The sequence below is a fragment of the Albidovulum aestuarii genome (assembly GCF_029961185.1).
Taxonomy (GTDB): Bacteria; Pseudomonadota; Alphaproteobacteria; order Rhodobacterales; family Rhodobacteraceae; genus Albidovulum; species Albidovulum aestuarii.
Genome location: NZ_JASBQQ010000004.1, coordinates 56308 through 109940, shown reverse-complemented (window position 1 = coordinate 109940; position 53633 = coordinate 56308). Strand labels below are relative to the sequence as shown.

General features: G+C 63.1%; 61 protein-coding genes and 1 other RNA gene (1 of these 62 running past the window's edge). 36 read left to right on the top strand and 26 right to left on the bottom strand.

Features of this window, described 5'->3' with window-relative positions; translation table 11 throughout:
- Positions 1 to 33: 33 nt before the first annotated feature.
- The 3 genes from QKW60_RS11300 (at position 34) to QKW60_RS11290 (ending at position 1950) form a co-directional block, all read left to right on the top strand.
- Complete coding sequence (locus tag QKW60_RS11300; RefSeq protein WP_263741651.1) at positions 34 to 252, top strand: YdcH family protein; 219 nt, start codon at positions 34 to 36, stop codon at positions 250 to 252.
- 146 nt (positions 253 to 398) lie between these two features.
- A complete protein-coding gene (purE, locus tag QKW60_RS11295; protein ID WP_282368833.1) occupies positions 399 to 884 on the top strand; it encodes a 5-(carboxyamino)imidazole ribonucleotide mutase in 486 nt (161 codons plus the stop codon).
- Positions 877 to 1950: a 5-(carboxyamino)imidazole ribonucleotide synthase gene (locus QKW60_RS11290; RefSeq protein ID WP_282368832.1), complete on the top strand. Its 1074-nt coding sequence runs from the start codon at positions 877 to 879 to the stop codon at positions 1948 to 1950. Before purE ends, QKW60_RS11290 begins: the two co-directional genes overlap by 8 nt.
- Before the next feature lie 163 nt (positions 1951 to 2113).
- On the opposite strand, the gene QKW60_RS11285 is transcribed toward QKW60_RS11290, so the two are convergent.
- Both QKW60_RS11285 and QKW60_RS11280 read right to left on the bottom strand, forming a co-directional pair.
- On the bottom strand, positions 2114 to 2314 hold the full coding sequence (locus tag QKW60_RS11285; RefSeq protein ID WP_282368831.1) for a hypothetical protein: 201 nt from the start codon (positions 2312 to 2314) through the stop codon (positions 2114 to 2116).
- A 134-nt stretch (positions 2315 to 2448) separates the two neighbouring features.
- A complete protein-coding gene (locus tag QKW60_RS11280; RefSeq protein WP_282368830.1) occupies positions 2449 to 3084 on the bottom strand; it encodes a CAP domain-containing protein in 636 nt (211 codons plus the stop codon).
- A gap of 159 nt (positions 3085 to 3243) precedes the next feature.
- On the opposite strand from QKW60_RS11280, the gene QKW60_RS11275 reads away from it, so the two are divergent.
- Positions 3244 to 4548, top strand: a complete 1305-nt coding sequence (locus QKW60_RS11275; protein WP_282368829.1) for a UDP-glucose dehydrogenase family protein — start codon at positions 3244 to 3246, stop codon at positions 4546 to 4548.
- A gap of 54 nt (positions 4549 to 4602) precedes the next feature.
- Here QKW60_RS11275 and QKW60_RS11270 read toward each other — a convergent pair whose 3' ends face one another.
- Genes QKW60_RS11270 through QKW60_RS11255 form a run of 4 tightly spaced genes read right to left on the bottom strand, consistent with a single transcriptional unit; the run spans position 4603 to position 8190 of the window.
- On the bottom strand, positions 4603 to 6111 hold the full coding sequence (locus tag QKW60_RS11270; RefSeq protein WP_282368827.1) for a malonate--CoA ligase: 1509 nt from the start codon (positions 6109 to 6111) through the stop codon (positions 4603 to 4605).
- Positions 6112 to 6162: 51 nt separating this feature from the next.
- Positions 6163 to 6951: a metal ABC transporter permease gene (locus QKW60_RS11265; protein ID WP_282368826.1), complete on the bottom strand. Its 789-nt coding sequence runs from the start codon at positions 6949 to 6951 to the stop codon at positions 6163 to 6165.
- Positions 6944 to 7717: a metal ABC transporter ATP-binding protein gene (locus QKW60_RS11260; RefSeq protein ID WP_282368825.1), complete on the bottom strand. Its 774-nt coding sequence runs from the start codon at positions 7715 to 7717 to the stop codon at positions 6944 to 6946. Before QKW60_RS11260 ends, QKW60_RS11265 begins: the two co-directional genes overlap by 8 nt.
- Positions 7714 to 8190, bottom strand: a complete 477-nt coding sequence (locus QKW60_RS11255; protein WP_282368824.1) for a transcriptional repressor — start codon at positions 8188 to 8190, stop codon at positions 7714 to 7716. Before QKW60_RS11255 ends, QKW60_RS11260 begins: the two co-directional genes overlap by 4 nt.
- Before the next feature lie 109 nt (positions 8191 to 8299).
- Here QKW60_RS11255 and QKW60_RS11250 point away from each other — a divergent pair, with 109 nt between their 5' ends.
- Entirely contained in the window at positions 8300 to 9271 is a 972-nt protein-coding gene (locus QKW60_RS11250; protein WP_282368823.1) for a zinc ABC transporter substrate-binding protein, read from the top strand.
- Positions 9272 to 9445: 174 nt separating this feature from the next.
- On the opposite strand, the gene QKW60_RS11245 is transcribed toward QKW60_RS11250, so the two are convergent.
- Positions 9446 to 10204, bottom strand: coding sequence for a DUF1013 domain-containing protein (locus QKW60_RS11245; protein WP_282368822.1), 759 nt, complete (start codon positions 10202 to 10204; stop codon positions 9446 to 9448).
- Between the two features lie 126 nt (positions 10205 to 10330).
- Here QKW60_RS11245 and QKW60_RS11240 point away from each other — a divergent pair, with 126 nt between their 5' ends.
- The gene (locus tag QKW60_RS11240; RefSeq protein WP_282368821.1) at positions 10331 to 10960 is read left to right on the top strand and encodes a ribonuclease T2 family protein; all 630 of its coding nucleotides are present in this window, start codon (positions 10331 to 10333) and stop codon (positions 10958 to 10960) included.
- A 99-nt stretch (positions 10961 to 11059) separates the two neighbouring features.
- Here the strand turns inward: QKW60_RS11240 and polA are convergent, their stop codons facing one another.
- On the bottom strand, positions 11060 to 13891 hold the full coding sequence (gene polA / locus QKW60_RS11235; protein ID WP_282368820.1) for a DNA polymerase I: 2832 nt from the start codon (positions 13889 to 13891) through the stop codon (positions 11060 to 11062).
- Positions 13892 to 13928: 37 nt separating this feature from the next.
- Between polA and QKW60_RS11230 the strand changes: the two genes are divergently transcribed.
- On the top strand, positions 13929 to 14198 hold the full coding sequence (locus QKW60_RS11230; RefSeq protein ID WP_282369091.1) for a hypothetical protein: 270 nt from the start codon (positions 13929 to 13931) through the stop codon (positions 14196 to 14198).
- 20 nt (positions 14199 to 14218) lie between these two features.
- Here the strand turns inward: QKW60_RS11230 and QKW60_RS11225 are convergent, their stop codons facing one another.
- The 3 genes from QKW60_RS11225 to QKW60_RS11215 form a co-directional block, all read right to left on the bottom strand.
- Positions 14219 to 14404, bottom strand: coding sequence for a zinc-finger domain-containing protein (locus QKW60_RS11225; RefSeq protein WP_282368819.1), 186 nt, complete (start codon positions 14402 to 14404; stop codon positions 14219 to 14221).
- Positions 14405 to 14475: 71 nt separating this feature from the next.
- Positions 14476 to 14859 (bottom strand): HIT domain-containing protein, encoded by a 384-nt coding sequence (locus QKW60_RS11220; RefSeq protein WP_282368818.1) that lies wholly within the window; start codon positions 14857 to 14859, stop codon positions 14476 to 14478.
- Between the two features lie 8 nt (positions 14860 to 14867).
- Entirely contained in the window at positions 14868 to 16445 is a 1578-nt protein-coding gene (locus QKW60_RS11215; protein ID WP_282368817.1) for a DUF5928 domain-containing protein, read from the bottom strand.
- Between the two features lie 150 nt (positions 16446 to 16595).
- Between QKW60_RS11215 and QKW60_RS11210 the strand changes: the two genes are divergently transcribed.
- Both QKW60_RS11210 and QKW60_RS11205 read left to right on the top strand, forming a co-directional pair.
- Complete coding sequence (locus QKW60_RS11210; RefSeq protein ID WP_282368816.1) at positions 16596 to 17414, top strand: sulfotransferase family protein; 819 nt, start codon at positions 16596 to 16598, stop codon at positions 17412 to 17414.
- Positions 17395 to 17826, top strand: coding sequence for a DUF3052 family protein (locus tag QKW60_RS11205; protein ID WP_282368815.1), 432 nt, complete (start codon positions 17395 to 17397; stop codon positions 17824 to 17826). The genes QKW60_RS11210 and QKW60_RS11205 overlap by 20 nt, the downstream gene beginning before the upstream one ends.
- Here QKW60_RS11205 and QKW60_RS11200 read toward each other — a convergent pair.
- Positions 17823 to 18455, bottom strand: a complete 633-nt coding sequence (locus tag QKW60_RS11200; protein WP_282368814.1) for a TetR/AcrR family transcriptional regulator — start codon at positions 18453 to 18455, stop codon at positions 17823 to 17825. The two genes, QKW60_RS11205 and QKW60_RS11200, sit on opposite strands and share 4 nt — an antisense overlap.
- Before the next feature lie 69 nt (positions 18456 to 18524).
- Here QKW60_RS11200 and QKW60_RS11195 point away from each other — a divergent pair, with 69 nt between their 5' ends.
- On the top strand, positions 18525 to 19220 hold the full coding sequence (locus tag QKW60_RS11195) for an SDR family NAD(P)-dependent oxidoreductase (RefSeq protein ID WP_282368813.1): 696 nt from the start codon (positions 18525 to 18527) through the stop codon (positions 19218 to 19220).
- On the opposite strand, the gene QKW60_RS11190 is transcribed toward QKW60_RS11195, so the two are convergent.
- Both QKW60_RS11190 and nth read right to left on the bottom strand, forming a co-directional pair.
- On the bottom strand, positions 19217 to 20206 hold the full coding sequence (locus QKW60_RS11190; protein WP_282368811.1) for an adenosine kinase: 990 nt from the start codon (positions 20204 to 20206) through the stop codon (positions 19217 to 19219). The two genes, QKW60_RS11195 and QKW60_RS11190, sit on opposite strands and share 4 nt — an antisense overlap.
- A complete protein-coding gene (nth, locus tag QKW60_RS11185; protein ID WP_282368810.1) occupies positions 20203 to 20847 on the bottom strand; it encodes an endonuclease III in 645 nt (214 codons plus the stop codon). The genes QKW60_RS11190 and nth overlap by 4 nt, the downstream gene beginning before the upstream one ends.
- A 125-nt stretch (positions 20848 to 20972) precedes the next feature.
- Here nth and QKW60_RS11180 point away from each other — a divergent pair, with 125 nt between their 5' ends.
- The 5 genes from QKW60_RS11180 to QKW60_RS11160 all read left to right on the top strand — a co-directional run bounded on the left by QKW60_RS11180 (position 20973) and on the right by QKW60_RS11160 (position 24668).
- Positions 20973 to 21581: a Hint domain-containing protein gene (locus QKW60_RS11180; protein ID WP_282368809.1), complete on the top strand. Its 609-nt coding sequence runs from the start codon at positions 20973 to 20975 to the stop codon at positions 21579 to 21581.
- A gap of 75 nt (positions 21582 to 21656) precedes the next feature.
- On the top strand, positions 21657 to 22511 hold the full coding sequence (locus tag QKW60_RS11175; RefSeq protein WP_282368808.1) for a methylated-DNA--[protein]-cysteine S-methyltransferase: 855 nt from the start codon (positions 21657 to 21659) through the stop codon (positions 22509 to 22511).
- 101 nt (positions 22512 to 22612) lie between these two features.
- Positions 22613 to 23275 (top strand): YiaD family glycine zipper/OmpA-like lipoprotein, encoded by a 663-nt coding sequence (locus tag QKW60_RS11170; RefSeq protein WP_282368807.1) that lies wholly within the window; start codon positions 22613 to 22615, stop codon positions 23273 to 23275.
- A gap of 103 nt (positions 23276 to 23378) precedes the next feature.
- On the top strand, positions 23379 to 24149 hold the full coding sequence (locus QKW60_RS11165; RefSeq protein ID WP_282368806.1) for a FadR/GntR family transcriptional regulator: 771 nt from the start codon (positions 23379 to 23381) through the stop codon (positions 24147 to 24149).
- A 3-nt stretch (positions 24150 to 24152) separates the two neighbouring features.
- The gene (locus QKW60_RS11160; RefSeq protein WP_282368805.1) at positions 24153 to 24668 is read left to right on the top strand and encodes a protein-tyrosine phosphatase family protein; all 516 of its coding nucleotides are present in this window, start codon (positions 24153 to 24155) and stop codon (positions 24666 to 24668) included.
- Here QKW60_RS11160 and QKW60_RS11155 read toward each other — a convergent pair.
- Positions 24665 to 25414: a GNAT family N-acetyltransferase gene (locus tag QKW60_RS11155; RefSeq protein WP_282368803.1), complete on the bottom strand. Its 750-nt coding sequence runs from the start codon at positions 25412 to 25414 to the stop codon at positions 24665 to 24667. The genes QKW60_RS11160 and QKW60_RS11155 overlap by 4 nt on opposite strands.
- A 105-nt stretch (positions 25415 to 25519) precedes the next feature.
- Between QKW60_RS11155 and msrB the strand changes: the two genes are divergently transcribed.
- Both msrB and QKW60_RS11145 read left to right on the top strand, forming a co-directional pair.
- A complete protein-coding gene (gene msrB / locus QKW60_RS11150) occupies positions 25520 to 25915 on the top strand; it encodes a peptide-methionine (R)-S-oxide reductase MsrB (protein WP_282368801.1) in 396 nt (131 codons plus the stop codon).
- A gap of 193 nt (positions 25916 to 26108) precedes the next feature.
- Positions 26109 to 26936: an alpha/beta fold hydrolase gene (locus QKW60_RS11145; protein WP_282368800.1), complete on the top strand. Its 828-nt coding sequence runs from the start codon at positions 26109 to 26111 to the stop codon at positions 26934 to 26936.
- A gap of 68 nt (positions 26937 to 27004) precedes the next feature.
- Here the strand turns inward: QKW60_RS11145 and QKW60_RS11140 are convergent, their stop codons facing one another.
- Complete coding sequence (locus QKW60_RS11140; RefSeq protein ID WP_282368798.1) at positions 27005 to 27487, bottom strand: BrnA antitoxin family protein; 483 nt, start codon at positions 27485 to 27487, stop codon at positions 27005 to 27007.
- A 161-nt stretch (positions 27488 to 27648) separates the two neighbouring features.
- On the opposite strand from QKW60_RS11140, the gene ffs reads away from it, so the two are divergent.
- Positions 27649 to 27745: signal recognition particle sRNA small type (gene ffs, locus QKW60_RS11135), an RNA gene on the top strand.
- 159 nt (positions 27746 to 27904) lie between these two features.
- Complete coding sequence (gene rsgA, locus QKW60_RS11130; RefSeq protein ID WP_282368796.1) at positions 27905 to 28945, top strand: ribosome small subunit-dependent GTPase A; 1041 nt, start codon at positions 27905 to 27907, stop codon at positions 28943 to 28945.
- Between the two features lie 88 nt (positions 28946 to 29033).
- On the opposite strand, the gene QKW60_RS11125 is transcribed toward rsgA, so the two are convergent.
- Positions 29034 to 29873: a universal stress protein gene (locus tag QKW60_RS11125; protein WP_282368795.1), complete on the bottom strand. Its 840-nt coding sequence runs from the start codon at positions 29871 to 29873 to the stop codon at positions 29034 to 29036.
- Positions 29874 to 30081: 208 nt separating this feature from the next.
- On the opposite strand from QKW60_RS11125, the gene ccoN reads away from it, so the two are divergent.
- Genes ccoN through ccoP form a run of 4 tightly spaced genes read left to right on the top strand, consistent with a single transcriptional unit; the run spans position 30082 to position 33484 of the window.
- Positions 30082 to 31683, top strand: coding sequence for a cytochrome-c oxidase, cbb3-type subunit I (gene ccoN / locus QKW60_RS11120; protein ID WP_282368794.1), 1602 nt, complete (start codon positions 30082 to 30084; stop codon positions 31681 to 31683).
- A gap of 14 nt (positions 31684 to 31697) precedes the next feature.
- On the top strand, positions 31698 to 32423 hold the full coding sequence (gene ccoO / locus QKW60_RS11115) for a cytochrome-c oxidase, cbb3-type subunit II (RefSeq protein WP_282368793.1): 726 nt from the start codon (positions 31698 to 31700) through the stop codon (positions 32421 to 32423).
- Positions 32424 to 32433: 10 nt separating this feature from the next.
- Positions 32434 to 32613: a cbb3-type cytochrome c oxidase subunit 3 gene (locus tag QKW60_RS11110; protein WP_282368792.1), complete on the top strand. Its 180-nt coding sequence runs from the start codon at positions 32434 to 32436 to the stop codon at positions 32611 to 32613.
- A 1-nt stretch (position 32614) separates the two neighbouring features.
- Positions 32615 to 33484 (top strand): cytochrome-c oxidase, cbb3-type subunit III, encoded by an 870-nt coding sequence (gene ccoP / locus QKW60_RS11105; RefSeq protein ID WP_282368791.1) that lies wholly within the window; start codon positions 32615 to 32617, stop codon positions 33482 to 33484.
- Positions 33485 to 33765: 281 nt separating this feature from the next.
- Here ccoP and QKW60_RS11100 read toward each other — a convergent pair whose 3' ends face one another.
- Both QKW60_RS11100 and QKW60_RS11095 read right to left on the bottom strand, forming a co-directional pair.
- Complete coding sequence (locus QKW60_RS11100) at positions 33766 to 34356, bottom strand: hypothetical protein (RefSeq protein WP_282368789.1); 591 nt, start codon at positions 34354 to 34356, stop codon at positions 33766 to 33768.
- A gap of 184 nt (positions 34357 to 34540) precedes the next feature.
- Positions 34541 to 35224: a DUF2270 domain-containing protein gene (locus QKW60_RS11095; protein WP_282368787.1), complete on the bottom strand. Its 684-nt coding sequence runs from the start codon at positions 35222 to 35224 to the stop codon at positions 34541 to 34543.
- Positions 35225 to 35494: 270 nt separating this feature from the next.
- Between QKW60_RS11095 and ccoG the strand changes: the two genes are divergently transcribed.
- The 4 genes from ccoG to ccoS are packed head-to-tail and all read left to right on the top strand — an operon-like array spanning position 35495 to position 39730.
- Positions 35495 to 36922, top strand: a complete 1428-nt coding sequence (gene ccoG / locus QKW60_RS11090) for a cytochrome c oxidase accessory protein CcoG (protein ID WP_282368785.1) — start codon at positions 35495 to 35497, stop codon at positions 36920 to 36922.
- A gap of 1 nt (position 36923) precedes the next feature.
- Positions 36924 to 37379 (top strand): FixH family protein, encoded by a 456-nt coding sequence (locus QKW60_RS11085; protein WP_282368784.1) that lies wholly within the window; start codon positions 36924 to 36926, stop codon positions 37377 to 37379.
- Positions 37379 to 39562, top strand: coding sequence for a heavy metal translocating P-type ATPase (locus tag QKW60_RS11080; protein WP_282368783.1), 2184 nt, complete (start codon positions 37379 to 37381; stop codon positions 39560 to 39562). Before QKW60_RS11085 ends, QKW60_RS11080 begins: the two co-directional genes overlap by 1 nt.
- Before the next feature lie 9 nt (positions 39563 to 39571).
- On the top strand, positions 39572 to 39730 hold the full coding sequence (gene ccoS / locus QKW60_RS11075) for a cbb3-type cytochrome oxidase assembly protein CcoS (protein ID WP_263739032.1): 159 nt from the start codon (positions 39572 to 39574) through the stop codon (positions 39728 to 39730).
- Positions 39731 to 39736: 6 nt separating this feature from the next.
- On the opposite strand, the gene QKW60_RS11070 is transcribed toward ccoS, so the two are convergent.
- Together QKW60_RS11070 and QKW60_RS11065 are read right to left on the bottom strand one after the other, a co-directional pair.
- Positions 39737 to 41557: a D-alanyl-D-alanine carboxypeptidase family protein gene (locus QKW60_RS11070; protein ID WP_282368782.1), complete on the bottom strand. Its 1821-nt coding sequence runs from the start codon at positions 41555 to 41557 to the stop codon at positions 39737 to 39739.
- 222 nt (positions 41558 to 41779) lie between these two features.
- A complete protein-coding gene (locus QKW60_RS11065) occupies positions 41780 to 42499 on the bottom strand; it encodes an HAD family hydrolase (RefSeq protein ID WP_282368781.1) in 720 nt (239 codons plus the stop codon).
- 172 nt (positions 42500 to 42671) lie between these two features.
- On the opposite strand from QKW60_RS11065, the gene clpS reads away from it, so the two are divergent.
- Genes clpS through QKW60_RS11050 form a run of 3 tightly spaced genes read left to right on the top strand, consistent with a single transcriptional unit; the run spans position 42672 to position 44870 of the window.
- On the top strand, positions 42672 to 42992 hold the full coding sequence (gene clpS / locus QKW60_RS11060; protein ID WP_282369065.1) for an ATP-dependent Clp protease adapter ClpS: 321 nt from the start codon (positions 42672 to 42674) through the stop codon (positions 42990 to 42992).
- Between the two features lie 21 nt (positions 42993 to 43013).
- Complete coding sequence (locus tag QKW60_RS11055) at positions 43014 to 44018, top strand: class I SAM-dependent methyltransferase (RefSeq protein WP_282368780.1); 1005 nt, start codon at positions 43014 to 43016, stop codon at positions 44016 to 44018.
- 42 nt (positions 44019 to 44060) lie between these two features.
- Positions 44061 to 44870, top strand: a complete 810-nt coding sequence (locus QKW60_RS11050; RefSeq protein WP_282368779.1) for an SDR family NAD(P)-dependent oxidoreductase — start codon at positions 44061 to 44063, stop codon at positions 44868 to 44870.
- Between the two features lie 2 nt (positions 44871 to 44872).
- Here the strand turns inward: QKW60_RS11050 and QKW60_RS11045 are convergent, their stop codons facing one another.
- Both QKW60_RS11045 and QKW60_RS11040 read right to left on the bottom strand, forming a co-directional pair.
- On the bottom strand, positions 44873 to 45262 hold the full coding sequence (locus QKW60_RS11045) for a hypothetical protein (protein ID WP_282368778.1): 390 nt from the start codon (positions 45260 to 45262) through the stop codon (positions 44873 to 44875).
- A 12-nt stretch (positions 45263 to 45274) separates the two neighbouring features.
- Entirely contained in the window at positions 45275 to 45652 is a 378-nt protein-coding gene (locus QKW60_RS11040) for a hypothetical protein (protein WP_282368777.1), read from the bottom strand.
- A gap of 140 nt (positions 45653 to 45792) precedes the next feature.
- Between QKW60_RS11040 and hemF the strand changes: the two genes are divergently transcribed.
- The 3 genes from hemF to QKW60_RS11025 all read left to right on the top strand — a co-directional run bounded on the left by hemF (position 45793) and on the right by QKW60_RS11025 (position 47688).
- Complete coding sequence (gene hemF, locus QKW60_RS11035) at positions 45793 to 46683, top strand: oxygen-dependent coproporphyrinogen oxidase (protein WP_282368775.1); 891 nt, start codon at positions 45793 to 45795, stop codon at positions 46681 to 46683.
- 7 nt (positions 46684 to 46690) lie between these two features.
- Positions 46691 to 47326: a LysE family translocator gene (locus QKW60_RS11030; RefSeq protein ID WP_282368774.1), complete on the top strand. Its 636-nt coding sequence runs from the start codon at positions 46691 to 46693 to the stop codon at positions 47324 to 47326.
- Between the two features lie 71 nt (positions 47327 to 47397).
- Positions 47398 to 47688: a chorismate mutase gene (locus QKW60_RS11025; protein ID WP_282368773.1), complete on the top strand. Its 291-nt coding sequence runs from the start codon at positions 47398 to 47400 to the stop codon at positions 47686 to 47688.
- A gap of 3 nt (positions 47689 to 47691) precedes the next feature.
- Here the strand turns inward: QKW60_RS11025 and QKW60_RS11020 are convergent, their stop codons facing one another.
- The 3 genes from QKW60_RS11020 to QKW60_RS11010 form a co-directional block, all read right to left on the bottom strand.
- Complete coding sequence (locus QKW60_RS11020; protein ID WP_282368772.1) at positions 47692 to 48939, bottom strand: glycerate kinase type-2 family protein; 1248 nt, start codon at positions 48937 to 48939, stop codon at positions 47692 to 47694.
- Positions 48940 to 48942: 3 nt separating this feature from the next.
- Positions 48943 to 49920: an HpcH/HpaI aldolase/citrate lyase family protein gene (locus QKW60_RS11015; protein WP_282368771.1), complete on the bottom strand. Its 978-nt coding sequence runs from the start codon at positions 49918 to 49920 to the stop codon at positions 48943 to 48945.
- Between the two features lie 192 nt (positions 49921 to 50112).
- Positions 50113 to 50766, bottom strand: a complete 654-nt coding sequence (locus QKW60_RS11010; protein WP_282368770.1) for a response regulator transcription factor — start codon at positions 50764 to 50766, stop codon at positions 50113 to 50115.
- A 210-nt stretch (positions 50767 to 50976) separates the two neighbouring features.
- Between QKW60_RS11010 and QKW60_RS11005 the strand changes: the two genes are divergently transcribed.
- The 3 genes in view from QKW60_RS11005 to sucD are tightly spaced (at most 26 nt apart) and all read left to right on the top strand, a layout consistent with a single transcriptional unit that may run on beyond the window.
- Positions 50977 to 52224, top strand: a complete 1248-nt coding sequence (locus tag QKW60_RS11005) for an aminotransferase class V-fold PLP-dependent enzyme (protein WP_282368769.1) — start codon at positions 50977 to 50979, stop codon at positions 52222 to 52224.
- Positions 52225 to 52250: 26 nt separating this feature from the next.
- Positions 52251 to 53447, top strand: a complete 1197-nt coding sequence (locus QKW60_RS11000; protein ID WP_282368768.1) for a malate--CoA ligase subunit beta — start codon at positions 52251 to 52253, stop codon at positions 53445 to 53447.
- Positions 53447 to 53633: the 5' end (the start) of a succinate--CoA ligase subunit alpha gene (sucD, locus tag QKW60_RS10995; RefSeq protein WP_282368767.1), read on the top strand. 707 nt of this gene lie beyond the right edge of the window; only the first 187 of its 894 coding nucleotides appear in the window; its start codon is at positions 53447 to 53449; the stop codon falls past the right edge of the window. Before QKW60_RS11000 ends, sucD begins: the two co-directional genes overlap by 1 nt.

The following is a 53633-nucleotide window of genomic DNA, read 5'->3' as shown; positions in this document are numbered from 1 at the left end:
TGCAGCACCACGACTCATAACAACAGGGACCTGATGAACGCCCGGATGGAGATGGACAATACGGAGGTTCTGCGCGTCAAGCTCGAGGTTCTCCGCCGCGAACACCGCGACCTCGATGAGGCGATCCATGTGATGGAGACCTCAGGCCGCGCTGACCAGCTTACGTTGAAACGGCTCAAGAAGCAGAAACTCGCGCTCAAGGACCAGATCGCGCGGATCGAAGATATCCTGACGCCCGACATCATCGCGTGACTGCGGACACAGTGCAGGAACGGATTTTCAAATCCGTCCAAAAATCTTTCTTCAAGATTTTTCGCATCCCCCATCGTCCGGCGGCCTTGCCCGCAAGCGGCTCACCGGTATAGTGCGCGCTCCAATTCGCGGGCACGGGGACAGCCATGAGCGTAAAGGTCGGTATCATCATGGGGTCGCAGTCCGACTGGCCCACGATGAAGGAGGCAGCATCGGTTCTGGATGAACTCGGTGTGAGCTATGAGACGAAGATCGTTTCGGCCCACCGCACGCCCGACCGGCTCTGGGCCTACGGCAAATCGGCCGTCGAGCGTGGGCTGCAAGTGATCATCGCAGGCGCAGGCGGGGCCGCGCACCTGCCGGGCATGATGGCGTCGAAGACCCGCGTGCCGGTGATCGGCGTGCCGGTCCAGACCAAGGCGCTTTCCGGCGTCGACAGCCTTTATTCCATCGTCCAGATGCCCAAGGGCTATCCGGTGGCCACGATGGCCATCGGGGCGGCGGGCGCGGCGAATGCCGGGCTCATGGCTGCGGGCATCCTCGCGCTGAACAATCCCGGCCTTGCGCAGCGCCTTGACGCGTGGCGCGACGCCCTTTCCGCCTCCATCCCGGATGAGCCCAAAGATGACTAAGACGCTTCCCGCCGGTTCCGTCATCGGCATTCTTGGCGGCGGTCAGCTTGGCCGCATGCTGTCGGTCGCGGCCGCACGGCTTGGCTACAAGACGCATATCTACGAACCGATGGCCAATCCACCCGCCGCCGATGTGGCCCACGCGGTGACGACCGCACCGTATGAAGACCTATCCGCGCTGACAGCTTTCGCCAAGTCGGTCGCCATCGTCACTTACGAGTTCGAGAACATCCCGACCTCGGCACTCGACGCGATCGAGGCGATTTGCCCGATCCACCCGAACCGCCGGGCGCTGTCAGTCAGCCAGGACCGGCTGATCGAGAAAGGCTTCCTTCGCGACCTCGGCCTTGCCACCGCGCCCTATGCCGCCGTCGACGATGCCACCGATCTTGCCGAGGCGCTGGTGGAAATCGGCGCGCCTGCAATCCTGAAGACACGGCGGCTTGGCTACGACGGCAAGGGACAGGCGCGTCTGAAATCCGAGCTCGATGCCGATACGGCCTGGGCAGACATGCAAGGCGCCTCATCCATCCTCGAAGGCTTCGTCGCATTCTCGCATGAAGTTTCGGTCATCGCCGCCCGCAGCCTGTCGGGCGAAGTCGCAGCCTTCGATCCGGGCGAGAACGTGCATGAGGGCGGCATCCTCAGGACGACCACGGTGCCCGCCCGCCTGACCGCAGCCCAGCGCACCGACGCGGTGCTGCTTGCCGCGAAAATCCTGAACGCGCTCAACTATGTCGGCGTGATGGGGGTGGAACTTTTCGTCACTCCGGAAGGCCTGATCGTGAACGAGATCGCCCCCCGGGTGCATAATTCCGGCCACTGGACGCAGAACGGCTGCGCCGTCGATCAGTTCGAGCAGCATATTCGGGCGATCGCGGGCTGGCCGCTCGGCGACGGATCACGGCATTCCGACGTCGTGATGGAGAACCTGATCGGCGACGACATCGGCCGTATCCCGGATATCGCGAAGGAAATGCATGTGGCGATCCATCTTTACGGCAAAGCCGAGTCCCGACCTGGCCGAAAGATGGGTCACGTGAACCGGATCTCAAAACACAACTGACATCGAATTGTCCCGGCATCGTCGGGGCTGATATGTGCCGGGGCACCGACGGCTGTGACGTCTGCGCCTGACCATCCGGATACCGGCACGTCATCGAAAGCACTAAAAAAGCCGGGCAGATTACTGCCCGGCTTTTTATCGATTTCTGGTCGCGATCGAAGGATCAGGTGCCCGACGAAGAGCCGGCAGCCGCCGCCGCGATTCCCAGCAGCAGCAGGCCGCCGATCAGGGCGCCATTGCCCGAACCCGCCGGGCCAGCAACAACGACCGGGTCGCCTTCAACCATCGGGTCGGACATACCGCCGGCGAATGCCGTACCAGCCGACAGGCCAAGCACAACGGCAATGGTCATCACTTTTTTCATGTTCGTTCTCCGGTTTCAGATACGTTAGCGCGCGGCGCCATTATTGCTTAAACCGAAACACAATCATGGCGCGAAGAAAAGTAGAATTTGACGGATCGGCGGATTCTGACCCGAATGTTGCATTGCCGCCAGAACTAACCCGCAAAGCTCTGTGAAACATAAAGCCGACCGCAATATTCCGATCTCGGATCGAATCCGACTGCCGATCCGACCTGCGTTACCTTCCGGTCAAGGATGTTGCGCCGATGCTTTGTCGATCCCATCCACAGATCGACGATGGTCCGCGCCATCGAGGCGTAGCTGTGCGGCGGAATCATCTGGCCGCCATTCGTGGCGAAACCGCAATTCGCCCGGTCGCGGATCAGGAACCGGCGACCATCAAGCTGATACCGCGCGATATAGCCGATATTCTCTGACCCGGCGCGAAACCGGATGCCGGAGGATTTCAGCCGGGCGACGGCAGTGGCCTGCCCCGCAACCGTCGAACGGTGCGACAATTGCTGCGACCGCGCCATCCATTTCGCATGGGTTCCCGCGACCTTGCGCAGTCCCGTGGCCTGCTTGAGCGCAGGCAGCCCCTTCTTGCAGCGATGATAGTTGAGTTCGGCCAGAATCGCCTTGTCTGCAAGGCCCTGATCAATCCGAGCATTCGCCTTGATCATCGTCTCTGCCCCTTTGGGCATGTTGCGCGAACAGGCCTCAGCCGTGCCTGCGGCAAGCGTCACGGCGACAGCGGCACTCAGCAAGGCTCTGGCAGCAAGATTTCGCATCATCCCCTCCGTGCTCGACACAACGCGGCAGCGCATGCGTCACTGTGCATGAAACTTTGGCAATAACGTGGCCCGGCCATGCCGTTTTCGGGCCGGGGCGTTGACAGGGCGTAGGGGATCGTTCCATGTCGTCGCACTGTATTTGTCGAGGGTTCATTCATGAAAATCGCAATGATCGGAACCGGCTATGTCGGCCTCGTCTCTGGTGTATGCCTGTCAGACTTCGGACATGAAGTGACCTGCGTCGACAAGGACCCGCGCAAGGTGGAAATGCTTTTGCGCGGAGACGTGCCGATCTACGAACCCGGCCTTGATGTGCTGATGGCCCGGAACGTCGCCGCCGGACGGCTGACATTCACCGGTGACCTGAATGCGGCTGTCGACGGGGCGGACGCTGTATTCATCGCCGTCGGCACACCGACGCGGCGCGGCGATGGCCATGCCGACCTGACCTATGTGATGGCGGCAGCTGAGGAAATCGGCAGCGCGCTCACCGGCTATGCGGTCATCGTCACCAAATCGACCGTGCCCGTTGGCACCAATGCCGCTGTCCGCGCGGTGATCGAGAAGACGTCGCCCGAGGCGGATTTCGACGTCGCCTCCAACCCCGAATTCCTGCGTGAAGGTGCAGCGATCGACGATTTCATGCGCCCGGACCGCGTCGTCGTCGGCGTGACCTCGGATCGCGCGAAAAAGGTAATGGGCGAGATCTACCGCCCGCTTTTCCTGCGCGACTTCCCGATCCTCTACACTGATCTGGAAACCGCCGAGATGATCAAATACGCGGCGAATGCCTTTCTCGCGACCAAGATCACCTTCATCAACGAAATCGCCCGGCTTTGCGAAAAGGTCGGCGCGGATGTGAAGCAGGTGTCAAAGGGCATGGGCCTCGACAACCGCATCGGCAATAAGTTCCTGCATGCCGGTCCCGGCTATGGCGGGTCATGCTTTCCGAAGGACACTTCCGCACTGGCCCGGATCGGGCAGGAACATGCCGCCCCGATGCAGATTGTCGAGACGGTCATCAAGGTCAATGACGAGATCAAACGGCGGATGATCGAGAAGGTCATGGACCTCTGCGACGGTTCGGTGAACGGCAAGATCGTGGCGGTTCTGGGTGTGACCTTCAAACCCAATACCGATGACATGCGCGACGCGCCCTCGCTGACCATCGTGCCCGCCCTGGTCGGTAATGGCGCCAAGGTCCGCGTGGTCGACCCGCAGGGCAGGCGCGAGGGCGAAAGCCTTCTGCCCGGCGTGACCTGGATGGAGGATGCCTATGCCGCCGCCAAAGGCGCGGACGTGGTTGTGATCCTCACAGAATGGAACGAGTTCCGGGCCCTCGACCTCGCCCGGCTTGCCGGCGCGATGAAGACCGCCCGCATGGCCGATCTGCGGAACATCTATTCGCCGAAGGATGCCGAGGCCGCAGGATTCGGGGCCTATTCCGGCGTGGGGCGCTGACCGCGCCTTCCGGGGCGCTGCCCAAAACTCCGAGGTATTTTCGAACAGAAAAATTCAGGGCGCAAAGATGCCCTTGAAGTCCTCGCGAAGCGCGGCCTTCTGAACCTTGCCCATCGTGTTGCGCGGCAGCGCATCGCGGAATGCGATATGCTTGGGCTGCTTGAACTTCGCGAGGCTTTGCCCAAGCGCCGCGCGGATCGCCTGCGCATCAGGTGCGGCGTCGGATTCCGGCACCACGACAGCCACCACGCCCTCGCCAAAATCGGGATGCGGCGCGCCGATCACGGCGCTTTCCAGAACGCCCGGCAGCGCGTCGAGGACCAGTTCAACCTCTTTCGGGTAGACATTGAAGCCGCCCGAGATGATCAGGTCCTTGCCCCGCCCGACGATGGTGACATAGCCGTCGTCATCCATCACCCCCAGATCGCCGGTGATGAAAAACCCGTTTTCGCGCAGTTCCTCGGCGGTCTTTTCCGGCATGTTCCAGTAACCCTGGAACACGTTCGGGCCGCGCACCTCGATCGTGCCGATCTCTCCCGCCGGCAGATCCACACCCGATGCATCGCAGACCTTTACCTCAACGCCCGGCAGAGGGAACCCCACGGTGCCTGCGCGGCGGTCGCCCTCATAGGGGTTTGACGTGTTCATATTGGTTTCGGTCATGCCGTAGCGTTCGAGGATGACATGACCGGTCCGGTCCTGCCACTGGCGGTGGGTCTCGGCCAGCAGGGGCGCCGAGCCGGAGATGAAAAGCCGCATCCCCGCCGTCAGATCGCGGGTCAGACGCGGATCGTCGAGCAGCCTTGTATAGAAGGTCGGAACCCCCATCATCGCAGTGGCCTGCGGCAAGTGCCGGATCACCTCGCCTGCATCGAATTTCGGCAGGAAGATCATGCGCGCGCCCGCCAGCAGTGCGACATTGGTCGCGACGAAGAGGCCATGGGTGTGAAAGATCGGCAAGGCATGCAAGAGCACGTCCTGATCCGTGAAGCGCCAGTACCCGACCAGCACCTCGGCATTCGACAGAAGGTTCGCATGGCTCATCATCGCGCCCTTCGACCTTCCGGTCGTGCCCGACGTGTAAAGCAAAGCCGCGAGGTCGTCCGCGTCCCGCTCTGCGATGGACGCCGGAGTGGCCATCGTGGCGTCATCAGTGAAACTGCCCGTCCCGTCGGTATTCAGCACCGCAAGCTGCGCGCCCGCCTTCGCCGCAACCGGGGCGAGGCCCGCCTCGGCGCGGCCGTCGCAGAGCAGGAGTTTCGCCCCGGCATCACCCACGAAATACGCGACCTCGGCAGCGGTATAGGCGGGGTTGAGCGGCAGAAAGACGACACCCGCCCGGATCGCCCCGGCGATGACCGCCAGCATGTCGGGACTTTTCTCCAGTTGCAGCGCCACCCGGTCGCCGGGCACCAGCCCCATGGCCACCAGCGCCCCGGCGAACCGTGCAGCGCGGTCGGCAAAGGCGGCATGGCTGACCCGCCCCCCGTCCGGCAGGATCAGGAAATCGGCATCGCGCCCCTCGTGCCGCCCGAAGAGAGCGTCGTAAAGATGATTTCCCATGGCCTGCCCCTGCTTCGTCCTGCCCGAATTACTGCCACCAGTAGTCAGACTCTAGCCCCGGTGGCGGCCGGGCAAAAGGCTGACGGCGAAAAGCCCGGCGGCAGCCACGACAATTGACGGCCCGGCGGGCGTGTCGAAGTGAAGCGAGGCCCAAAGACCGGCAATCACCGCCGCCACACCGATCAGAACGGACAGAAGCGCCATCGCCTCGGGGCTGCGGGCAAATGCCCGCGCCGTCGCGGCGGGAATGATCAGCATCGCCGCGATCAGAAGCGCGCCGACGATTTTCAGCGCCACCGCGACCACCAGTGCCAGCGCCAGCGTCAGCACCAGCTTTTCGCGCCGCGGGTCAAGGCCCGAGGCCATTGCCAGCTCCTCGTTCACCGTTGCCGTCAATAGCGCGTCCCAACGCCACAGGATCAGCGCCATAACCGCGCCCGACCCGACCCAGATCCAGATCAGTTCACCCCACCGCACGGTCAGCACATCGCCGAAGAGATACGAGGACAGGTCCGCCCTGACCGAGGGCAGGAACGACACGGCGACAAGGCCAAGCGCAAGCGCCGAATGGGCCAGAACACCAAGCGCGGTATCGGCCGCCCGCCCCCGCCCGCTCAGTCCGTTGACCGCCAGCGCCATGGTCAGCGCCACGATCATCGTGCCGACAAGGACCGGCAGCGAGGCGGCCAACGCCAGCGCAACGCCAAGGATCGCCGCATGCGCGGTCGCATCGCCCATATAGGCCATGCGCCGCCAGACGACGAAGGCCCCGAGCGGTCCGGCGGCCAGCATCAGGCCGATCCCGGCCAGGCCGGCGCGGATGAGGAAATCGTCAGGCATGCTCGTCCTCGTGCCGGTGCGCATGATCATGGCCATGGTGCGCGTGATCATCTCCGTGATCGTGACCATGGTCATGAACGTGACGGTAAAGCGCCAGCGCCCCACCCGTCCCGAACCCAAAGAGCGCGCGATATTCCGGCGCCGCCGAAACGACATGCGGCGCCCCTTCGCAGCAGACATGACCGTTTAGGCAGATGACCCGGTCCGAGGCGCTCATCACCACATGCAGATCGTGGCTAACCATCAGCACGGCGACACCCGTCTCGGCCCGCACCTCCTCGATCAGGTGGTAAAAGGCGGCGATGCCCGGCTGGTCGAGACCCTGCGTCGGCTCATCGAGAATCAGAATCTCCGGCCGGGCCAACAATGCGCGCGCAAGCAGCACGCGCTGCAATTGCCCCCCGGACAGTCCCGCCATCGGCCGGTCGCGCAGCCCCGGTACGCCGGTCCGGACCAAAGCCGCCTCCGCCTCGTCCATCGGAACCCGGTGCGGCAGTGACAGGAACCGGCCCACCGTCATCGGCAAGGCCGCGTCGATATGCAGCCGTTGCGGCACATAACCGATGCCAAGCCCGACCCGGCGGATCACCTCGCCTTCCGCAGCGGGCTCCAGCCCGATCAGCGCGCGGATCAGCGTCGACTTGCCCGAGCCGTTTGGACCAACGACGGTCACGATCTCACCCGGCCGGATTGCGAAATTCACGCCCTTCAGCACCGTCGCCGCGCCGTGCCGAACGCAGAGCCCCCGCGCCTCGATCAGCGTCACGATTCTGCCTCCGCGCAGGCCGGGCACAGCCCAAGCGCCTCGACATTCGCCCGCTCCACGGTGAAGCCGATATCGGCGGCCGCCTTGCCCAGCGCGGCATGGATCGCCGCTGCCGGCGCCTCGGCCACGGCGGCGCAGGACTTGCAGATGAGGAAGGCGGGGCTGTGCGCCTCGCCCGGATGCATGCAGGCAGCAAAAGCGTTCAGGCGCCGGATCCGATGTGCCAGACCCTGATCGACGAGATAGTCGAGCGCCCGGTAGGCCACCGGCGGCTGGTTGCCGAACCCGGCATCGGCGAGCTTTTCAAGAACCTCGTAGGCCCCCATCGCCCGGTGCGATTCGAGAAGGATTTCCAGCGTGCGGCGGCGAACCGGCGTCAGCCGCGCGCCGCTGATCGCCTCTGCCCGGGTCAGAACGTCGCCCGCGCAAGCCCTGTGGTCATGGGCCTCAAAGGCCAATGCCGGATCAGTCATTTTCGCCCCCCTGGTGTCACGTCATCATCGACTTGACATGTTATGCTATAACATACGATATCGCTCTCGGGCCGACAATCCCCTCTCTACCGATCCGGAAGGAACCGACATGCGCACGGCAATCCCCCTCGTCACAGCACTCATGCTGATGGCTTCGCCAGCTCTCGCCGAAGCGCCCGAGGTCGTGACTGACATCCCCGTCGTCCATTCGCTGGTATCGCAGGTCATGGGCGATCTCGGCGCGCCCAGCCTGCTTCTGGATCAGGGGGCGGACGTTCATGATTTCCAGCTCAGACCTTCGCAGATCAGTGCTGTTCAGGGGGCGGACCTCATCGTCTGGATCGGACCCGAACTGACGCCATGGCTCGACCGTATTGTCGATGAAGGGACAGACAACCAGTCGCTGGAGCTGCTGCACCAAACCGGTACGACGATCCGTGAGTTTGAAGCCGACCACGACAACGAAACAGACCATGACACGCATACCGGCCACAGCCACGACTTGGATGGCCACGACCACGCGCATCATGCCCCGGTATCGGGTGAACACGATCACGACGGCCTCGATCCTCACGCCTGGCTCGATCCTGACAATGCCGCGCTCTGGATCGGCCTGATCGCCGACGCGCTGGTCGAACGCGACCCCGGCAATGCCGTTGCCTACCGCGCCAACGCTTCGCTGGCCCTTGGCCGGATCAATACGCTCGCGGACGAACTGGAAGAACAGCTCGCCACCGTGAAAGATCAACCCATCGTCGTCGCCCACGACGCATACGGGTACTTCGCCGATCATTTCGGCCTGACGATCGCCGCGAGTCTCGCCGAAGGTGATGCCGCTGATCCGGGCGCCGCACGGCGGTCCGAACTTCGCGCCCTTCTCGAAAGCGGCGGGGCGGCCTGTATCTTCCCTGAGGCCATGGGTGACCCCGACATGGTGACGGTTCTCGCCGAGGGAACCGAAACCCGCATCGGCGCGCCGCTCGACCCCGAGGGACGCGGCCTGCCACCCGGGCCGACGCTCTACGATCAGATCATGGGCGGGATGGTCATGGCCATCACCGGCTGCCTCGCGGGAAACTGACCACCCTCACTTTCGGCAGCGCGACGGACTTGAAGGATCTTGGAACAAAATCCGCCATGTCGGCCGGATGAGTTTTGGTCAAAGTTTCTCCGGCCCACTTTCGGGAATGTCCGCTCTGTCCCGAACCCGAGCCGCAGAAGCAAAACGCCCCGGCAGGGCCGGGGCGTTCGGGGATCACTTGTCGTCGTCATCCTCGTCGTCATCGTCATCATGCGGCAGGTTGAAGAAGCTGTCGGCATTCGAATAATCCGCCGGGTTCTTCTCCTCGTCCTCCTCGCTCTGGCTGAGCGAGAAGTTTTCCAACCCCGCGATCGAGGACGGCATCTTCGGTTCGGACGACATGCCAAGCGACTGCTCGGTCGAGACGAGCTTGCGGCGCTCGTCATCGGTCATCACTGCACCGTCGGCGGCCTTCTTCTTCGCAGCCTTCTGCACGGCGGCGTCCAATTCCGACTGACGGCAGAGGCCCAGCGCGACCGGGTCGATCGGCGTGATATTGTTGATGTTCCAATGCGTCCGCTCGCGGATCGAGGCAATGGTCGGCTTGGTGGTGCCAACGAGCTTGCCAATCTGGCTGTCGGCCAGTTCAGGGTGGAACTTCACCAGCCACAGGATCGCCGCCGGACGGTCCTGACGCTTCGAGAGCGGGGTATACCGCGGCCCCCGGCGCTTTTCCTCGCCGACCGAGGCCGGATTGAACTTCAGCTTCAGCTTGTAAACCGGGTCCTTCTCGGCCTTGTCCAACTCCGACTGGTCAAGCTGGTTGTTGGCGATCGGATCGAAGCCCTTAACGCCGACGGCCACGTCGCCATCGGCGATGCCCTGCACCTCAAGCTCGTGCAAGCCGCAGAAATCGGCGATCTGCTTGAAGCTCAGCGTCGTATTGTCCACCAGCCACACGGCCGTGGCCTTGGCCATAAGCGGTTTGTTCATACGGCATCTCCTTTACAAATCTCTCCCGTGCCGGGAAAACGGCCGCGACCTTTCGGGCCGCCTTTCCTCGTTTTCGGGGAAGTTGGGGGGCTATATAGTCCTTCGCGCGACCGGAGAAAAGAGAAAATGCGCTGGCTTGCCGCCCTTGCCTTTCTGCCCCTGCCCGCTTTTGCCGAAGGCGAAGCGGCGGGCGCCTTTGACTACTACATCCTGTCGCTCTCATGGTCGCCCACCTTCTGCGCGCTGACCGGCGACGCGCGGGGCGAGGATCAGTGCGACCCCCGGCACGATCACAGCTTCACACTGCACGGTCTCTGGCCGCAATACGAGTTCGGCTGGCCCAGCTATTGCCGCACCTCCGCGCGCGACCCCTCACGCTCGGACACGCGGGCGATGGTCGATATCATGGGGTCGTCGGGGCTGGCCTGGCACGAATGGAAGAAACATGGCCGCTGCTCGGGTCTTTCGGCAGACGACTATTTCGCGGCCTCGCGCCTGGCCTACGACAAAGTGGAAATCCCCGATGTCCTCGCCCAACTCGACCGCGATGTGAAACTGCCCGCGAGCGTGGTGGAGGAGGCATTTCTGGAAGCCAATCCCGGCCTTGACCGCAACATGATCACAATCACCTGCGAGGCGGGCCGAATCGACGAGGCCCGCATCTGCCTGACCCGCGATCTGGAGTTCCGAACCTGCGGCGAGGACGCAATCCGCGATTGCCGGATGCGCGACGCGCTCATGGAAAAAGTGCGCTGACGGCGCCCGACTTGTTGCCATACGTTTTGCCGACGTAACGCAGACGGTGTTCTGACGGGCATTATTACGCTTTTTCAGGGACTTGCCCCAGATCCGGTTTTAATGCGCCTCGGCCCAGTTCGCCCCCTGCCCGGCGTCGACCACCAGCGGCACATCGAGATGGACCGCCGGATGGGCCGCGCCCTCCATCACATCCCGCGCCGTCGCGATCAGCTTGTCGACTGCGCCTTCCTCGACCTCGAAGAGAAGTTCGTCATGGACCTGCAACAGCATCGTCGCGGGCAGGTCCGCGATGGCAGCGGGCATGCGGATCATCGCCCGCCGGATCACATCCGCCGCCGCGCCCTGAATCGGCGCGTTGATCGCCGCGCGGCGGGCGAACCCGGCATGGGGACCCTTGGCATTGATCTCGGGCGTGTGGATCTTGCGCCCGAAAAGCGTCTGGACGAAGCCTTTTTCCTTGGCGAAGGCCACCGTCGCCTCCATGTAGTCCCTGATGCCCGGGAAGCGTTCGAAATAGCGGTCGATGAAGCCCTGCGCCTCGGCCCGCGGAATGCGCAGGTTGCGGGCGAGGCCAAAGCCGGAAATGCCATAGATCACACCGAAATTGATCGCCTTGGCCTGACGGCGGACCATCGGGTCCATGCCCTCGACCGGCACGTTGAACATCTCTGACGCGGTCATCGCGTGGATGTCGATCCCATCACGGAAAGCCTGTTTCAGCTGCGGAATGTCAGCGACATGGGCGAGGATTCGAAGCTCGATCTGTGAATAGTCGAGGCTCACCAACCGCATGCCCGGCCCAGCGATGAACGCCTCGCGGATGCGGCGGCCTTCCTCGGTTCTGACAGGGATATTCTGAAGGTTCGGATCGGTCGAGGCAAGCCGCCCGGTCGAGGCGCCCGCGATGGAATAGGAGGTATGGACCCGCCCGGTCTCGGGATTGATCGCTGTCTGAAGCGCATCGGTATAGGTCGATTTCAGCTTGGAAAGCTGCCGCCAGTCCAGCACCGTCGCCGCCAGCCGCGCGGCATCCGGGTTTACATCCTCCAGCGTCGTGATGTCCTCCAGCACATCCGCGCCGGTCGCATAGGCGCCGGTCTTGCCCTTCTGGCCACCCTCGACCCCCATCGTGTCGAAGAGGATCTCACCCAGCTGTTTGGGGCTGCCCACATTGAAGGGCTGACCGGCGATCTCCTGCGTCTCGGCCTCCAGCCCCGCCATCTTCTGCGCGAAGGTGTTCGACATGCGGGCCAGCACCTGACCGTCCACGCGGATCCCCGCCATTTCCATGTCCGCGAGCACCGGCACCAGAGGGCGTTCGAGCGTCTCATAGACCGTCGTCACCTTCACCCGGTGCAGGTTGGGCTTGAAGGCCTGCCAGAGTCGCAGGGTGATGTCGGCGTCCTCGGCGGCATACTTGACCGCCTCGTCGATAGGCACGCGGTCAAAAGTGACGGCTGACTTTCCTGTGCCCAGAAGCGATTTGATTTCAATGGGTTTGTGGGCCAGATACCGTTCTGACAGCAGGTCCATGCCGTGATTGTGCTGACCTGCATGCATGGCGTAGGACATCAGCATCGTGTCGTCGATAGGCGTCACCCGCAGCCCATGGCGGGCAAAGATCTTCCAGTCGTATTTCATGTTCTGGCCGATCTTGAGGATCGCATCATCCTCCAGCACCGGCTTCAGGATTGACAGCGCCTCGTCCATCGCCATCTGCCCATCGGACAGATCGTTCGACCCAAAGAGATCGCCGCCGCCCTGCTTATGGCCCAGCGGGATGTAACAGGCCTCACCGGGGATGACCGAAAGGGAAATCCCCACCAGTTCGGCCCGCATCTCATCAAGGCTGGTGGTTTCGGTATCGACGGCGACATAGCCCCGCTCGCGGATCAGATCGATCCAGCGGGTCAGCGCCACGGCGTCGCGGATACATTCGTATTTTGCATGATCGAAGGGCGGCTGGTCCGGTGCGGGGGCCTCCTCCTCGGCGTCGTGACTTACCGGCACGGCTGGCGCCTCCGGGATCGCCGGGGCCTCCACCTTCAGCGCCTCGGCTACGCGCTTCGTCAGCGTCCGGAACTCCATCTGCGTCAGGAACCCCATCAGCGGCCCGGCCTCGGGGTCCCGCACCTCCAATTCGTCCAGCGTCCATTCCACCGGCGTATGATCATCTAGCGTCACCAGCCGCTTGGAGATGCGGATCAGATCGGCATTGTCGATCAACGCCTGACGGCGCTTGGGCTGCTTGATCTCTTCCGCGCGCTCCAGCAGCGTTTCCAGATCGCCGTATTCGTTAATCAGCAGGGCCGCCGTCTTGATGCCGATCCCCGGTGCGCCGGGCACGTTATCGACGCTGTCCCCCGCAAGCGCCTGCACGTCGATCACCCGGTCGGGCTTGACCCCGAACTTCTCCTCGACCTCATCGACACCGATGCGCTTGGACTTCATCGCATCGAACATCTCGACGCCGTTGCCGACCAGTTGCATCAGATCCTTGTCGGACGAGATGATCGTGACCTCGCCCCCGGCCTCGCGCGCCTGCCGGGCAAGGGTGGCGATGATGTCATCTGCCTCATATCCCTCCATCTCAAGGCAGGCGACGCCGAAGGCCTTCGTCGCCTCCCGCGTCAGCGGAAATTGCGGCCGCAGGTCCTCGGGCAGGTCGGGCCGGTTGGCCTTGTACTGATCATAGATCTCATCGCGGAAGGTCTTTGACGAATAGTCAAACACACAGGCGATATGGGTCGGCGCGTCATCGACCTTGTTATTGGCAAGCTGCGACCAGAGCATGTTGCAGAATCCCGCAACCGCGCCGATGGGCAACCCGTCCGATTTGCGGGTCAGAGGAGGCAAAGCGTGATAGGCACGAAAGATATAGGCCGAGCCGTCGATCAGATGCAGATGGCAACCTTTGCCGAAGGCCATGATCAGACTCCCCTTCCCGTATCGGACGCCCCGAGATATGGCAGAGACGGGCGCGGGGGTCCATGGGCGGGGGACCGGTCCGACCCTCGCTGCAGTGACAATCACCGGGCCGAAGGCGGCAGCGACCCCAAATCAAGGCATGACAGACATGGATTACGGAAAATCAGGCGCGGCCAAGACGGGCAAGCACGCTCCGCGCCACAAGGAACATAACGCCAAGGGAAGCGACAAGAACCCCTTCGGCAAGCAGCCATCGAAAGCAGAGCTGCTGAAGCGGATGAAGGAAGCCGCGGCAAAGAAATCCTGAATGGGGCGCGGCGTTAGCGCTCAGTGATCGTCATGCGCATGAGCGCGGTCGATCTCATAGCGCTTGTCGCAATAGCCGCATTCGACGAAACCGGTCTCATGCGGGATCGTCAGCCAGACGCGCGGATGGCCAAGCGCGCCCTCACCACCGTCGCAGGCCACTTTCCAGGTGGTCACAACCTCGGTCTCGGGGGCGGGGATGGTCATCTGGGCAACTCCGTCGGAAGGTTTTCTGCATGATAGCGATTGTGATGGGATGAACAAGCGTGCGCCGCCTGTCAATCCGCCCGTTTCAGCATGGAGCCCAGCACCCGGCCACCAAGGACATGCAGGTGATAATGCGGCACTTCCTGCACCCCATGCGCACCGGCATTCGATATGGTGCGGTAGCCCTGACCGCCCTCGCCGGGGGCGGCCTTCATCATCCGGCAGACCTCGCCCGCCGCGCGGGTGAAATCGGCGATTTCCTCGGCGCTGGCCTCGGCCGCGAAATGATCGAAGTTCACGTAAGGTCCCTTCGGGATCACCAGCACATGGACCGGCGCCTGCGGGCCGATATCGTGGAAGGCCAGCGTATGCTCGGTCTCCAGCACCGTCTTGTTGGGTATTTCGCCGCGCAGGATACGGGCGAAGATATTGGTGTCGTCGTAAGCGTAGGCCATGGTCGTCCTCAGTCGGAAAACAGGTGTTCGGTTGCCGCGATCTTGCGCGCCTTATCTTCCGGGATAGACAAAAACGCAGCCAAAGGCACGGCGTTTTCGTCCGGCCAGGCGGTCTCGCGCATCCGGTGCAGATGGGTGAACCCGGCATCCGCGATCCGGTCGCTTTCATGGCGCAGATCGTTGCGGATCGTCGGCAACAATCGCGTCATCGCCTCGGGTCCCGCCTGCTCGCCCGCAAGCCCGATCCGCTTTGCATGGCCGGTCAGGTAATCATCGCAAAACTGGCACTGAACCTCCAGAAGCCGCGTCGTGGCCCGGTCCGCGCAAAAATCCTGCAAAAGCTCGAAATTCTTCGGGTCCATGCAGACCAACAGGCGGTCGGTCTGGTGGTAGTCAAAGAGCATCCGCATCAATGCCCGGCGGTGGCGGGTGCGTTTTTCAATTGTCGACTGAATACCGCCGAGGTCGGGAAGCTCGGTCGCGCCCTCGTCGAAAAGGTACTCTATGACCGGGATGTCCAACTCTTGCCGGACAAGACCGAGCAGCCGTCGCGCGACATGCCATTTCTTGCAGATCACGATCAGAAGCTCGCGCTCGCGCCCAAGGCTCGCCTCGGCTTCCCAGAATCGCGGCGCATAGCGGCGCCCCTCGCGCCCCCGGTCGGTCACGAACCGGTAAAGCCGCTGCCCTTCGTTCGAAATCCGGAACTCCGTCCCCTCCGAGGCATAGAGAACGCCAAGCCGCCGCTTCAGCTCACGCGCCTCAGGGCTGACCTTGCGGGCAAAGAGGAAATCCTGGCTCAACAGCAAGTCATAGTGATCGTTGTAGAACGTGACCGGCATCCCGTAATCGGAAAACATCAGGAACGTCAGAGTGCGCGACCGGATTTCGGCATCCGGCACGACATGACGGACAACGGTCTGAAAGAAGGTCTCATCCGGGATCCATGTGGTGCGGAAGAACCGCATCACGTTCGTGCGCTTGCGGGTAAAGTCCAGCACCCATTCGATCGTCCGCCGCCTCAGGCACCACCACTGGCTGCCGATCATGATCTGCAGGTCTGCAGGAATCGCACGACGCCAGCCAAGCCGTTTTTGCAGTGCCATCGCGCCGTAAAACAGCCGCTTGTTGTTGCGTTCGTTGAACAGGTGGCGATAGATCAGCCGCTCTTCCTTGATCCCGGTCTTGATCCAGTCCGAGCCGAAGAAATCGAAGCTCTCGATGTAATCGACATCGGCGCTATCGAGAAAGGCATGGGCATATTCGGCCGACTTGATGGCCATGCAATCGCCCGACAGCATGTAGAAATGGGTCGCGTCCGGAAAGGCCGATACCGCCGCTTCGACCGCGTGCAAAGTCGCCTGAACAAGGCTCCATTCCCCCCAGCCGCACCTGATCCGGCGCCGCGCGAAGGTGACATTAGGGTTGCCATCGAGCGCCTTTCGGATGCGGTCATAGTCCGCTTTCGGCGCGCGCGCATCGAAATGGATCGACATGCAATCGCCCACCGCCGTCAGCCGCTCGGCTTGCCGTATGATCCCTTCGGGGTCCTTGTGGCATAGGAGAATGAAGGCGATTTTTGCCATTTACGAAACGATGAGGCCCTTCTTGCCGTTTTGTTGCCCCAGATAGCTTTATCTGCCGTTGAAAAGACAGTGTTTCTTTGCTCTTTAGGCCGTAATTGTCGTGCAGGATAGTGCCCGGTTGCTTACGGGCAAGTTGGAGGTAGGCGTTATATGGGTTTTCCCGGCACCTGGATGACGGAAAGCGAAAGCGTGGTGTATCGCGTGGTGCCGAAATGCGCCTGCTCCACGATCGGTCAGATCATGTTTTATTCCGATCACGGCAGCTTTTTCGACGGCGACATCCACGATTCGACTGCCGGCCTGCATAAATGGGCGCAGGAGCAGAGTCAGGCGCTGATCGAGGCGAATGTCGTCGCCCACAAGAGCTATTCCTTCACCTGTGTGCGCAATCCCTATACCCGCATCCTGTCTTCCTTCTTCGACAAGATCTGCGGCATCCAGAGGAACGGAAAACGCTATCGCGGCAACCTCGTCCCGCTTCTGATCCAGAAATACGGGATCGAGGTCGGCGACCCGGAAAACGGCTTCGAGTTTGACCAGATCAAGTCCTTCCGCCGCTTCCTCCTCTTCGCCCGCGACACGATCCGCTGGCGCAAACCGATGGAACCCGACATCCACTGGTCCGCCATGTCGGGCCATATCGGGACCTTCATCGCCAATGGCGGGCGTTACGACAACATCGTCTTCACCGAGAAGTTCAATGACGGCATGCAAAGCGTGCTCAACAACATCGAGACGAAGCAGGATGTGAACCTGAAGGAAATCCCGAAGTTCAACGAAAGCGAAGGCCACGGGCCGAAGCGGGCGCATCCGGTGGAGGATTATTTCGACGACCTCTCGATGCACCTTATGTGGGAGATCTACCACAAGGACTTCCAGCTTTTCCGCTACGATTTCGACAATCCGGGCAACAAGATGCCGGTGGGCGAGATCGACCTCAACGAGGTCCATGTCAAACTCGCGAACTGAGATGGCGGGCTATTCCGGCACGCCTCTTGCAAAGAAACTCGGCATCAGACCCGGCATGAAAGCGGCGGTCGTGAACCCGCCCTGGCCCTATGCCGAAAGGCTGGGCATTGACGCCGCGCCGGACCATATCGGCGCGGACGCGGCCCTGCCCGGCGGGCTGGACTTCCTCCACATCTTCACCCCCTTCCGTGAAGAATTGCACGGGCGGCTGGCCGAAGCGCGGAACCGGATCGCGCCGGACGGCATGATCTGGGTAAGCTGGCCCAAGAAAGCGTCGAAACTCTATTCGGAAGTGACCGAAGATACGGTGCGCGAAATCTGCCTGCCCATGGGGTTGGTCGATATCAAGGTCTGCGCCGTGGACGAGGTCTGGTCAGGCCTCAAGTTGGTGATCCGCAAGGAACTGCGTTAGCCGCCACCCTCGACCGGCGACGCATCATAGGTCAGATACCCCATCGCGGCACGTTCGATACGCTGGCGCAACGCGCCGTAATCGACTGACCTGCCCGACACAGCCATCATGACGATCCCGCGTGTCATCGCGACCAGATCGGCCACTGCTGTATCCGGATCGGCCACCCCTCTGCGCCGCAGGCAATCGGCCATCGCCTCGCGAACTTTCCCGCGCTCGGCCAGCACATCGGGGTCGCGCGGCAGCCGCGCCTCGGCCTGTTCCAAGGCCGCGGTCAGCCTTGGTTCGGTTTCGTACTGGTGAACCGCTGCCGCCATCAACCGGGGCACTGCCTCGGCCAGCGGCATGTCCTGTGCCTCGGCGCTTGCCTTCATCAGCCGCGCAGACATCGACAACCGCATCCGGCGCACCAGTTCCGCAAGGATCGCATCCCGCGACGGGAAATACTGGTAGAGCGACCCGATGGAGACCCCGGCCCGTTCGGCCACCCGGTTCGTCGTGACCGCCTCCAGCCCCTCGGCCTCCAGAATGCGAGCAGTCGCCTCCAGAATCGCCTCGACCGTGGCCCGGCTGCGCGTCTGAACCGGTACTTTTCTTGGTTTTGGCTTGTTTTTAGGTTCGGTTGCCATATGCGAGTATGAAAGCTGAGTATTTGCTCACATTATGGGTTAAGCAGGCATTCAATCAAGGGGGCATCCATGTTCGGTGCCGAACACAGCATCTTCTTTGACCAGACCTTTCTTTTGACCGGCGCCACCGAAGGGCTCGGACCCTCGCTTGCACGGGGGCTCGTGGCGCAAGGCGCGGTGGTTCTCGCCATTGACCGCAATGCGGGCGCACTGGCCGCGATGCAGCGAGGTCTCGGCGACACGTTCCGGCCACTTGCCCGCGACCTTGCCGACCCCAAGGCACCGGTCGAGGTTGCCCGCTGGATCGCCGAGGATCATCCCCGTCTTGCGGGCATTATCTGCAACGCAGGTGGCATGGCCAGCCGCACCAGCTGCGAACCCGAAACATCCCTGCGCACTGTCTTTGGCCCCGCCGCCCTTGCCGGGCTGCTGTGGCCCGCACTCAGCGATACAGGGCGCACCACCTTCGCGCTGGTTCTGCCCGAGGGCGATCTTGCAACCGGCTTCGCGCAACTGACATCGACGCTCAGGCGGCAGGCCTGGAATGCGGGGCAACGCTCCAGCGTCACCACCGCGACAATCGCACCCTGGCTGCTGACTGCGACCCCGGACGATCAATCGAAGGCCGCAAGTCGCATCCTGACGGCCATTGATCGTGGCAAACCGCACCTATGCCTCCGAGCCCCTTGGTTTCCGCCGGGACCGGCGCGGCGTTCCCGCCTCGGCATCTGTCCCGTGGGCGAAGCGGACAGCCCCGGGTCCTAGATCAACCCCTGCGCCCGGAAAAGCGCCTTGACGTCGGTCTCGGGCCTTGCACCGAAATGGCTGATGACCTCTCCCGCCGCGATGCAGCCCATACGGCCGGCCTTGGTCAAAGACTGGCCGGTCGCCAACCCATAGAGGAACCCCGCCGCGAACTGGTCTCCCGCCCCGGTCGCATCGACGGGCACGACACGATGCACCGGCACCTCTGCCCGTTCCTCGCCGCGCAGGATGACGACATCCGCGCCCGACCGCGTGCAGACGATCAGCGGACAATCGGCCTGCGCCTGCTTCAGCGCCGCCTCAAGGTCCTCGGTCTGATAAAGCGCGCACCATTCATGCTGGTTGCCGATCACGTAATCCATCTGGTCATGCACCAGCCGCCGGAAATCGGCGCGATGCCGATCGACGCAGAACGGGTCCGAGAGCGAAATTCCCGCCTTGCCGCCACCCTTGTGACAGGCCTCGGCGGCCTTCAGGAACGCAGCCTTGCCCTGATCCTTGTCGAAAAGATAGCCCTCAAGGAACAGGTAGTCGGTGGATTTCACCACCTCTTCATCCAGATCCTCAGGTCCGAAATCCGCCCCCGCGCCCAGATAGGTGTTCATCGAGCGCTCGCCATCCTGGCTGACGAAGATCATCGAGCGCGAGGTCGGCAGGTCCGCTGCCGCAGAGGGCGGGTTCGGGAAATCCGTGCCCTCGGCCTCCAGCGACTTGGCATAGAACCGACCCAGCGCGTCATCCTTGACCTTGCCGACAAAGGCCGTCTTCAGCCCCAGATTGCCAAGCCCCGCCAGCGTATTGCCGACCGATCCGCCCGGCGCCTGCGTGCGCTCCTTCATCGCGGCATAAAGCGTCTCGCCCCGCTCGCGGTCGACAAGCTGCATGATCCCCTTTTCGATCCCCATCCAGTCGAGGAAGTCGTCATCGCATTGGGTGAGCACATCGACCATGGCATTGCCGATGCCAACGACCTGATACTTGGTCAAAGGGTCTTCTCCTCAAATTGGCAATACTCTCGGATATGGCAGGCGCCGCATTTGGGTTTGCGCGCCACGCAGATATAGCGGCCATGCAGGATCAGCCAGTGATGGGCATGCTGCTGGAACTCGGCCGGGATATTGTCCTCAATCGCGCGCTCGACCGCATCCACATCCTTACCCGGCGCGATACCGGTTCGGTTGCCCACGCGGAAGATATGGGTATCGACCGCCTGTGCGGGCTGTTTGAACCACATGTTCAGGACGACATTGGCCGTCTTGCGCCCGACGCCGGGCAGCGATTGCAAGGCCGCGCGGGAGGACGGAACCTCGCCGCCATACTCCTCGACAAGAATGCGGCTGAGCTTGATGACGTTCTTCGCCTTCTGGCGGAAGAGGCCGATGGTCTTGATATGCTCGATCAGCCCCTCTTCGCCCAAGGCCAGCATCTTTTCCGGCGTATCGGCGATCCTGAACAGGGCCCGCGTCGCCTTGTTCACCCCCGCATCGGTCGCCTGCGCCGACAAGGCCACAGCGACGACAAGCGTGAAGGCATTCACATGCTCCAGCTCGCCCTTCGGCTCGGGCTCGGCCTCACGGAAGCGGGTGAAGATCGCTTGGATCGTATGATAGTCGAGCTGTCGCGCCATGAGAGCCGGTATGCAATGGCCGCGCGCGCGAGGCAAGCGCGTACAATTCGAAGGATTTCCTCCCGCTGCATTAACCGGGATTTCGTGGCCCTTGGAGACCCTGTGCCTCACGGCAAGGAGGCGTCATGACATCACCGCCGCATCATTCCCCGGCCCCGCAGGCCACGGGCTTTGCCCCCGGCACCGGTATCGCCACAGAACGGGGCGAGGTGACGGTGGAACACCTCATAGACGGCGACCGTATCCTGACGATGGATCATGGCTACAGACCACTTCTCTGGTCGGGCCGGCTTTCCCGGCAGCGACTTTCACAGGTCCGGATCCCGGCGGGCAGCCTCGGCCCCGGCCTGCCGCAGCGCCCTCTCCATCTCGGCGCACATCACCGTCTGCTTCTCTCCGGTCCCGGCGTGGCCCTCCATATCGGGGATCACGAGGCGCTCGCCACGACCGACCATCTGGCGGGGAATGGCCACCAGTCGTCAGACTTGCCTCAATCTGTTCCCCTGTTTCAGCTTCTCCTCAGCGAACACGAACTGATCCTCGCCAATGGCATCTGGTGCGAAAGCCTCTTTGCTGATGCAGACTGGTTCACCACACTGCCCGCCGCATTCAGCACCCGCCTTCGCGACTGCCTGCGCGCACCGCATATTCAGACCGCGCGGACCTGCCTTTCCCGGAACGAAACCGCCGCGATCCTCGGCCCCTTTCCCCGCACCGGGGGCCTCGCCGCCTGACACCGATAAAGCCGCATGATCCGGGTCGCGCGCCCGCCTCCGCTCGCCTATCTTCATGGGCAAGGAGACCGGACCATGCTGACCCACCCCACCGACGACCGCTACCATTACGGCGTCATCGCCCGCGCCCTGACCCTCATTGATGCCGAGGGCGGCACCGCGATGCCGCTCGACGATCTGGCCGCACGCCTGTCGATGAGCCCCGCGCATTTCCAGCGCGTTTTCTCGCGCTGGGTCGGCGTCTCGCCCAAGCGCTACCAGCAATACCTGACCATCGACCTTGCCCGACGGCTGCTGGCCGACCGGCACACGCTTCTCGACACCGCGGCTGAGGCCGGACTGTCCGGCACCGGCCGCCTCCACGATCTCTTCCTCAGATGGGAGGCGATGAGCCCCGGCGACTATGCCCGTGCGGGGGAAGGACTGAGCGTCCGCTACGGCTGGTTCCCCACGCCCTTCGGCGAGGCGCTCGCAATGGGCACCGAACGCGGCCTCTGCGGCATGGCCTTCACTGCGGAAACGGGACGTGATGCCGCCTTCGCCGATCTCGCCGCACGTTGGCCCCGCGCCCGCTTCGACGAGGCCCCCGCGACGCTGGAACCCTGGGTCACGGCAGCCTTCGCGCAGGCGGGCGAGGCGCGGCTGCACCTGATTGGCGCGCCGTTCCAGATCAAGGTCTGGGAAGCTATCCTGACCATCCCCTCAGGCCATGTCACCACCTATTCCGATATCGCAGGTGCCATCGGCAATCCGCGCGCCGTCCGCGCCGTCGGCACGGCGGTCGGACGCAACCCGGTCAGCTGGCTCATCCCCTGCCACCGGGCGATCCGCAAATCGGGCGGCCTCGGCGGCTATCACTGGGGCCTGCCGGTCAAGCGCGCCATGCTGGCATGGGAGGCCGCTCGGGCCGAGGCGGACGGCGCCGCCTGATAGGCGAAAAGCTGCTGGAACCGAATTTCGGATCGCGCGTTATTGCCTAACAACGGATAATCTCCGAAGTAGCGCGCAGATAACAAATCGGAGCAGCTTGCATGCACATCAAAACGATTCTCGTCGCCGGGACCGCAGCGGTTCTGACGCTCACGGCCTGTACCCCGGTCGATGAATATTCGTCGAACCCGAACCAGCGCACCAAGGAAGGCGCGCTGACCGGCGCGGCCATCGGCGCCGGGCTGGGCATCCTCACCGGCGACGGCGGCAAGGACAAGCTCGACCGCGCCGTGGTCGGCGCCGCGATCGGCGGCCTTGCCGGCGGCGTGATCGGCCACAACCTCGACCGTCAGGCGGCCGAACTGCAGGCCGAGATCAACGACAGCCGCATCCGCATCATCAACGAAGGCAACCAGCTTCGCGTCGTCATGCCCGAAGGGCTTCTCTTCGCTGTCGACAGCGCCGCGGTCATGCCATCGATCCAGAATGATCTCTATGCGGTCGCCGACAACCTCAACCGCTACCCGAACAGCCGGGTGGAGATCATCGGCCATACCGACAATACCGGCTCGGCCGCCTACAACCAGGACCTCTCGCAGCGCCGCGCCATGGCGGTCTCGGCCGTCCTGCGCAACGCCGGCGTCTCGGGCGGCCGTCTCGTCGCCTATGGCCGTGGCGAGGATGTTCCCGTCGCGTCGAACCTGACGCCCGAGGGACGCGCCCAGAACCGCCGGGTGGAGATCCTGATCATCCCGACGGGCTGATCCAGCGCCAACGAAACAGAAAGGCCGGGCCATCACGCCCGGCCTTTTCCATTGCCCCTTCGCTCACGCGGTCATATGACTTGACCAGTTGACGAGGACCGCCATGCCCTTCCGCAAGATCGAGCCAGAGAAGCTCTCCGACAGCGTCGCCCGCCAGATCGAAAGCCTGATCCTGCACGGCATCCTGCGCCCGGGCGAACGGCTGCCCTCGGAACGCGAGCTTTCGGAGCGGCTCGGCGTCTCGCGTCCCTCGCTCCGCGACGCAGTGTCGGCCTTGCAGGAGGTTGGCCTCCTGACGACGCGCGCCGGATCTGGCATCTTCGTCGCCGAGGTTCTCGGCTCCGCCTTCTCGCCCGCGCTCATCGACTTGTTCGCCCGGCACGAGGACGCGGTCTTCGACTATCTCGATTTCCGCCGCGATCTTGAGGGGCTGGCCGCCGAACGCGCCGCCCGCCTCGCCTCGGACACCGACCTCTCGGTCGTCGCCGCAATCTTTTCCAAGATGGAGACCGCACATCTCAAGCGCGACCCGTCGGACGAGGCGCGGCTGGATGCCGAGTTTCACATGGCGATCATCGAGGCCAGCCACAACGTCGTCATGCTGCACATGATGCGTTCCATGTTCGACCTTCTCCGTCAGGGGGTCTTCTACAACCGCAAGGTCATGTTCAAGCAACGCATGACGAGGGGAACGCTGCTCGACCAGCACCGGGCGATCAACGACGCGCTACAGGCGCGCAACCCCGAAGCGGCCCGGGGTGCCGTCGAGACACATCTCAGCTTTGTCCGTCAGGCCCTTGAGGACGATCTGAAGGCCGACCGGAACGAGAAGCTGGCGCAGCTTCGGTTCGAGCACGAAAAAGCGCGGAGCTGAGCTGTGACAACCAGCCGCCCCGCCAACACGGGCTTCGGCATTTTCGAGATTGCGGCAGGCGGCGGGCGACTTGCGCTCTGCCCGATGCCGGGGCGGTATGGCGACTATCCCGGCGACCTCGGCATGATCCGTGTCTGGGGGGCGGGCCTCGTCCTGTCCATGGCGACGGAACCGGAACTGGTGGAATATGGGGCCTCCACCCTGCCCGCGGACCTCGCCAAACACGGAACCGTCTGGCACCACCTTCCGGTCGAGGATTTCGGCGCTGACAGCGCGTCTTTGCGCGACAGCTGGGCCGGAGCCTCGCTTGAGGCGCGGCGCCTGCTCTCGGATGGCGGCCGCGTGCTCACCCATTGTCTCGGTGGCTGCGGCCGGTCCGGCATGGCCGTTCTGCGGCTCATGATCGAACTCGGTGAACCCGCCGATGCAGCACTTGCCCGCCTCCGCGCCGTCCGCCCCTGCGCGGTCGAGACCGAGGCGCAGCGGCTCTGGGCCGCAGGCATCGCCCCAAGGCCCTAGGCCGGACCCGACCCGGCAACGATCCGCAGGCTGCGGGCGCGGGCGGCGGGTACCCGGTCTACCTCCAGCCCGGTGAAGACATGCATCGTTCCCAACTCACGGTCGATCACCGCGTGATCGCCGACCCAGCCGCCCATCCCGACATAGGCCCTAAGAAGTGGCGGCAGGGTCCGCAACGCCCGACCCGGATCGGGCTCGGCTGCCCCCCCTTCCGCCAGCGCCACGGACTCAGGCGCGCGCCGGGCCGGCCGCAGGTCGGGGGGGGCAAGATGCCGCGTGGCAAGCCAGCCGAACGCATCGCGATAAATCGCGGCATCGGTCCCGGCAAAGGATGAACAGCCAAAGAGCAGCCCCGCAGATATCGCGTCGACCTCTGCCGTGATCGCGCCCCAGGCAAGGCGCAGGATGTCGGGGTCGCGCTGGCCGGGCGCCAGACAGAACCGCCCCAGTTCCAGCATCGGCCGGTCCATCCGCTCCAAAGCCGACAGATCGTAGACCTGCGCAGAATAGCACTGGCCGATCTCGCGCCCCGAGCCAAGCGGCATCAGCCGGAAGGTCGCGACCAGCGCGCCACCCTCCGCCTCCTCGATCAGAACATGACGGCAGAGGTTGTCGAACCGATCCGTGTCACGCGCACCGACAGCGCCGCCGCGAAAGGCATGACCGCGCAGCATCTGCGCGCGTTCGACATCACGCCCGCCCCCGGCCAGCCGGGCCAGGTACCGGCCCCGTCGCATCGGCTGCATTTTTCGGCACTCTCCCGCTTGGCTGACGGCACGGCCTGCCCTACATTCCAACCCAGTCGTTGTAACGCGTTTTCGCGGCTTGTTGGAATGGAATGGAGGGCACCGATGGCCGAAAAGATCGAGAAATCCGACGAGGAATGGCGCGCCCAGCTTTCCGACCTTGCCTACAAGGTGACGCGCAAGCACGCGACCGAACGCGCCTTCACCCACGACGACTTCCCCAAGGGGCCCGCGACCTTTCATTGCGTCTGCTGCGGCCAGCCGCTCTTTGACGCCGACGCCAAGTTCGATTCCGGCACCGGCTGGCCCAGCTTCTACAAGCCGATGGACGGCGAGGCCGTCGGCGAAGCCGAGGATCGAAGCTGGTTCATGCGCAGGACCGAGGTCCATTGCGCCGCCTGCGACGCCCATCTCGGCCATGTCTTCCCCGACGGTCCGAAACCGACCGGCCTGCGCTACTGCATCAACGGCGTGGCGCTGGACCACCGTCCGAAGGACTAGCCGGGCGATAGCGCGAGATCGCCGTTGGTCCGCTATGCGGGACAAAGCCGACATCTGAGAAAATTTTCGGAAGATTGTTCAGTCCCGATTATCCTCGCGTTGTGTGACGGCCCTTCTCTGCCTTGCATGGCAGGTGACAAGCTTGATGAGTTCTATCATGATCAGACCTTCAATTTGCCTATGGAATTGAAAGATGCTGATCCAAGTAGATGGGATTGAAGTCAACTTCGAGGAACGCGGTTCGGGGTGGCCGATCCTCATGCTTCATGGCGGTTATCTTGATCACCGACATATGATGGACGAAATGGAGCCTGCGTTCCAAGACCGCGCCGGATGGCATCGGGTATATCCTGACCTGCCCGCCCACGGACGCACTCCGACCCTGCCAAGGCCGATGACTTTCGACGCACTTCTGAACCATGTGGTTGGGTTCATTGACGCTGTCGCGCCCGGAAAACGATTTGCGGTTGCAGGAATGTCGGCTGGCGGACACCTTGTTCGAGGACTTGCAGCCAAGTACCCGGACAGACTTCTTGGGGTGTTTATCAATGCCACGCCCTTTGTAATTGACTATGAAACGCGTGACTTGCCCGAACCATCGACCATCTTCGAAGAGGATGGGTTCGCAAAGAAGGCTGGAGACCGAACCGATACGCTGCGCTTCATTCAGCCTGTTCGCGACACCGCTCTCGTTGATTGGGACACTTCATGCCTTCTCCCGGCGCTATCCCAGCTTGATGAGGCGGCCGCTTTGGAAAGCTGGCGCCCTGAAAACTACGCTTTCAGTTTCAACCCGGACGAGGTCGGCGCACCATTCTCTGCCCCATCGCTGATACTCGGGGGCAGGCAAGATACTATTGCTGGATATCGTGACGCGTGGATGTCTGTTGAGCGTTTTCCCAGAGCGACGTTCGCCGTGCTCGATGGCTGTGGACACTTCATCGCTCCAGCCAGAAGAGATTTATTCCGATCGCTGATCATCGACTGGCTGGACCGCATGGAGCTTGACAGCGGCGAGTAGCGTCCGCTCCGGGCTCCAAGCAGACCAACACAGATCCGCCGCACGCGCTGAGCCAGCTCCGAAGGCGCTCACATCCCCCCGACCCCAAAAGCTGCATCCAGCAGGCTGCGGCTTTCCGCATCAAACAGCCCCTCCGTGTCGCGCAGGGACAGATAGGTCTGCCGCGCCTCCTCCGACTGAACGACACCGAACTCGCCCATCACCGCCCCAAGGTCGCGGGCCTGCCGCTCGATCTCGCCCATCCGCATCTGGGCGTAGGTCGCAAGGATATGGTTGATCCGTGCCTGATAGCCCTTGCCCATGGAGCGGAAGAGCTTCGCCACGCTGGCGTCGAGCCTGAGCGTGATCTTCACCTTCTCTTCCTCGCAGTCGATATCCTCCTCGACCGTGGCCCAGGCTTCCGGCACCCGTTCCTGCACCCGGAACCACAGACCCTCGTCATCGCCAAGCCCCTGAAGATGCCGCGCCAGCCGTGCGCGGGCCATCCGGGCGGTGCGGGTCTGGGTAAAGCGGCGGGGCGGTTCGGCACTTTGTGGCGCGGGATCGGTCATCGGCTCGGCTCCTTTTGGGCCGGTTCAGCCTCGCCGAACCGGGTAAAGGCCGGCCGAACGGGCCGCGCGGTCCTGCCATACGTTTTGCCGACAGAATGCCGACGGCGTGCCGACCCGGCCCAGCCTTGCGAATCCGCGGACCAGCCTTTATATCGGACCCCGAGAGGTTGGCGCGGGCGAGCGCCTCGCCAACCCGGTCAGGTCCGGAAGGAAGCAGCCGTAACGAGCCCCGCTTGGGTCGTTGTCCAGCCTCTCACCTTCGGTCTCAAACCGGCAAAGGAGTTGAACATGACAGAGCTTGTTTCCCTCCGGGCCGGGGCTATCTGAGACCACCGATCTGCCCCGCCCATCCCGACATTCCCCGCCTGCAGCACCTGCTGACAGGCAAAGATATCGGTTTGCCAAGAGGGCAGAACATTGAACCAGAATTCCCATTCCCTTGCCGATCTCGGATGGTCGGCGGACTTCCTGCGCCAGCTCGACACGGATGAATTGGAGAGCCTCAAACCAGCCCGCGTCACCGGCGTCCACCGCGACCGGCTGAGCGTATTGTCCGAAAGCGGCCCGCTTCTCCTCACCCTGCCACCCGGCCTGTCCGCAGGCGATGTCGCGGTCGGCGACTGGGTTCTCGCCGACCCCTCAACGGACCGGGCTGAACGGCTACTTGACCGGAAAACAAGGATTTTCCGGCGCGCGGCGGGCGATGCCTCACGCGAACAGCTGATCGTCGCGAATGTCGATACGGTCTTTCTGACCACCTCCTGCACCGAGGAATTCAACGAGGCGCGGCTCGAACGCTACCTCGCCTTGACCCATGCAGGCGGTATTCCCCCGGTCTTCGTGGTCACCAAGGCCGACAAGACAGATGACCCCGAAAGCTATCTTGACCGGCTTCGCGCAATCGCGCCTTCGGTTCCGGCAATTCTCCTGAACGCCAAATCCCCCGGCGCGGTCGAAACGCTCCGCGACTGGTGCGGACCGGGCAAGACCGTGGCCTTCCTCGGCATGTCGGGGGTGGGCAAATCGACGCTCGCCTCGGCGCTCACCGGCATCGACCTGGAGACCAGCGAGGTGCGCGAGGACGACATGAAAGGCCGCCACACGACGACCGCGCGCGAGATGCATGCGATCCCCGGCGGCGGCTGGCTGATCGACACGCCGGGCATGCGGGAACTTCGCCTGACCGACATGGCCGAGGGCATCGACGAAGCCTTTGGCGAGATTACGGAACTCACCGGAGAATGCCGCTTCCGCGACTGCACCCACGGGCCGGAACCGGGCTGCGCCGTGCAGGCGGCAATTGCCGCGGGGCGGGTCGACTCGGCGCGTCTGGAACGCTGGAAGAAGCTGAAGGCAGAGGACGCCGCGCATGCAGCCACGGCTGCCGAGAAACGGCGCCGGGGCAAGGCGTTTTCCAAGGTCGTCAAGCAGGCGATGAAGGCAAAACGCCCGAACTGACACTACCTACCTGCCCCCATCTCCTCCCCGAGAAGGTGCGGGGATGGGGGTCAGGCTATCGGATTCGCAACCAGGAAGAACGACTGGTTCAGTGCGCCATCAGCACCGGAACTTCGCAATGTTCCAGCATGTTGCGCGTGGTGCCGCCGAGGATCGCCTCGCGGAACCGCGAATGGCCGTAGGCGCCCATCACAACGAGATCGGCATTGATGTCGCGGACATGGCGGGCAAGAACCTCGGACGTCTTCGGCAGGGTCTTGGCCAGAACCGAAACCTCGGCATGAACGCCGTGGCGCGACAGAAGCTGGGACAGCATCCCGCCGGGATCGGAACGTTCCGGACCATGGGTCGGCGGGTCGATGATGGTGATGTCGACCATGGTGGCGGCCTTCAGCACCGGCAGCGCGGCACGGGTCGCGAACAATGCCTGATCGCTCTGGTTCCAGGCCAGCGCGATACGGGTACCATAGTCGGCCCCCGAATAGCCCTCAGGCAGGATCAGAACCGGCGCGCGGCCCTCGAAAAGCGCAGCCTCCACGATCGCCTCGGCAGCCTGGCTGCCTCCGGGACCATAGGGTTTTGACAGGATCACGAGGTCGGAAAACCGCGCCAGCATCGCCACCGGCCCGCCAAGCGCGCCGATCTGGGCAACGGCGGTATCGACACCCCAGCGGATGTCTTCCGCATCGAGCCGGGCGCGCACCGACGCTTCCGCCTTGTCCGCCTCTTCCCGCGCCTGATTGTAGGCCTCCTGCGTGAGAATCGCGGTTGCGCCAGCGTAGTAGTAACCGGTCTGGGTCAGGTCGACGCCAACGCATAGCACATCAAGATGTGCGTCCTCGCGCCGCGCCAGCGCCACGGCGGCGTCGATCTGGGCAGCGCTTCTGCCCGCGTCTGTGATGATGGTGAGAATGGATTTGAAGGCCATCGGTGCATCTCCTCGGTGCATGGCTGCCGCTGAAACAAGCCTAGGCCGGGCGTCGCGTCCCCACTTTGACAAGGATCAACCCGGACGGTCCCGGCATTTGACCCAGATCAAGGCGGCTATTGCCACCCGCCGCCACAACGCGATCAGTCAAGAAGTGGCCGGTTCAAATCCCGAATCGGGCACAAAGGCATGACGAGGGAACGCTGAGATGTGGGATTATGTAAAACTCGCCGTACTCGGCGCGATAGCGGTTCTTGCCGCCATCGCTGCCAATTACGCGCGCGATCTGGCCTATATGGTCAACGCCATGACAGTGATGCTTGCCGCCGCTGTGACCTTCCTTTGGGTCCTGCGCAGGGTGGGAGAGGATCATCCGGAACCGGTTCATGAATACAACGACGGCGTCGTCCGCGCAGGCGTGATCGCCACGTCCCTCTGGGGGGTCGTGGGTTTTCTCGTCGGCGTGACCATCGCCTTCCAGCTTGCTTTTCCGGCGCTGAATTTCTCTGAACTCACGCATGGTTACCTGAATTTCGGCAAGCTCAGGCCACTCCACACCTCGGCGGTCATCTTCGCCTTCGGTGGCAACGCGCTGATCATGTCGTCCTTCTACATCGTCCAGCGCACCTCCGCCGCCCGGCTCTGGGGCGGCAACCTTGCGTGGTTCGTGTTCTGGGGGTTCCAGCTGGTGATCGTGCTGGCCGCGACGGGCTATATCCTCGGCGCCACCCAGTCCAAGGAATATGCCGAGCCGGAATGGTATGTCGACTGGTGGCTGACCGTGGTCTGGGTCGCCTTCCTCGCCGTCTTCCTCGGCACGATCGTCAAGCGGAAAGAGCCGCATATCTACGTGGCGAACTGGTTCCTTCTGTCCTTCATCGTCACCGTGGCGATGCTGCATGTGGTCAACAACCTCTCCATCCCGGTCTCGATCTGGGGCTCGAAATCGGTGCAGGTCTTCGCCGGCGTGCAGGATGCGATGACCCAATGGTGGTACGGCCACAACGCGGTGGGCTTCTTCCTGACCGCGGGCTTCCTCGGCATGATGTACTACTTCGTGCCGAAGCAGGCCGAACGGCCGGTCTACAGCTACAAGCTGTCGATCATCCACTTCTGGGCACTGATCTTCCTTTATATCTGGGCCGGTCCGCACCACCTGCACTACACCGCTTTGCCGGAATGGGCATCGACGCTGGGCATGGTGTTCTCGATCATCCTGTGGATGCCCAGCTGGGGTGGCATGATCAACGGCCTTATGACGCTCTCGGGCGCCTGGGACAAGCTCCGCACTGATCCGATCATCCGGATGATGGTCGTCTCCATCGGCTTCTACGGCATGTCGACCTTCGAAGGCCCGATGATGTCGATCAAGGCGGTGAACTCCCTTTCCCACTACACCGACTGGACCATCGGTCACGTCCATTCCGGCGCCCTTGGCTGGAACGGCATGATCACCTTCGGCGCGCTCTACTTCCTGGTGCCGAAACTCTGGAAGCGGGAGCGGCTTTACAGCCTGACGCTCGTCAGCTGGCACTTCTGGCTCGCCACCATCGGGATCGTGCTTTACGCCGCCTCGATGTGGGTCACGGGCATCATGGAAGGCCTGATGTGGCGTGAAGTCGACGATCAGGGCTTCCTCGTGAACGCCTTCGCCGACACCGTCAGCGCCAAGTTCCCGATGTATGTGGTGCGCGGCATGGGCGGGGTTCTCTACCTCACCGGTGCGATCATCATGGTCTACAACCTCTGGGCAACCGTCGCGAAACAGCCGGCCACGGCAAGTGTTTCGACGCCGGTCCCGGCTGAATAAGGGGGGAGCGCAAGATGGGTATCCTTGACAAGCATAAGTTCCTTGAGACCAACGCAACCGCGCTTCTGATCGGCTCGTTCCTTGTTGTCACCATTGGCGGCATCGTGGAGATCGCACCGCTCTTCTACCTTGAGAACACCATCGAGAAGGTCGAAGGCGTGCGGCCCTACACACCGCTGGAACTGACCGGGCGCGACATCTATATCCGCGAAGGCTGCTATGTCTGTCACAGCCAGATGATCCGGCCGATGCGGGACGAGGTGGAGCGGTATGGCCACTACAGCCTTGCCGCGGAATCGATGTACGATCATCCGTTCCAGTGGGGATCGAAACGCACCGGGCCGGATCTGGCCCGGGTGGGCGGCCGCTATTCGGATGAATGGCATGTCGATCACCTGACCGATCCGCAATCGGTGGTCCCGGAATCGGTGATGCCGAAATACGGCTTCCTCTCAAACCGGCTGATCGAGCCCGATCACATCGAAGACCGGCTGTCGACCGACGCACTGGTCGGCGTGCCCTATACGTCCGAGATGATCGAACTCGCCAAGGCCGACTTCGCCGCGCAGGCCGATCCGAACGCCGATACCGACGGGCTGATCGAACGCTATCCGGGCGCTGTCGTGTCGAACTTCGACGGGCAGCAGGGCATCACCGAGATGGATGCGCTGGTGGCCTACCTTCAGGTTCTGGGCACGATGGTCGACTTCACGACCTTCCAGCCCGATCCGAACCGCTGAGGAGGGGGAGATGGATCTTTACACCATAACCCGCCAGTTCGCCGACAGCTGGGCCTTGCTCGCGCTGTTCCTCGTGTTCCTCGGCGTCGTGCTTTGGGCCTTCCGGCCCGGATCGCGCCGAGTGCACGACGACATCTCGAACATCCCCTTCCGGCATGAAGACAAACCCGCCCCGGCGGAGGAGGCCTGACATGAGCAAGAAACCGATCAAACAACAGGCTGAACCGGATACGACAGGTCACGTCTGGGACGGCATCGAGGAATACAACAACCCGCTGCCGCGCTGGTGGCTCTGGACGTTTTATCTGACGATCTTCTGGGGCGTACTCTATACCATCGCCTATCCGGCGTGGCCGCTGGTAAACTCTGCAACCCAAGGCATCATCGGAACCAACAACCGCACAGCCGTTGCGGCCGAGATCGCTCGCTTTGAGCAGGCGAATGCCCCGGTCGAGGCGAAACTTGTCGCCGCAGACTTGACGGAAATCAATTCGGACCCGGATCTGGTCAACTATACCCAAAATGCGGGCGGAGCGATCTTCCGCACTTGGTGCGCGCAGTGTCACGGGTCGGGTGCTGCAGGTGCCAAGGGCTATCCGAACCTGCTCGACAATGACTGGTTGTGGGGCGGCACTATGGAGGATATCCACCTGACGGTCAGCCACGGCATCCGCAATACCGAGGACCCGGACGCGCGTTATTCCGAAATGCCGCGCTTTGGGGCCGACGAACTCCTTGAGCCTGAGCAGATCGACCAGGTCGTGCAGTATGTGATGCAACTTTCGGGGCAGGACCACGACGCCGGACTCGCGACAGAAGGCGCGACGGTCTACGCCGACAATTGTTCGGCCTGCCATGCCGAGGACGGCACCGGCGACCGGTTTCAGGGCGCACCGAACCTGACCGACGCGATCTGGCTTTACGGCGGCGATCAGGCATCGCTGACCGATACGGTCACCAATGCCCGCTTCGGCGTGATGCCGGGGTGGACCGGCCGACTTTCAGAGGCCGATATCCGCGCGGTCTCGGCCTGGGTCCACAGCCGCGGCGGTGGCGAATAAAGAATTCGGGGGGCGGGTTCGCGCCCGTCCCCCGGGTAGAGAGCATCGGCGCCCCGTCCTGTTCGCGCGTTTCCTGGGGGCGCCGGTGCCTTTCTTTTAGCTGATTTCATTACGCTGTGTCAGTCCACGTGCGAACAATTCTTCGTTCAAGAATCGTCGGCGTTCCGCTCCCCTTGATCTATAGCAACTGAAGTTGGCTTGGCGTTCTTGTGGAATAGACGGAAAGCTCGCACACCACACACCCAGCATACCAGTATTCCCCGACCACCAGCGATATAAGCTTAGGGAGCTTCGGCAATCATTCGTGTTTTATAATAGTATACCTGACCGAGATTGGTTTTCGCTTTTCTGTCCTCAACATGAACATAAATGACGTCCAACTCTCGTTCAGCAACCAGCAGGTAGTCACCGGCGGGTTGAGCGTTCAAAGGTACGATTCCATCGATGCCGTAAGTGACGGAAGGGCATGAATACACATCGAAAACGTCCGCGTTAAACAGCACGTTACCGATGACTGCACCCGTGCCCTGCACGACCATACCAGCAGCTTCTGCGGTTGTCGGTGCTCGGCATCGCGCATACCTGTAACTGAACTTGATGCGTCTGTGGCCAGGAGCAATCGTGCCGCGCATCACCCCTCTTCCCTTGGCCCAAGGCACGTCATCAACTGCAATTATTCTGAAGTCACCTACGGGATTTAAAAGACCAATATCTTGATGTGTTCGGATCCTCGCGATCTGATCAGGTGGTTGCGATGGTCCTGAATACAGGGGTTCGATGTCGCACCCACCCAACAAACCCGTCATACCCAAAACAACAACAATCAGGCTGAACCTGAAGGAAGGGCGTCGAACTGAGCAACGTGCTGTCATGATGCATTCTAACGTGACCTTTCCGAACCCAAATTGATGTGAATCCATTGACGCACGATTATTTGAAAGAATCGACAGATCCGCAACGACTTGTGAGACCCGACCAAGGACCGGTTTGCATTGGCTTTAAGCGGTCCGGGGTGGCTTGGTCGCGTTCAAAACTTTTCATTTTCGCCGCGTGACTTCACCCCATCGTCGGCAGCCCTCCGCGTTCATCAGCACGCCTCGCATCGCGGCGACCGACCCAGATGGCAAGCGCCACCCAGCTGGCGATATAAACAGCACCGATCACAAGAACCGCCTCGCCCGGCACCAGCGGCCCGATCCGCGCCCGGTGGATGAAATTGTCGAGCGACGAGACCGGGAACGGGTGCACGATCAGCTTGCCGATATAGGCCATCGCCTGAATGAGCAGAATCCACAGGTAGTTGTGCCGGACCCGTCGCGCGATAGCGACCATGAAAGACACATGATAGCGGGGCTGGTGATAGTCGTCCGCCAGAACCTCGGGCCAGTCATCTTCGGTGTGCAGATCACCGTCGCGTAGCATGGCAACATAGAAGAACCGCTCCATCCAGCGCGATCTTGCCCGGAAGACGTTGAAGTAGCGATAGCGCCGGGCCTCCAGCGCCAGAAACAGCATGATCAGGACACCGACCAGCAAGAGTGGAACAGGCGAGGCGGTCGGCGCCGAAAAGGTGATCGACAACGCCACCCCCAAAGTTACGACCGACCAGTTCGTCGTCGTATCCAGCCGTGTTCGCCAGACGGTCGACCGATAGACCTCGGCCCGGTAAAGGTGCGCAAGGGCACCGATTTCGGCGGCTGAAAATTCCTCGGACTTCCGGGCCTGACGTTTTTCGGACATGGTCGCGCTCCCCCTCGCGACACCCGCGCTGGCTGCCGCGGTTTCCCTGATCCATTTGACGCGCGTGCGGGGCATCAGGGCAAGCGGGAATCGACGTTCCGGGCTGCTTCCGTCCGGATATCATCTAAATGACCCGTTCATGGCAGCACCTGCAGACCCATAGCGGACAACTTGCCACGCCGCCTCTGGCCGGAACACTTGATCTGGGTCAAGGTTGGGGCCAGCCTGCCCTGCGATAAGCGGCGCGCGAACAGTCGGATATTCAAGATCATGAATGAGATTCAGGACCCGCCGAAGCTCTATGCCGCGCGTGAGCCGGTCTTTCCCCGCCGTGTCAGCGGGCCATTTCGCAATCTGAAATGGTGGATCATGGCCGTTACCCTCGGCATCTACTACCTGACACCGTGGATTCGCTGGGATCGGGGTCCAAACCTGCCCGATCAGGCCGTGCTGGTCGACATGGCCAACCGGCGCTTCTTCTTCTTCATGATCGAAATCTGGCCCGACGAGTTCTATTTCATCGCCGGTTTGCTGATCATGGCGGGGCTCGGCCTTTTCCTCTTCACCTCGGCGCTCGGCCGGGTCTGGTGCGGCTATGCCTGCCCGCAGACCGTCTGGACCGACCTCTACATCCTTGTCGAACGCTGGGTGGAGGGCGACCGCAACGCGCGTGTGCGCCTCTGGAATTCTAAGTGGGATGTCCGCAAGTGGCGGCTCAGGCTGACGAAGTGGTTCATCTGGCTTCTGATCGGCCTCGCGACCGGCGGGGCTTGGATTTTTTATTTCACCGACGCGCCGACCCTTGCCGTCGATCTGGTGACCGGCAATGCCCATCCCATCGCCTATACGACGATGGCGATCCTGACCTTCACCACCTTTTTCTTCGGCGGCTTCGCCCGCGAACAGATCTGCATCTATGCCTGCCCCTGGCCGCGCATTCAGGCCGCGATGATGGACGAAGATACGCTGGTCGTCGGCTATCGCGACTGGCGGGGAGAGCCGCGCGGCAAGCTGAAGGCGGCCGAGACGGATACTAAGCAGGGCGATTGCATCGACTGCATGGCTTGCGTCAATGTCTGCCCGATGGGGATCGACATCCGCGAGGGCCAGCAACTGGAATGCATCACCTGCGCACTTTGCATCGACGCCTGTGACGAGGTGATGGACCGCATCGGCAAGCCGCGTGGCCTGATCGGCTACATGGCCTTGAAAGACGAGGCTGCAGAACGGGCGGGTGGACACCCGAAGAATATCTGGAAACACATCTTCCGCCCCCGGACGATCCTTTACACGACGCTCTGGTCGCTCGTTGGCGTCGCCATGATCGTCGCCCTCTTCATCCGCTCGCCCATCGACGTAAACGTCACGCCCGAGCGCAACCCGCTCTACGTCACCCTGTCGGATGGTTCGATCCGCAATACCTACACGCTGCGGCTGCGCAACAAGCATCCGGACGACCGCCCCTTCCGCATCTCGATCAGTTCGGACGCGCGGTTGAAGCTGGCGCTTGAGGGCAGCGAGGCATTGGAGGTGATCGTGCCGGCCGACGCGACGCTGACCCAACGGCTTTACATCACGGCACCGGCAGGCACATCGGGCGCGACAGCGGAACGTAGCGACATCCGGCTCTGGATCAGCGATACTGTAGGCAACGACCGGATTTCTGCAGATACGGTCTTCAACGGAAAGGGTCAGTGAGATGAAGGGTGAACTGACAGGCCGCAAAGTCCTCGCGATCACTGTCTCGGCCTTCGCCGTGATCATTGGCGTCAATGTGGTCATGGCGGTGCAGGCGGTCCGGACGTTTCCCGGACTGGAGGTAAAGAACTCCTACGTCGCGTCCCAGACATTCGATTCCGAACGCGCCGCGCAGGAGGCTCTGGGCTGGACCCTGACCGAACACTACACGGACGGCGAACTGCGCCTGTCGTTCCGCGATGCGGCCGGATTGCCAGTGAAGGTTGAGAAACTGTCTGCCACGATCGGCCGCACGACGGAGGCGGCCAGTGATCTGGTGCCGGACTTCGCCTGGCAGAACGGCGATTATGTCACCGCCGCGGATCTCGGTCCCGGCAAGTGGATGATCCTTCTCGAAGCCTTTGCCGCCGACGGAACCCGGTTCCACCAGCGGCTGGACATGTTCGTGAGCGGCTGATGTCGGCGGATGCGCCATCGGTTTCGGCCTGCCCGGCCTGTGTCGCAGCGCCTGCGGCCGAGGCGGTTGCCGAACGCCGGGCCGCAAAAGAGGCCGGGCTGGTCCTCTCGCTGCCCACCGCCCATTGCGCCGTCTGCATTTCCGATGTCGAACGCACGCTCGCCACGATCCCGGGGGTCCGTTCAGCGCGCGTGAACCTGACACAGAAGCGAGTCTCTGTCGCTGCCGCGCCGGGCGTGACGGCGGACAAGCTCATCGTGGCGCTGAAAACCATCGGCTATCCGGCGCATGAGCTTGACCCGGGTCTGCTTTCGACAACCGAGACCGACCGCGCCGGGCGCGATCTGCTGATGCGTCTCGGCGTCGCCGGCTTCGCGATGATGAACATCATGCTCCTGTCCGTGGCTGTCTGGTCGGGGGCCGAGGCCGCGACGCGCGACCTGTTCCACTGGATATCGGCCGCCATCGCGCTGCCGGTTCTTGCCTTTTCCGGCCAACCCTTCTTCGCGTCAGCCTATGCGTCCCTGAAGGCGCGCAGGCTCGGCATGGATGTGCCCATCTCGCTCGCACTGATCCTTGCCTCCTCGATTTCACTCTACGAAACCTTCGCGGGTGGCCATCACGCCTATTTCGACGCCGCCGTCTCGCTGTGTTTCTTCCTGCTCGCAGGCCGCTATCTCGATTACCGTTCACGCGCCGCAGCGCGGTCGGCGGCCGAAGAGCTGGCCGCGCTCGAAGTGCCGCGTGCGGTCCGTAGCACGGGCGGGGTGGAAACGATCGTGCCCATTGCCGAACTCGCGGTGGGCGATCTGGTTCGGGTGAAACCCGGCGCGCGAATGCCTGTGGACGGTATCGTGACCGAGGGCGCATCCGAGATCGACCGCTCGCTGCTCACAGGGGAAACCCTGCCGGTCCGCGCGGACGAGGGCAGTGTGGTCAGCGCGGGCGAGGTCAACCTGACCGGACCCTTGACCCTGCGGGTGACCGCTGCAGGGCGAGACTCGTCGCTCCACCGGATGGCCGATCTGGTCGCCGTCGCTGAAAGTGCGAAGACCCGCTACACTTCGCTCGCCGATCGCATGGCCCGCGCCTACTCGCCAGTCGTGCACATCATGGCCCTCGCGGCTTTCTCGGCCTGGCTCTACCTGACCGGCGACCTGCGTCTCGCGATCAACATCGCCGCCGCGGTCCTCATCATTACCTGCCCCTGCGCACTCGCACTCGCCGTGCCTGCGGTTGTGACCTCGGCCTCGGGCAAACTGTTCCGTAAAGGATTTCTGATCAAGGACGGCACCGCGCTCGAACGGCTGGCCGAGGTGGATACGGTCGTCTTCGACAAGACCGGCACGCTGACCATGGGCACGCCCGAACCCATCGACCTCGCTGCCCATCCCCGTGCCGAACTGGAAACCGCCGCCGCGCTCGCCGCCGCCTCCGCCCATCCGCTGGCCGGCGCCCTGAGCCGGACACTTGGCGAGATGGGGATCACCCCCGCCGAGGTCACCGATATCCGCGAGGTCCCGGGCTACGGGATCGAAGGACGGCTGAACGGGAAGATCGTCCGGCTCGGTCGTGCCGAATGGGTGGGCGCGGAGGCCGCCGAAGGCACCGCGACCTACCTCGCCACAGGCGGTGCCCCCGCCCGCGCCTTTACCTTCACCGACCGTCCCCGCCCCGGCGCGGCAGAGGCCATCGCCGCCCTGAAAGCTGCGGGCAAGCGGGTGATCCTGCTTTCGGGGGATACCGAGGTGCCAGTCGCGCGCCTCGCGCACGACCTCGGCATCGGCGAATGGCGATCCGGCCAGCGCCCCGACGAGAAAGCGGCGCGGATCGCGTCGCTGCACGAGGAGGGCGCACGGGTGCTGATGGTCGGTGATGGCCTCAACGACACCGCCGCCCTCGCCTCAGCCCATGTCTCGATCTCACCCGCCACGGCGCTGGACGCCGCACGGGTTGCGTCGGACATCGTGCTGCTGGGGCAGGACCTTTCACCCCTGTCGGACGCGATCCGTATCGCCGGGCAGACCCGGACCCGGATCAAGCAGAATTTCGCCCTGTCGCTTGCCTATAATGCCATCGCCGTGCCGGTGGCGCTTTTGGGCTTTGCCACGCCCTTGATTGCGGCACTCGCGATGTCCACATCCTCGGTCACCGTGTCGCTCAACGCGCTCAGGCTGAAGTAGGACCCATAGATGGAAATGCTCGCGCTCCTGATCCCGGTCTCGCTGTTCCTCGGCGGGGTTGGGCTGGTTGCCTTCCTCTGGACGCTAAGACACCGGCAATATGACGACCCGGACGGCGACGCGCATCGCATCCTTGGCGACGACTGGGACGACCACCCCAAACCTTGATCCTGTTTAGGGACCGACCACCGTGCATTCGGTCTGCCGCGCCTGCAGGCGCCGGCAGGCGAGTGCGGCCATCTCTTCGGTCATACCGACGAAATTGGCGTCATATCCGCCGCGACGAGCGACAACCTTGCGCAAACTCTCCTCAAGGGTGTTGATCTCGATCAGCGCGGTCTGGAGCAGCTGGCGCTCAGCATTGTAGCGCGACGAGAAGTGACCGACATTGATCGACCATTGCCGACCGCCTGAGGTGGAGACACGGGTGACGACCTCCAGCGGTTCCTCGGCCTCCGGCTCTGCCGTCGCGAGGGAGGCGAGCACGACCTGTTCGGGCTGGGGTTCGGCTGGCCGTGCCGGACGGGTGGCGGAAAGAACCGCCTTTGGCACGGTCGGCTCGGCCGCCTCGGCGGTCGGAACTGCCTCGACGAGTACTGTTTCCGTCGAAGGGGCGGGTTCAGGCTCGGCGCTCGGAATCGGCTCCACTTCGGTCAGTGGGGCTGCGGCCACAGCCATGGCGAGGGCCATGGCGATCGCGTCTTCATCCTCGGCAGGCGTAGCTTCAGCCCCGGGCGCGGGCGCAATTGTCGGATCGACCGCAGCGAGTGTTTCGGGTTGCGGCGTAGTCGTCTGCACAAAGGCGGGTTCGGCAGGTTCCGGCGTGGCGGTGGCCAGTTCGGTTTCGGCCTCCGCTTCGATGCCGGCCGCAACCTCCACCGCTTCCGTCGGGACCGCTTCCACCAAGGCCTCGGGTTTCGGTTCAGGCCGCGCTGCGGTTGCCGAGGCTGGCTCCACCTCGGCAACAACCGTTTCGATCGCGCCTTGCATCGCAATCAGAACGTCTTCGGGCGCCGGTGCGGCGGCGGGTATCGGGCGCGGCTTCGGGCGCGGGCTGACTTTCACGGCGGTGTCGAGGCGGATGACCTTGCCCGCGGGCATCGTCGTCGACCCGGTCACTGCCTCGGCCAGAATCCGCGCGGCCTCGTCGTCCTTCTCCTCAACCTCGGCAACATAGACGGGACGCGCGGGTTTCTGCACCGCAACCCGAGTCGGCGCCTTGCCAAACCCAAGATCCATCAGTTCCGCAACCCGCGCGTTGCGTGTGGCGGTGGACTTGCCACCGAAAACGGTGGCAATGATACGCTTGTTTCCGCGCTGCGCGGAGGCTGTGAGATTGAACCCAGCCGCCGCTGTATATCCGGTCTTGATCCCGTCGGCGCCCTTGTAAGCCGCGAGAAAACGACGGTTGGTATGCGCAACGCGCGCAACGCCCGCATCGGCCGTCGTGCGGGAAAAAAGATTATAATACTGTGGGAAGTCATAGAATACGTGACGTCCGAGCGTCGTCATGTCACGCGCCGTCGACAGATGCCCCTTGGCCGTCAGGCCGTTCGCGTTGACAAATGTCGTCCGGGTCATGCCCAGCGCCTTCGCGGTGCGGTTCATGCGTTTTGCAAAGGCCGGCTCCGACCCTTCGATCGCTTCGCCGATGGCGGTGGCGGCATCATTCGCCGATTTGATCGCGGCGGCACGGATCAGGTAGCGTAGTGCAATGGTCTGACCGGGGCGCAGCCCCAGCTTTGACGGCGGCTGCGAAGCGGCGTGTTTGGAAATCGTGACCTTGCTGTCGAGCGTGATTTCACCCCGCTCGATCGCCTCGAAGGCGATGTAAAGCGTCATCATCTTGGTCAGAGAGGCTGGATGCAGCCGCGTATCAGCGTTGTCCTGATGCAGGACCTCACCCGTCCGGGCATCGATGACGAAGTCGGCATAGGGTGCCGCGAATGCAAGCACCGGGGCGAACACGCAGACGAGCGCGAACGCGACAGCCATCAGAGTGCGTTGGACGCACTGCCCCGGACAAGTAAACACCTGTCTCACCTTTATCCTGCCTCATGTCCCGGTCGTTTGTGCCGGGACTTCTTTGATTTGCTTGACGATAACATAGGCAGATGGATGCGAAAACACTCTTAATTCAACATCTTTGCCGATTGTGTCCTTGACCGGCGTCCCGTGGACAGGAACGACGTTAGCTTTGGCATATATGGTGGCGCATCAACGCGTAGCCACAAAATCTTCCTCAATTCGGGTCACAAGCGATTCAAGCTCGCCCAGATCGGTCAGTGTGCGAAACCGCTCCTCGCCCTTCGGAGGCGCTTCGTGTTCCAGCGCCCAGGTCAGATCATGGGGGACATGAACGCCCCACCCGCCGATCCGCAGAACCGGCAGAACGTCCGATTTCAGCGAATTGCCGACCATCATCGCAGTGTCGGGCGAAACACCGTGGCGGCAGAAAAGAGAGGAATAGACCGGTTCCGTCTTGTCCGACACGATCTCCACCCCGTGGAACAAGTCGCCCAACCCCGACTGCGCCAGCTTGCGTTCCTGATCGAGAAGATCGCCCTTGGTGATCAGCAATACGCGATAGTCGTGCCGCAAAGCCTCCACCACTTCGCCCGCATGGGGCAGAAGCTCGATCGGATGGGCCAGCATCTCCTGCCCGGCCGCGATCAGTTCGCGGATCACGGTGGCCGGCACGCGGTCCTCGGTCACCTCGATGGCGGTTTCGATCATCGACAGGACGAAGCCTTTTATGCCGAACCCGTAATGGCCAAGATTGCGCCGTTCAGCCGCCAGGAGTCGTTCCTGCAAATGATCGCGTGGCGCATAATCGGCAAGAAGCTCGGCAAACCTTTCCTGCGTGAGCTGAAAGAACCGCTCGTTATGCCAGAGCGTATCGTCGGCATCGAAGCCTATTGTGGTGAGTCTAGGCATGGTCATCTCCGCCGCGCCAGTCTGACGCCTTGGAGCAATCGCTTCAATCCGTGACAATGCAGCCCTTTTCTCAAACGCCTGAGGGTTTATATTGAAGATCTGAACCCGCTGCGCCCGATTCCGGTCGCCGTGCCTGAAGGAGTTTGATCGCTTGCCCTTGCGCCCCATCCTCATGTCGGACCGCAAAGACGGCGATTCTCCGGATGCGGCGGTCATCACCAAGACACGACCGAAGACGCAACGCCCGCCGCTTTACAAGGTCATGCTGCTGAACGACGACTACACGCCAATGGAATTCGTCGTTCATGTGCTGGAACGTTTCTTCGGCTTGAACCACAGCCAGGCGTTCGAGATCATGCTGACGGTGCATAAGAAGGGTCTGGCGGTTGTCGGCGTTTTCTCGTTCGAGGTGGCCGAGACCAAGGTGGCGCAGGTGATGGACTTTTCCCGCAGGCACCAGCATCCGCTGCAATGCACGATGGAAAAGGAATAGGGCGGCGCGCCCGGTGTTCAGATGAGCCATTCGAGACTTTCTCTCGCGCTTGAGGGCGCAGAACCGCTGCCCGCTTCCCGCTGGTTGGTGGTCGGGCCGGTGGCAGATACGGATCTGTCCGCCCTGCCCCCGGACGCTATCGTGGCTGTACAGGGATTCCGCCCCGATCACGATGCTCTGGCGGCGCGGGGGATCCGGGTCGTTCCCGATTTCGGGTCGGCCGGTGACAGTTTCGATGCCGCGCTGGTCTGCCTGCCTCGCTCACGGGTGGCGGGCCGCGCCTGGATAGCGGCGGCAGCGGAACGCGTAACACCGGGCGGCACGATCTGGGTGGACGGGCAGAAGACCGACGGTGTCGAGACGATGCTGAAGGATATCCGTGCCCGGGTTCCGGTAGCGTCATCCCTGTCGAAAGCACATGGCCGGATATTCTCCTTCGCCACCGGACCGGAATTTGCAGACTGGGTAGCAGACGACCTGCACCCAGCCCCCGGCTTCATCACCCGGCCGGGCGTCTTTTCGGCCGAGAAACCCGACCCCGGCTCGGCGCTGCTTGCCGCCGCCCTGCCCGCCGGATTGAAAGGCCGCATCGCCGACCTCGGCGCCGGCTGGGGCTGGCTTTCGGCTCAGATACTGTCGCATCCGGGTGTTACGGAATTGCATCTGATCGAGGCCGACCATTCGGCGCTCGACTGCGCCCGCGCCAATATCAGCGATCCGCGGGCGCGGTTTCACTGGGCGGACGCGACCCGGTTCCGGCCCGAGGCACGCTTTGACGCGGTGGTGATGAACCCGCCGTTCCATACCGGGCGCGCAGCAGAACCCGCACTTGGTGCCGCATTCATTGCAGCGGCGTCGGAAATGCTGGTGCCGTCCGGGCGGCTCTTCATGGTTGCCAACCGGCACTTGCCCTATGAGGCCGTGCTCTCGTCGCATTTCCGCGATGTCTCGGAAATCGGTGGTGACGGAGCCTTCAAGCTCTTCAGTGCAGCCCGTCCGGTGCAGGCGCCTCGCCCGCGCCGCTGAAATCCTCTAACCTGCGCCAACAGAATCAAAACCGGACCACTCATGTCCCTTTCTATTTCCGGCAAGACCGCCATCGTCACAGGTGCCGCGCGGGGCGTCGGCCTCGCCATTGCCCGTCACTTCGTTGATCTCGGCGCGAAGGTCATGTTCGCCGACATGGATGAAGCAAAGCTGGCGGACGAGGTCGGCGCGGAGGCCGCCGAAGAAGGCAACGTGCGCTATTTCGGTGGCGATCTGAGCCAGAAGCTGACACTTGCCAACCTGCTGTCAGCGACGGTCGACGCCTTCGAACGCATCGACATCCTCGTCAATGCCAGTCGCGGTATCGTGACATCGGACCCTCTCAACCCCGATGACGAGGGGCTGGAGGTAATGCTGAAACAGAACCTCATGACCTCGCTGAAGCTGAGCCAGATGACCGCGAAGCGGATGATCGCCCAAGCCGAAAAGGAAGGGCACGAGGAGGGGCCGGTCGGCTCCATCATCAATATCTCGACGCTGGCCGCCCGCCGCACCCAGCCGGAATTCCTGGCCTATTCCGTCGCTTCAGCCGCGCTAGATCAGGCAACCCGGTCGCTTGCGGTGGCGCTTGCACCGGAGCGTATCCGGGTGAACGGCATCGCTCTGGCCAGCGTCATGAGCGCGAGCCTTCAGGCCAGCCTCAAGGACAATCCCGACTGGCGCGGCACGATCACCGACGCCACGCCGATGCGCCGCATCGCGCCGCCCTCGGAACTGGCCGATGTGGCGCAGTTCCTCGCCTCGGACGGGTCGGGGTTCGTCACCGGTCAGATCCTGACCGTTGACGGTGGCCGCAGTCTGATCGACCCGGCGCCGGTTCCCGCCTATTGACCCTATTCGGGGTATTTGGCCCGGCAGGCGGCAATTTCGGCCTGTGCGCTTTTGGCCAAAGCGGCACGGCGGCTCTTCAGGCCTTCGAGCTTGCGGGTTTCGACCTCAGGATCGATTGCAACCGGGCGTTTGACCGTGTCAAACACCGGTTCCAGGCACATCCGGCGATGGGGTATCTGGCCGATGTAATCATCACAGCGTTGCCAGACGTGGCGGACAACTTCCCGCTCCTCATAGGCGTAGCCACGGGCCAGATTGGCTTCCGTTTCGGCGATTAGCTGATCGAGGGTACGAACTTCATGCGTTGCCCTGCGGATGCATTGTTCCTGCGGCGTGCCGCAGGCGGCGAGAGCTGCAAGCAGGACGAGGGGCACTAGTCTTCGTATCAGCATGGGGACCTCGGGTCAGCTCTGTCCACAGGAGGCACGAAGGGCGGCGATCCGGGCACGCAATGCCTCCCGACGCGCCTCCAGAGATGCCAGTTTCCGCTGCTCGGCGGCGCTGTCAATGGCCACCGGCCGGCTGCGCGTCCCGGGATCCGTGCAGAAGCTCACCCCGACATTGGACTGGCGCCCGCCAAGGCAGAAGTTCACATTCGCACCGCTGTCCTGACGTTCCATTGTATAGCCCCGTTCAATCCGGGCCCGGGTTTCGGCAATCAACTCCTCGACCGTGCGCAGTTCGCGCTGCTCGGGACCGGCGCAGTTTGCCACCCGATCACCCTCGCAAGCGGTCAGCGTTAGGGTGAACAGGATGAGTGCGGTCCGAGGAAAAATCGGCATGGGGCAACTCCCGGCAATGGCTACGCGTCTGACAATACGCCACATTTCCACCCCGGCCAAATCACGAAACAACCGGGCCGATCTGGCGGGGAAATCGGAAAGATGCTAGGCGGGATCGGTCCAAAGCAGGTGCAGTCAGAATGACCGGGGAAATCGAACCACAGAAGGCACGGGCAGCGGCCTGGTTCCGCGCGCTGCGCGACGACATCCTTTCAGCGTTCGTGGCCATTGAGGACAAGCACAGTTCCGGGCCCGCCTCGGACCTCGCGCCCGGACGGTTTGAACGCACACAGACGCAACGCAAGTCCACCCGCGGGGAGGATGCGGGCGGCGGCTGCATGAACGTGATGCGCGGGGGCCGGGTCTTCGAGAAGGTCGGCGTCAATGTCTCCGTCGTGCATGGCGAGCTTGGCGCCCGGGCGCAATCGGCGATGGCCGCGCGCGGCGTGCCGGGGATGGAAACCGATCCGCGCTTCTGGGCCACGGGCATCAGCCTTGTCGCCCATATGCGCAACCCCCATGTCCCTGCGGTTCACATGAACACCCGCATGTTCTGGACGCCGCATGCCTGGTGGTTTGGCGGCGGGGCCGACCTCAATCCCTGCATCGAATATAAAGGGGACACGACCCATTTTCACGCGGCTTTGGCGGCGGCTTGCGATGCCCATGATCCGGGCTATTACGGTCGCTTCAAGTCGTGGGCAGACGAATATTTCTTTGTGCCGCACCGGGGCCGTGCGCGCGGGGTCGGTGGCATTTTCTTCGACGATCTGAACACCGGAAACTGGGAAGCCGATTTCGCCTTCGTCCAGTCGGTCGGAAAGGCGTTCCTGCCCGCCTTCCTGCCACTGGTCGACCGCAGGCGCGAAACACCGTGGAGCGACGAAGATCGCGACACCCAGCTTATCCATCGCGGGCTATATGCCGAATACAACCTTGTCTACGACCGGGGCACCAAGTTCGGGCTCGAGAGCGGACATGACGCCAATGCGGTGCTGATGAGCCTGCCGCCCTTGGCGAAATGGGTCTGACCCGGCGATGGATGGCCTGGCCCTTGAAACGCTGGCGGCCTTCATCCTGACCTCGGCGGTCATCGAACTGACGCCTGGCCCTAATATGGCCTGGCTTGCCATCGTGGCCGCGACCGAAGGCCGCCGACCGGGTTTTGCCGCAGTGGCGGGCGTGGCGCTGGGGCTCGGGATCGTGGGTATCGCGGCGGCCCTTGGCGTCGCGGCGGCGGTCACGGCGTCGCCCTTTCTTTACGAGACATTGCGCTGGGGCGGGGTTTTCTACCTTCTCTGGCTCGCATGGGATGGCTGGCGCGACGGCGGCGACGGGATCGACAAGATGCCCTTCGGTGCGCGGATGTGGCGGTATTTCCGGCGCGGTCTGATCACCAATCTTTTGAACCCCAAGGCGGCCGTCTTTTATATCGCGGTCCTGCCCGCATTTACCGATCCAGCGGGCAAGGTATTGACAGAAACGATAACTCTCTCAATGGTTTACGTGGCCGTCGCGACTGCCATCCACGCTGCCATTGTGATCCTCGCCGGGCTTGCCCGACATATCCTCGATGACCCACGCCGCAGCCGGATCGTTCGGCGGGTTTTGTCGGCGCTTCTGGCACTCATTGCGCTCTGGTTCGCCTGGGCAACAGGACGAACGGCGCTATGACGGACAAGGGGCCGCATTGTGCAGCACGGCCCATGGCGGTATGACGCGGGCGCAAGCGGACGGAGAGTGGAATGAAAGCGGCGGATTGCACGACCATGGAACAGGTGAGGGCCGAGATCGACCGGGTCGATGCGGCGCTTGTCGCGCTTCTGGCCGAACGCACCACCTATATCGACCGCGCATCCGACCTGAAGCCCGCCCTCGGCCTTCCCGCCCGGATAGAGGACCGGGTCGAAGAAGTCGTCGCGAAAGTTCGTGACCGGGCCGAGGCGGAAGGATTCGATCCCGCTTTGGCCGAGGCGCTCTGGCGGCGGCTCATCGACTGGTCGATTGCCCGCGAAGAGGACGTGATCGGGCGCTGAGCCCTACTTCAGCATCAGAATCTGGACATCGGCGACATTGGTGCCCGTGGCGCCGGTGGTAAGCAGGTCGCCTGCGGCCTTCAGGGCGGCGTGGCTGTCATTGTTGGCCAGAAGCGCTTCGGGGTCTCGCCCGGCGGCACGGATACGCCCCGCCGTTCCGGAATCGACAATGCCCCCCGCCGCATCGGTCGGACCATCGCGGCCATCGGTGCCGCCGGAAAGGAACACCCAATCGCGGCCGAGATCGGGCATGGCGAGCGCGACGCGCAAGCTGAGTTCCTGATTGCGTCCGCCGAGGCCGGTGCCTTTTAGGACAACAGTGGTTTCGCCGCCGAAGATCAGGCAGGCGGGGCGGTCCCTTGGCGCGTTTCGGGCGGTGTGGATCACCGCTTCAGCGGCCTCGGCGACATCGCCTGTGAGGTGGTCGCTGACGATCCGGGCACCGGTTCCGGCAGCTGTCGCAACAGCATCAAGGCTTTTGCGGTTCGAGCCGATCAGGATGTTTTTTGCTTTTGGCAGAGGGTGTTGCGGTTTCTCGGCCTCCAGATGTGCGCGGACAGTGGCAGGCAACTGGTCCCAGATGCCGCGTTCAGTCAGCAGGGCCTTCGCATCCCCGGATGTACCGATGGGCGCGACGGTCGGGCCCGATGCGATGACCCGCAGGTCGTCGCCGATCACGTCCGACAGGATATAGGCGGTGACCGGAGACGGAGCGGCATGGCGCAGGAACCCGCCCCCCTTCAGCCGGGAAAGCTGCTGGCGGATCAGGTTGATCTCCGTGATCTCGAAGCCGTGGGCGAGAAGCAGGCGGTTGACCTCGGCCTTGTCGGCGAGCGTCAGCCCCTCCGCCGGGGCAGGGAGAAGCGCCGAGCCGCCGCCGGAGATAAGGGCGATGACCCGATCGGCTTCCGTCGTGTTTGTGAGACGGCTGATGACCTCTGCGGCCGCCTTTGCGCCGTTCTCGTCCGGCACTGGATGACCCGAGGCCATGACCGTCGCGCCGGGCAGGTTACCGGCATTTTCATAATTTGTGATCACAAGCGCGTCGTGGGCGTCATCGCCCAACTGACGCAGCAGTTCAGTCGCCATCGGGACGGCAGCTTTCCCAATAGAAACAACATGATATACCCCGCCCGGATCGGGGCGGGGCAAGGGATTTTCGGTCAACGCCGCGCGAAGGGCAAGGGCCGGATCGGCCGCCCGGCAGGCGATCTGGAACAGCTCTTTCGCCCTCTCGCGCAACGCAGACATGGCTCAGGCACCCGCGATCTGCTTGGCCTTCTGGACCAGCACTTCAGCCTGACGGATCGAGGCATAGTCGATCAGGCGACCGTCAAGCGACACGGCCCCCTTGCCGGCGGCGGCGGCGTCTTCCATCGCCTTCAGAATACGCTGCGCCTTGGTGACTTCGGCCTCGGACGGGCTCATCACCTCATTGGCGAGCGCGATCTGGGACGGATGGATCGCCCATTTACCTTCGCAGCCGAGTACGGCCGCCCGTTTCGCGGCGGCCTTGTAGCCCTCGGGGTCCTGGAAATCGCCGAACGGACCGTCGATGGGACGCAAGCCATTGGCGCGGGCGGCTACGACCATGCGGGCCAGCGCATAGTGCCACATATCACCCCAGTGAACCGCACGGCTGCCGTCCTCAAGAGGGTCGGTCAGGACCGAGTAATCCGGGTTCACGCCGCCGATGATCGTGGTACGCGCGCGGGTGGAGGCGGCATAGTCGGCGACGCCGAAATGCAGGCTCTCGTTCCGCTTCGAGGCACCGGCGATTTCGGTCACGTTCTGCATGCCGAGCGCGGTCTCGATGATGTGTTCGAATCCGATCCGTTTCTTGTAGCCTTTCGCATCCTCGATCTGGGTCACCATCATGTCGACGGCATAGACATCGGCGGCGGTTCCGACCTTCGGAATCATGATCAGGTCGAGCCGTTCGCCGGCCTGTTCCACGACATCGACGACATCACGATACATGTAATGCGTGTCCAGACCGTTGATTCGGACGGACATGGTTTTCTTGCCCCAATCGACCTCATTCAGGGCCTTGATGATGTTCTTTCGGGCCTGCGCCTTGTCGTCCGGCGCGACCGCGTCCTCGAGATCGAGGAAGATCACGTCGACATCAGATTGCGCTGCTTTTTCAAACATTTGCGGGGCGCTGCCGGGGACGGCCAATTCGCTGCGGTTGAGCCGCGCGGGGGCCTGTTCGATGACATGGAAGCTCATGGGGGACGTCCTTGGATGGGTTGCCGTTGGGTAACGGGCGCCATTCAAGGACGGAAAAATCTTCGCCTGTCAAGAAAGATTCTTGCGCGACAGAATGACGCTGAGCAATGTCCGAAAAGCCATTTTCTGTGGTCGGCAAAGCGTCGGCGCACTGTCGGCAAAACGTATGGCAGGCGTCCGGCAAGTGCCCGGTCAGCGCGGCCCGGCACGTTCGCCGGGAAGGCGCGACGAGTAGTAAAACGCGATCGCCTGAGCGCGGTTCGAGACCCCGAGTTTTTCGAAAAGGTTCGACAGGTGGAACTTCACCGTGTTGGCCGAAATCTCGAAATCCCGGGCGAGGTCCTTGTTGGTCAGACCCTGCGACAGAGCCTCCAGCAAAGCGCGTTCGCGGCGGGTCAGGCTGTGGATCGGGTCGGCCTGCAATTCGCGGATGTCGAGGAAGGGAAAGACCATCTGGCCCTGCGCCACGGCGAGGCAGGTTTCGAGAAGCTTCTCGACCGGCGTGTTGCGTCCGACAAAGCCCGCCGCCCCCGAGAGCATCGCCTGGCGTGCCGTTTCGCCCTTGGGGTCGTCGCCGTAGACCACGAACCGCGGCGCGTTCGCCTGTTCGCGCAGAACCTCGATCAGTTTCTGGCCGCCAAGCGCGGGGACATTCCAGTCGACAACGCCGATCCTGACCGGCACCCGCATCACCATCCCGAGAAACCCCTCGGCCGTGGCGGATGTGGCCACCAGCGAGAATCGGGGGTCGCGGTCGAAAAGTTCTGACATGGCCGACAGAACCAGCGGATTGCCATCTGCGAGCGAGACCGAGATCGGCTTGGCGGCGGGGTCAAGGTTTTGCATTCATTGGCCTTTTTCTAAAAACCTACCCATTCTGGTTGGTCGTTTTTCGGTATACCTCAGTATTCATACCATTATGGGTAGGTTTTTACCCACCTAACTGGATACCCAAAAGCAGGAGTAACGCAGGTTGTGACGCGACGGCAAGCCCGATTATCTGAATCCTGACACCGGAGTGATCCGGCACAGCCAGAATTTGTGGAGCCCCGCCCGATGAATGATATGACGATCTTCCCGCAGCTCGACATTCCCGAGACGCTTGCGGCGGGCCCCGGCCCCGGCAATACCGACCCGCGGGTTCTGGCGCGTTTTGCCCAGACCGGCCTTGCCGATCACATGCAGGCCGACGTGCTGCGCGGCATGATCGAGTGCAAGGAGATGCTGCGGCAGGTCTGGGGCACCAAGAACACCTACACCTACGGCGTCGGCGGCACCGGCTTTTCCGGCCTCGACTGTATGCTGGGCGCGATCCTGCCGGGCGACACGGTCGTGGCCTTCGTCAACGGCACCTTTTCCGGCATCGACGGTCTGACGATCCGCATGAAAGCCGCGACCCGCGAGGAACTGGCCGCGAATGCAATGGACCCGCAGGCCGCGTCGGTCACCATCATCAATGTGCCGCATGGCCAGTCGGTGACGGGCGAAATCGTCGAGAAGGCGCTGGCCAGCAAGAAACCGAAATGGGCCTTCATGGCGCATTGGGAAACCGGTTCGGGCCGGATCAATGATCTTCAGGGTTTCTCGGATGCCTGCGAGCGGCATGGTGCGATGGGGCTCGTGGACGCGGTCTCTTCCCTCGGGATCGCCGACTTTTCCATCGACGCCTATCCGGGCGTGGTCGGCTGGGCGTCGTGCCCGCAGAAGGGCGTCCTTTGCCTGCCGCTCACCTATGCGCCGGTCAGCTTCACCGATCGCTATATCGCCCATGTGCGCGCCAATGGCTGCGCCTCTTACGTCCACAACCCGGTGCTGGAAGCGCGCCACTGGGGTATCGTCGACGGCAAGGATGTCGCCGCCGGTTCCTATCACCGCACCCATTCGGGCTATGCCGTCGCTGCTTTCCATGAGGCATTGCGCATCACGCTTCAGCATGGCCGCGCGCAGAAGGCCCGCGACTATGCGTTCCACGAAAAGGCACTGCGCGATGCCGTCACGGCGATGGGCTGCGATGTGACCTCGAACATGACCAGCCTTGTCGTCCTGAACCTGCCCGCCTCGCTTGCGGGCCGCGAAAAGGAACTGGTGCAGGGCTGCCGCGCCAAGGGCTTCGGCATCTGGCCGACGCTCAGCGAACCCGTTCAGGTCCGCATCGGCATCCTGAACCAGCTTTCGGAACGGGCCATCACCGATATCGTCATGCGCTTTGCCGTCGCGATGAAGGAGATGGGCGCCGAGATCGACATGGGCGCGGTTCAGGCAGGGCTGGACCGGCATTATCAATCCGCGATGGCGGCTGAATAAATACCACGGGCGGAGGAGGCTCGCGAATGGACATTCATGAATATCAGGCCAAGGAAATCCTCGGCCGGTTTGGGGTCACAGTCCCCGATGGCGGGCTGGCCTACAGCCCCGAACAGGCAGCCTACCGCGCCCGCGAACTGGGCGGCAACCGCTGGATCGTCAAGGCGCAGGTTCATGCCGGTGGCCGGGGCAAGGCCGGTGGCGTGAAGCTGTGCGACAGCGAGGGCGAGATCCTCGATGCCGCTGACGAGATGTTCGGCAAGAAGCTGGTGACGCATCAGACCGGGCCCGAGGGCAAGGGCGTCTACCGCGTCTATGTTGAGGCGGCAGTAGCGTTCGAGCAGGAGATCTATCTGGGCTTCGTTCTTGACCGCACCTCGCAGCGGGTGATGATCGTCGCCTCGTCCGAAGGTGGGATGGAGATCGAGGAAATCTCGGCAGAGAAGCCCGAGTCGATCGTCCGTTCGACCGTCGAACCGGCCGTCGGCCTGCAGGAATTCCAGGCGCGTGAGATTGCGTTTGCCCTTGGCATTCCGGCGAAGCTGACCCAGCAGATGGTCCGCACCCTGCAGGGCTGCTACCGCGCCTTCACCGAGCTTGACGCGACCATGGTGGAGATCAACCCGCTTGTCATCACCTCGGACGACCGCATCCTTGCGCTCGACGCCAAGATGACCTTCGACGGCAATGCTCTGTTCCGTCATCCGCATGTGGCGGAACTGCGCGACAAGAGCCAGGAAGACCCGCGCGAGGCGCGCGCGGCCGACCGGGGCCTGAACTATATCGGTCTGACCGGCAATATCGGCTGCATCGTCAATGGCGCGGGTCTCGCGATGGCGACGATGGACACGATTAAGCTGGCGGGCGGCGAGCCTGCGAACTTCCTCGATATCGGTGGCGGTGCCACGCCCGAGCGGGTGGCGAAAGCCTTCAAGCTGGTTCTGTCGGATGCGAATGTGCAGGCGGTTCTGGTCAACATCTTCGCCGGGATCAACCGCTGTGACTGGGTGGCCGAGGGCGTCGTCCAGGCGCTGACCCAGAACCCGGTCGATGTCCCGGTCATCGTCCGTCTTGCGGGCACCAATGTGGAAGAGGGTCAGAAGATCCTTGCCCAATCCGGCCTGCCGATCATCCGCGCCACCACGCTGATGGAAGCCGCCGAACGTGCCGTGACTGCATGGCAGAATGACAAGACCCAGAACTCCAAGCTGAGGGCCGTCTGATGAGCATCTATCTCGACCGCGACAGCCGCGTCATCGTCCAGGGCATCACCGGACGCCTCGCGAGCTTTCACACAAAGGAAATGATCGAATACGGCACCAATGTCGTCGGTGGTGTCGTGCCGGGCAAGGGTGGCGAGACCGCCCATGGCGTGCCGGTCTTCAACACCGTCAAGGAAGCCGTCGAGG

Coding starts and splice junctions, on each gene's coding strand:
- QKW60_RS11300 (WP_263741651.1), top strand. CDS start 34: ATGAACGCCCGGATGGAGATGGACAATACGGAGGTTCTGCGCGTCAAG.
- purE (WP_282368833.1), top strand. CDS start 399: ATGAGCGTAAAGGTCGGTATCATCATGGGGTCGCAGTCCGACTGGCCC.
- QKW60_RS11290 (WP_282368832.1), top strand. CDS start 877: ATGACTAAGACGCTTCCCGCCGGTTCCGTCATCGGCATTCTTGGCGGC.
- QKW60_RS11285 (WP_282368831.1), bottom strand. CDS start 2,314: ATGAAAAAAGTGATGACCATTGCCGTTGTGCTTGGCCTGTCGGCTGGT.
- QKW60_RS11280 (WP_282368830.1), bottom strand. CDS start 3,084: ATGCGAAATCTTGCTGCCAGAGCCTTGCTGAGTGCCGCTGTCGCCGTG.
- QKW60_RS11275 (WP_282368829.1), top strand. CDS start 3,244: ATGAAAATCGCAATGATCGGAACCGGCTATGTCGGCCTCGTCTCTGGT.
- QKW60_RS11270 (WP_282368827.1), bottom strand. CDS start 6,111: ATGGGAAATCATCTTTACGACGCTCTCTTCGGGCGGCACGAGGGGCGC.
- QKW60_RS11265 (WP_282368826.1), bottom strand. CDS start 6,951: ATGCCTGACGATTTCCTCATCCGCGCCGGCCTGGCCGGGATCGGCCTG.
- QKW60_RS11255 (WP_282368824.1), bottom strand. CDS start 8,190: ATGACTGATCCGGCATTGGCCTTTGAGGCCCATGACCACAGGGCTTGC.
- QKW60_RS11250 (WP_282368823.1), top strand. CDS start 8,300: ATGCGCACGGCAATCCCCCTCGTCACAGCACTCATGCTGATGGCTTCG.
- QKW60_RS11245 (WP_282368822.1), bottom strand. CDS start 10,204: ATGAACAAACCGCTTATGGCCAAGGCCACGGCCGTGTGGCTGGTGGAC.
- QKW60_RS11240 (WP_282368821.1), top strand. CDS start 10,331: ATGCGCTGGCTTGCCGCCCTTGCCTTTCTGCCCCTGCCCGCTTTTGCC.
- polA (WP_282368820.1), bottom strand. CDS start 13,891: ATGGCCTTCGGCAAAGGTTGCCATCTGCATCTGATCGACGGCTCGGCC.
- QKW60_RS11230 (WP_282369091.1), top strand. CDS start 13,929: ATGGCAGAGACGGGCGCGGGGGTCCATGGGCGGGGGACCGGTCCGACC.
- QKW60_RS11225 (WP_282368819.1), bottom strand. CDS start 14,404: ATGACCATCCCCGCCCCCGAGACCGAGGTTGTGACCACCTGGAAAGTG.
- QKW60_RS11220 (WP_282368818.1), bottom strand. CDS start 14,859: ATGGCCTACGCTTACGACGACACCAATATCTTCGCCCGTATCCTGCGC.
- QKW60_RS11215 (WP_282368817.1), bottom strand. CDS start 16,445: ATGGCAAAAATCGCCTTCATTCTCCTATGCCACAAGGACCCCGAAGGG.
- QKW60_RS11210 (WP_282368816.1), top strand. CDS start 16,596: ATGGGTTTTCCCGGCACCTGGATGACGGAAAGCGAAAGCGTGGTGTAT.
- QKW60_RS11205 (WP_282368815.1), top strand. CDS start 17,395: ATGTCAAACTCGCGAACTGAGATGGCGGGCTATTCCGGCACGCCTCTT.
- QKW60_RS11200 (WP_282368814.1), bottom strand. CDS start 18,455: ATGGCAACCGAACCTAAAAACAAGCCAAAACCAAGAAAAGTACCGGTT.
- QKW60_RS11195 (WP_282368813.1), top strand. CDS start 18,525: ATGTTCGGTGCCGAACACAGCATCTTCTTTGACCAGACCTTTCTTTTG.
- nth (WP_282368810.1), bottom strand. CDS start 20,847: ATGGCGCGACAGCTCGACTATCATACGATCCAAGCGATCTTCACCCGC.
- QKW60_RS11180 (WP_282368809.1), top strand. CDS start 20,973: ATGACATCACCGCCGCATCATTCCCCGGCCCCGCAGGCCACGGGCTTT.
- QKW60_RS11175 (WP_282368808.1), top strand. CDS start 21,657: ATGCTGACCCACCCCACCGACGACCGCTACCATTACGGCGTCATCGCC.
- QKW60_RS11170 (WP_282368807.1), top strand. CDS start 22,613: ATGCACATCAAAACGATTCTCGTCGCCGGGACCGCAGCGGTTCTGACG.
- QKW60_RS11165 (WP_282368806.1), top strand. CDS start 23,379: ATGCCCTTCCGCAAGATCGAGCCAGAGAAGCTCTCCGACAGCGTCGCC.
- QKW60_RS11155 (WP_282368803.1), bottom strand. CDS start 25,414: ATGCAGCCGATGCGACGGGGCCGGTACCTGGCCCGGCTGGCCGGGGGC.
- msrB (WP_282368801.1), top strand. CDS start 25,520: ATGGCCGAAAAGATCGAGAAATCCGACGAGGAATGGCGCGCCCAGCTT.
- QKW60_RS11145 (WP_282368800.1), top strand. CDS start 26,109: ATGCTGATCCAAGTAGATGGGATTGAAGTCAACTTCGAGGAACGCGGT.
- QKW60_RS11140 (WP_282368798.1), bottom strand. CDS start 27,487: ATGACCGATCCCGCGCCACAAAGTGCCGAACCGCCCCGCCGCTTTACC.
- QKW60_RS11125 (WP_282368795.1), bottom strand. CDS start 29,873: ATGGCCTTCAAATCCATTCTCACCATCATCACAGACGCGGGCAGAAGC.
- ccoN (WP_282368794.1), top strand. CDS start 30,082: ATGTGGGATTATGTAAAACTCGCCGTACTCGGCGCGATAGCGGTTCTT.
- ccoO (WP_282368793.1), top strand. CDS start 31,698: ATGGGTATCCTTGACAAGCATAAGTTCCTTGAGACCAACGCAACCGCG.
- QKW60_RS11110 (WP_282368792.1), top strand. CDS start 32,434: ATGGATCTTTACACCATAACCCGCCAGTTCGCCGACAGCTGGGCCTTG.
- ccoP (WP_282368791.1), top strand. CDS start 32,615: ATGAGCAAGAAACCGATCAAACAACAGGCTGAACCGGATACGACAGGT.
- QKW60_RS11100 (WP_282368789.1), bottom strand. CDS start 34,356: ATGACAGCACGTTGCTCAGTTCGACGCCCTTCCTTCAGGTTCAGCCTG.
- QKW60_RS11095 (WP_282368787.1), bottom strand. CDS start 35,224: ATGTCCGAAAAACGTCAGGCCCGGAAGTCCGAGGAATTTTCAGCCGCC.
- ccoG (WP_282368785.1), top strand. CDS start 35,495: ATGAATGAGATTCAGGACCCGCCGAAGCTCTATGCCGCGCGTGAGCCG.
- QKW60_RS11085 (WP_282368784.1), top strand. CDS start 36,924: ATGAAGGGTGAACTGACAGGCCGCAAAGTCCTCGCGATCACTGTCTCG.
- QKW60_RS11080 (WP_282368783.1), top strand. CDS start 37,379: ATGTCGGCGGATGCGCCATCGGTTTCGGCCTGCCCGGCCTGTGTCGCA.
- ccoS (WP_263739032.1), top strand. CDS start 39,572: ATGGAAATGCTCGCGCTCCTGATCCCGGTCTCGCTGTTCCTCGGCGGG.
- QKW60_RS11070 (WP_282368782.1), bottom strand. CDS start 41,557: ATGGCTGTCGCGTTCGCGCTCGTCTGCGTGTTCGCCCCGGTGCTTGCA.
- QKW60_RS11065 (WP_282368781.1), bottom strand. CDS start 42,499: ATGCCTAGACTCACCACAATAGGCTTCGATGCCGACGATACGCTCTGG.
- clpS (WP_282369065.1), top strand. CDS start 42,672: ATGTCGGACCGCAAAGACGGCGATTCTCCGGATGCGGCGGTCATCACC.
- QKW60_RS11055 (WP_282368780.1), top strand. CDS start 43,014: ATGAGCCATTCGAGACTTTCTCTCGCGCTTGAGGGCGCAGAACCGCTG.
- QKW60_RS11050 (WP_282368779.1), top strand. CDS start 44,061: ATGTCCCTTTCTATTTCCGGCAAGACCGCCATCGTCACAGGTGCCGCG.
- QKW60_RS11045 (WP_282368778.1), bottom strand. CDS start 45,262: ATGCTGATACGAAGACTAGTGCCCCTCGTCCTGCTTGCAGCTCTCGCC.
- QKW60_RS11040 (WP_282368777.1), bottom strand. CDS start 45,652: ATGCCGATTTTTCCTCGGACCGCACTCATCCTGTTCACCCTAACGCTG.
- hemF (WP_282368775.1), top strand. CDS start 45,793: ATGACCGGGGAAATCGAACCACAGAAGGCACGGGCAGCGGCCTGGTTC.
- QKW60_RS11030 (WP_282368774.1), top strand. CDS start 46,691: ATGGATGGCCTGGCCCTTGAAACGCTGGCGGCCTTCATCCTGACCTCG.
- QKW60_RS11025 (WP_282368773.1), top strand. CDS start 47,398: ATGAAAGCGGCGGATTGCACGACCATGGAACAGGTGAGGGCCGAGATC.
- QKW60_RS11020 (WP_282368772.1), bottom strand. CDS start 48,939: ATGTCTGCGTTGCGCGAGAGGGCGAAAGAGCTGTTCCAGATCGCCTGC.
- QKW60_RS11015 (WP_282368771.1), bottom strand. CDS start 49,920: ATGAGCTTCCATGTCATCGAACAGGCCCCCGCGCGGCTCAACCGCAGC.
- QKW60_RS11010 (WP_282368770.1), bottom strand. CDS start 50,766: ATGCAAAACCTTGACCCCGCCGCCAAGCCGATCTCGGTCTCGCTCGCA.
- QKW60_RS11005 (WP_282368769.1), top strand. CDS start 50,977: ATGAATGATATGACGATCTTCCCGCAGCTCGACATTCCCGAGACGCTT.
- QKW60_RS11000 (WP_282368768.1), top strand. CDS start 52,251: ATGGACATTCATGAATATCAGGCCAAGGAAATCCTCGGCCGGTTTGGG.